Origin of the sequence: Roseateles aquatilis (assembly GCF_002205645.1) — a bacterium.
GTDB lineage: Bacteria > Pseudomonadota > Gammaproteobacteria > Burkholderiales > Burkholderiaceae_C > Roseateles > Roseateles aquatilis.
Genome location: NZ_NIOF01000014.1, coordinates 1 through 56,207, shown reverse-complemented (window position 1 = coordinate 56,207; position 56,207 = coordinate 1). Strand labels below are relative to the sequence as shown.

Sequence of the window (56,207 nt, the reverse complement as noted above, 5' to 3'; positions counted from 1 at the left end):
CCCGTGTTCTCACGCGCCTCCTTGAACAGCCAGCGCTCCCCGCCGAGCGTCACCCAGAACTTGGGCTTGCTGCCGAGTGGTTCGGTGTCTTCTCGGGCGTCCTCGGGAATCGAGACGATGTCGTAGGCCATGGGCGTGGAGCTTAGCCCTGCCGAATGCAATGACCAACGACCTGGAACTGCTGAGGACGGCGTGCCAGTACCCCCTGAATGTCGTCGATGGCGGAGACCCGTGCATGCTCGAAGAGAGGCCTCTATCCGAGTCCGATGTGTTGCCCGAGACCGCAAATCAGCGCCTCGAACACCACCCGGCATCGCGGGCTGTCCCGCAGATCCTCGTGCATCGTGACCCAGGTTTCGAGCGGGATGCTGAGCTCGTCCTCCAGCACGCGCCGCAGCGCCGGATCGCGCCGGGCCAACGCCACCTGGCACAGGCCGATCCCGGCGCCCGCGCGGATCAGCGCCAGCTGGGCCAGGTCGCTGTCGGAGCGCAGCGCGAAACGCTCCCGCGCCATGACCGGGTAGCGCCGCGCGAGCTCGCGGATGTAGGGCGCCGGCTGGTCGTATCCGATCAGCGTGTGGCCGTCCGCGATCAGCGTCTTCATCGAGCGCGGCATGCCATGCGCCGCCAGATAGCGCTCATGCGCGTGAGCGGCGACCTCGACCACGCCGACGCGCCGCGCGATCAGTTGCTCCTGCTTTGGCGACGTCATCCGGATCGCGATGTCGGCCTCGCGGCGCAGCAGGTCCTGCACGCGGTTGCTCAGCACCAGCTCCACGATCAGCGCCGGATGCCGCTCGCGCAATTCGGCCAGCACCGGCGGCAGGACCTCCACCCCGACCACCTCGCTGGCGGTGACACGTACCACGCCGCGGACGCCGTCGCCATGGCTGCGCGCCGTGCGCTCCAGCGCGGCGGCGGTGCTGTCCATCGCCTCCGCATAGGGGCGCAGCGCCTGCGCCGCCTCCGTCGGCGACAGCCCCGAGGGCGTGCGCACGAACAGCGATTGACCCACCTGCGCCTCCAGCGCGGCCACATGCCGGCCCACCGTCGGCTGCGTCAGGTCCAGCGCTCGCGCGGCGCCGGACAACGAGCCCTCCCGCAGCACGCCCAGAAAGGACCGGTACCACTCCCATGCGATCGTCGAAGTCATACGAAAATGTATAGCCGAAGGTCGATAGTCGCCAATTTTCAATGAGGCCCGCAGTTCTCAGAATGACGCCATTCCTTCAACGAACAGGAGCTGGCGATGGATGCGATGACTTCGATGGATGCGGTGGGCCTGCTGGGCGCGATGACGGCGTCGGCGCGTCGGATCGCGCTGGTGCTGGGCGCGAGCGGTGGCATCGGCGGTGCAATGGCGCGGCGGCTGCGCGACGCGGGATGGACGGTGCGGGCGCTCAAGCGCGGCCTGGCGAGTGAGTCCGAGCAGCGCGACGGCCTGCTCTGGTTGCGCGGCGACGCGCTCGACGCGATGGACGTGCAGCGCGCCGCGCAGGGCTGCGAGGTGATCGTGCACGCGGTCAATCCGCCGGGGTATCGGCGCTGGAGCGAGTGGGTGCTGCCGATGCTGGACAACACCCTCGCCGCGGCCCGGGCGCGTGGCGCCACCGTCGTGCTGCCGGGCACCGTCTACAACTACGGTCCCGACGCGCTGCCGCATCCCGGCGAGGACGCGCCGCAGCGCCCCGTGACGCGCAAGGGCGCGATCCGCGTCGAGATGGAACGCCGCCTGCGCCAGGGCGCCGAGCGCGGCGAGTTCCGCGCGATCGTGCTCCGCGCCGGCGACTTCTTCGGACCGGACGCGGCCAACAACTGGTTCTCGCAAGGGCTGGTGACGCCCGGCAAGCCGGTCACGCGGATCCAGCAGCCGGGCCGGGACGGCGTCGGCCATCAATGGGCCTACCTGCCGGATGTCGCCGCGGCGATGGCCGCGCTGATCGAGCGCCGCGAGCGCCTGCCGGCCTTCGCGCGTTTCCACTTCGCCGGCCATTGGGATGCCGACGGCCGCCAGATGGCCGAGGCGATCCGGCGCGTGGTCCGCGCGCGCTCCGGCGTCGCACCGCGCATCGGTCGTTTCCCCTGGTGGGCGGTGCGGCTGGGCGCGCCGGTGGTGCCGCTGTTCCGGGAGCTGGCGGAGATGCGCTACCTGTGGCGCAAGCCGCTGCGCATGGATGGCGCGCGGCTGGCCGCCGAGCTGGTCCGCGATGGCGGCGTGCCGCACACGCCGCTGGATGCCGCCGTCGAACGCACGCTGGAGTCGCTGGGCTGCCTGCCGGTTGGTGAGTCGACGGGCGCTGGTGCGGACGCGCGCCGCGCCTTCAGCTGAAGTACCGCTGCCGCAGCCGGTCGTAGCGACCGTCGCGCTTGAGGCGGTCCAGCGCGTCCTGCAGCTTGCGCGCCACCGCCGGATCGGCGTCGGGCGGCAGGCCGAACCAGTAGGACTTGTCCACGTCCATTGGCAGCACCGGCGTCAGCGTCGTGTACGGCAGCTTCAGCTGCCGCAGATGCCAGGCCGCCGCCCAGTCGAGCATGACGATCAGGTCCATGCGGCCGGCCAGCAGCTTGCGCAGGTTGGTGGCGTCGTCCAGGCCGAATTCCAGATCCACCTCCGGCCGCAGCCCGGCCGCCAGCAGGTACGCGGCCGAGGCGGAATCGCGCGCGACGCCGATCCGCAGGCCGTCGAGCTGCTGCAGGCTGCGCGGCTGCGCCTCGGTGCGCTGGCTGAGGCGATAGATGAGGATGCGGCGCGGGCTGATGGGGCCGACCCAGCGGTATTGGGTCTCGCGCTCCGGCGTGCGCGTCAGCGAATACAGCACGCTGTGCCGCTGCCGCGCGGCCTCTTGCACCGAGCGCTGCCACGGCAGCACGTCGATGCGCAGCGTCAGGCCCGCCTCGGCCGCCATCAGGCGCAGCAGCTCGGTGCTGAAGCCTTGTGCCTCGCCCCCCTCCATGTAGTTGAGCGGCGGCAGGTTCTCCGTGAACGCGTGCAGCGCCGCGGAGCCATGCGGCACCGACGGCCCGGGCTGTGCGCGGGCCAGGCCCGGCGCGCCCACCAGCAAGGCTGCCGCCAACAGAAGGCGGCAGCCACGGCGGAGCTCCGGTGGCGGGCTGGTCACGTACGGCATACGACGCAGTGTAGAGAGCCGGGAGGGTCGACCGACAACGATGTCGGCCGCGTGGCGCCAAGCATGTCACGAGTGCCGAAGCCGTGGCGCGCGTCGGTCCGCGGCGTGGGGGCAGGTCTTGACAGGGCGCCCACCCCCCGATGGGGGAAGCGACGAAAACCCCGGCGCCGGTGCGCGTCGGCATTGATATCCTGCGGCCCGCTCCGATCGGAGCACCACGAGGCAACAGGCCGCCAGGCAGCGGCGCAGGGAGAGGACAACATGAAGCAATGGCTGTTGATCGCCGCGGCGATCGTGGGAGCGGGCGCGGCCCATGCGGCGCCGTCGGTGCCCGATGAAGGCATGTACGCCACGGTGAGCTTCGCCCGGGCGAGCGGGTCCAACGAGACCTACCGGACCCGCGGCACCCCGTCGTTCGGATCCAGCGTGGGTTACCGCTTCAACTCGACGGTGGGCGTCGAGGTCTACTACCGCACGCTGAGCTTCGAGCTGTTCCCGGGTTGGTCGTCGCAGAATTATTCCTATCCCGAGACCCACGTCGGCCTTGCCGCCACCGCCAACCTGCCGCTGAGCGGATCCTGGAGCGCCACCGGCCGCCTGGGTGTGGGCAACACACGCATGAAGGTCGCGGGCAGCGGCTTCCGCGACGACGGGCGCAACAAGACGACGGTCTCGGCCGGCGCCGGCCTGGCCTGGCACCTGAGCCGCAGCGTCTCGCTGACCGGCGGCTACGAACGGTACGCCGGCATCAACACGGGACTGTGGTCGGTGGGCGCCGAGTTCCGCTTCTGATCCACGGCCGGATCCGCTGATCCGGCGTCGCTCCGGCCGGTGATCAGCCGGTGATTCGATCACCGGCCTGCCACGTGCCGGATCGCCGATCGGCCTGTTGAACCGCTTGGACCGCTGGACCGCGGGAGCACCCGGCGATCAGGCGTCCATCTGCTTCTGGAACACCAGGCCCGCATGCTCGCGCAGCGCATGGAACTTGATCTTGGGCCAGTTCTCCTGCATCGCGCGCAGTTCGCCGGCGTACTCCAGCAGTACCGTCGGCGCGTTGACCGCGTCCCAGGCGACGCGGTGCGCGTTGTGGTCGATGAAGCGACGCAGCTCCTTCTCGCCGCCGTCGGCCTCGTCGCAGGTCACCCAGCGCGCGACGTTGTAGCGCGCCGCGGTGATGCGGGCCTTGACGCCGTACTCGTGCTCCAGCCGGTGCGCGACGACCTCGAACTGCAGCTGGCCGACGGCGCCCAGCAGCAGCACGCTGCCGGCCTCGGGCCGGAAGACCTGGATCGCGCCTTCCTCGCCGAGCTGGCGCAGGCCCTCGCGCAACTGCTTGGTCTTGAGCGGATCCGCGACCTCGACCGAGCGGAACATTTCCGGCGCGAAGAACGGCAGGCCGGTGTACTGCAGCGCCTCGCCCTCGGTGATGGTGTCGCCCAGCTGCAGCACGCCGTGATTGGGGATGCCGATGATGTCGCCGGCGAAGGCCTCGTCCAACAACTCGCGGCGCTGGCTCAGGAAGCTGACCACGGTGTTGGGGCGCAGCTCCTTGCCGGAGCGCACCACCTTCAGCCGCATGCCGCGCTCGAAGTGGCCGGAGGCCACGCGCAGGAAGGCGATGCGGTCGCGGTGCGCCGGGTCCATGTTGGCCTGGATCTTGAAAACCACGCCGGTGAACTTGGGCTCTTCCGGCTGCACGACGCGCTGCATCGCGGCGCGTTCGGCGGGCGCGGGCGCCAGCTCCACCAGCGCGTCCAGCACTTCCTGCACGCCGAAGTTGTTGACGGCGGAGCCGAAGAACATCGGCGTCTGACGTCCGCTCAGGAAAGCCGCCTCGTCGAAGGCGGGCGCGGCCTCGTTGACCAGCTCGATCTCGCCCTGCGCGTTCTCGTACTGCATGCCGAAGCGCTCAGCGTAGGCCGGGTTATCCAGCCCGTCGAGCACTTCCTCGGTGCCGGCGGCGCGGTCCTCGCCGGGCGAGAACACGCGCATGCGCTGCTGGCGCAGGTCCATCACGCCGTGGAAGTGCTTGCCCATGCCCACCGGCCAGGTGAAGGGCACCACCGTCATGCCCAGCTCGCGCTCGATTTCGTCCATCAGCGCCAGCGGCTCCTGCACCTCGCGGTCGAGCTTGTTGACGAAGGTCAGGATCGGCGTGTTGCGCGCGCGGCAGACCTGCAGCAGGCGGCGCGTCTGCGGCTCGACGCCGTTGGCCGCGTCGATGACCATCAGCGCCGCGTCCACGGCGGTCAGCACGCGGTAGGTGTCTTCCGAGAAGTCCTGGTGGCCCGGGGTGTCCAGCAGGTTGATGACGCAGTCCCGGTACTCCATCTGCATCACCGACGACGCCACCGAGATGCCGCGCTGCTTCTCGATCTCCATCCAGTCGGAGGTCGCGTGCCGCGAGGCCTTGCGCGCCTTCACCGAGCCGGCGATCTGGATCGCGCCGGAAAACAGCAGCAGCTTTTCCGTCAGCGTAGTCTTGCCCGCGTCCGGGTGGGAAATGATGGCGAAGGTGCGGCGACGGCGCACTTCGGACTGGATGCGGCTGGGCTGGTCGGTGGACATGGCGCGGAGGAGGCCGCGCGCCAGGCCTGGAGGCCGCGCGCGCTGGACGTGAAGGGGGAATCGGGGGCCGGTGACGGCGAACCGGCGATTATCGGCGAAGCCCCGCTATCGATCGTTCAACGCGTCCGGCATGAAGGGCCGCACGCGCGCCAGCAGGCGGTCCACGTAGGCCGTCTTCTCGCCGACCGGCGCGGCGTACGTCAGCGCGTCGCGCGCGGCGGCCTCGCCGGCCTTGCTCCACATCAGCCACGCGGACAGGTACTGCGAGGCCAGGCAGCCGCCCGAGGTCGCCACCGGGCCGCGGGCGTGGAAGGGCTCGTCGAGCACGCGCACGCCGGCCTCGACCAGCCATGGCCGCGTCGTTTGATCGGTGCAGGCCGGCGCGTCGCCGAGCAGGCCCAGCCGCGCCACCAGCAGCGCGCCCGAGCACTGCGACGCGATCAGCTGCCGCGTCGGATCGAGCTGCAACCGGTCCAGCAGCGCGGAGTTCTCCGCCATCGCCCGGGTGTAGAGACCGGAGCCGAACCATACCGCGTCGGCCTCGTTGGCCCATTCCAGCGGCCGCTGCAGTTGCACGGTCACGCCGTTCATCGAGGTCACCAGGGGCCCCGGCCCGCACAACTCGGCGGACCAGCCTCGCGGCTTGAGCCGGTTCAGCAGGCCCAGCGGGACGAAGCTGTCCAGCTCGTTGAAGCCGTCGAAGGAGAGGATGGCGATGCGCATGGGGATGCCGCGGGGCGAGGCCGCGACCTTGCGAAGGCGGTGCGGCCGACTGTAGCGCCGGCACGCGCAACGCCCAAGCGGCGTGGGGTTATTGGGGGGATTCGATCGCCTCAGGCGGGGGCGGCGCCGTCCAGCGTGCCCAGCGTGCCGAGCTGCGTGCCGATGCGCGCCAGCAGGTGATGGCGCACGCGCTGGATCACCTCGGCGGCGTCGGCCGGGCCGAGCTCCTCGGCCAGCTGGGCCTGGATCTCGTAGTGCAGGTAGAGCAGACCGCGCAGTTTCTCGAAGCCGGCTTCATGGCCGTCGCCGCAGACACGCAGGTCCTTGTCCAGCACGCGCTGGATCACGCCGGGATCGAGCAGCCGGACGTGGCACATGATCGCCAGTTGCGCGATCTCCAGGTCCACGCTCTCGACGGTCTTCTCCCACTCCTCGAGGCTGTGGCGTTGCTTGGGGGTCCTCATGGCGATGTCCTTTCGATGTTCCATCCGTCCGCGCGCCAAGCGGCGCCACGTCGCGCGCCGGGCCCTCGCGGGTATGCGCGTCCCTACACGCGCGCTCAGCCGGCCAGGAGCCGGAAGGTGTGGCGAGCCATCATGAGCTCCTCGTCGGTCGGAATGACCCAGGCCTCGCAGCGGCTGTCGACGGTGCTGATGCGTCGCTCGGCGGGGCCGTCGCGGTTGACGGACTCGTGCGCCGACAGGCCCAGCCACAGGCAGCGCGACATCACGCGACGGCGGATCTCCGTCGCATGTTCGCCGATACCCGCGGTGAAGACCACCCCGTCCAGGCCGCCCATCTCGGCCGCCAGCGCGCCGATCTCGCGCGCGATGCGGTGCACGAAGACGTCGATCGCGAAACGCGCCCGCTGCGTGTCGCTGGCCAGCAGCTGGCGCATGTCGCTGGAGATGCCGGACAGGCCCAGCAGGCCGGACTGCTTGTAGAGCAGCGTTTCGAGCTCGCGGGCATCCATCCGGCGCTCGTCCATCAGGAAGAGCAGCACGCCGGGGTCGACGGCGCCGCTGCGCGTACCCATCGGCAGGCCGTCGACGGCGGTGAAACCCATGCTGCTGGCGATGCTGCGACCGCGGTGCAGCGCGCAGGCGCTGGCGCCGTTGCCCAGGTGCAGCACGACGACGCGGCCGTCGGCCAGCCGCGGCGACAACGCCGGCAGGCGCGACGCGATGTACTCGTAGCTCAGGCCGTGGAAGCCGTAGCGCCGCACGCCGGCCTCGAAGAGCGCGTAGGGCAGCGCGAAGGCGTCGGCCACGTCCGACTGGCCGCGATGGAAGGCGGTGTCGAAGCAGGCGACCTGCGGCAGTTGCGGCAGCGCCGCGAAGGCGCGCCGGATCGGCCCCAGGTTGTGCGGCTGATGCAGCGGCGCCAGCGGCACCAGCGTCTCCAGCCGTGCCAGCACGTCCGGCGTGACGACGACGGGCTCGGCGAAGTCGGTCCCGCCGTGCACGACCCGATGGCCGATGCCGAGCATCCGGATGCCGGGGAATTCATGGGTGACGAACTCGACCAGGTGATCGAGCGCGCCGTCATGGCTCAGGCCGACGTCGACCGGCCAGTCGCGCGCGCCGGCCGTCGTGCCGTCGGCGTGTTTCGCCTCGAAGTGCGGCGCCGTGCCCAGGCCCTCGACCTGCGCGCGCAGCTCCAGCCGCAGCGGGCCGCGTTGCCGGTCCTCGTGCAACGAGAACATCGACAGCTTGATGCTGGACGACCCCGCGTTGACGACCGCGATGAACTCGCCTTCTAGCCGTGGATCCATCGCTCACCCCATGATGTGATAACCGCCGTCGACGTACAGCGTGGTGCCGGTGATGAGCCGCGCGTGATCGGCCGCGAGCATCGCGGTGGCGTAGCCCACGTCGTCGATGGTGGCGAGCGCGTGGGCCGGCGCGCGCGCCGCGGCGTCGGCGAGCAGATGGTCGAACTCCGCCAGCCCCGACGCGGCGCGTGTCGCGATCGGCCCCGGCGAGATCGCGTGCACGCGGATGCCGGCCGGGCCCAGCTCGTGCGCCAGGTAGCGCACCGAGGACTCCAGCGCCGCCTTCACCGGGCCCATCAGGTTGTAGTGCTCGACGACCTTGCTGGCGCCCTGGAAGCTCATCGTGAACAGCGTACCGCCGCCGCGCATCAGCGGCTCCGCCAAGCGCGCCATGCGGATGAAGCTGTGGCACGAGATGTCCATCGCCATCGCGAAGCCCGCCGCGCTGCTGTCCACCAGCCGGCCGTGCAGGTCGTCCTTGGGCGCGAAGGCGATCGAATGCAGCGCCGCGTGCAGCACGCCCCAGCGTTCGGTGATGGCGGCGAAGACGCTTTCCAGCGCGTCGGCCTGGCGCAGGTCCAGCGGCAACAGCAGCTCGGCGCCCAAGGCCTCGGCCAGCGGCGCGACGTGCGGCAGCGCCTTGTCGTTCAGGTAGGTGATCGCCAGATCGGCGCCCATGGCGCGAAACGCGCGGGCGCAGCCATGGGCGATCGACTGGTCGTTGGCGATGCCGGTGACCAGCACCTTGCGGCCGGCGAGCGGCAATGCGGCGGCGCCGGTCACGCGGCGGCCCTCCGGCGGCGCGACGGCGACGGCGCGGGCGTGGCGGCCTTGCGGGTGGCGGTCTTCGCCGGGGCGGGCGCGGCCTTCGTCGTCCGCGGGGTCTTCGCGGTCTTCACCGCCGCGGGGGCCGGTTGGGCCGAGGGGCGGGCGTTGCCGCCCCGTGCCTTGCCGGGCGGGGGCGTCGTGGTCGGGGTCGTCTTCGAGGCGGTCGCGGACGAACCCGCCGCGGCGGAGGTTCGGGACGGGGCCCCGGATGAGGCCTGGGAGGACGCCCGGGAGGATGCCCGGGATGCGCCCGTGGACGAAGCCCTGGTCGAGGCACTGGCCCTGGGCGGGCGCGGCGGCTTGGGCGCCGGCGACGCGGCGATCGACACGGTCGCCGCCGGCTGGGCCGACAGGGACTGCGCCAGCGCCGCGACCCGCCCCGGATCGACGCCCAGCACGCTGTGCAGGTACCGCGAGGCAGGGGAGCCTGGATCCGTGAGCTCGGACTCGGCCATCAACACCGCGCTGGCCAGCGCCACCGCGTGCTCGCGATCGGCCAGGTCGGGCAGCAGCCGGGGCACGGCGGCGATCGCCTCGTTGCGCGCGAAGGTGACGACCAGCGCCTGGCGATGCAGCACCGTCGCCCAGTCCTCCGACGGCGTCGCCGAGGCGGTCGGCGCGGCGGCGGCGACCTGGGCGACCTGGGCGTCCTGGGCGGCCATGCGCTCATGCGCGTCCGCCAGCATCTGCCCCAGGATCAGGCCGCGCCGCTGCACGACGCCGCGATGCGCCATGCCGGCCAGCAGGATGCGGCAGACGGCCTCCTGGAAGCCGCCCTGGTTCACTTGCGCCAGCGCCACGCGGCGGCCCTCGGCCTCATCCGCGGCGGCATGGGCATCGCCCGCCGCCTGGTCGGTCTCGCGCGGCGGCAGCACCGCGCCCAGGCCGTTCGGACCGTAGACCGCCTCGACCCAGCGCACCGTCGCCGCGTCGCGTTGCTGGCCGACGCGGTCCAGGCCTTCGCTGATCCAGCGGGAGCCGAGCTGTTCCCACGCCAGCCACGGGTTGTGCCCGTCGATGGGCTGGCGATGCTCGCGCGCGTTCTCCGCCTGCAGCCGGATCCATGGCGCCAGCGGATGCAGGTTGGACAGGGCCAGGTGTTGCTGCCGCAGCGGATGCTGCCAGCGCAGCCATTCGCCCAGCGCCTTGTTGCCGACGCCGCGCACCAACGGCTGCAGCCACTGGCGGTAGTTGCGCATGTTGAGCTCGGAGACCTGCGCGATGGTGCTGAACAGCGCCTCGTCGCGGCGCCCCTCGGGATTGAGCGCGCGCAGGTCGTCGACGGTGCGCAGCTCGAAGCTGACGCTGTAGTCGCCCGATTCGAGTGCCGCCAGCGGGGCGTCGGGATCGCGCGCGTCGATCTTCATTTCATAGAGGCCCGGCGGCAGTTCCGCGATCAGTTCGAGCGTGTCGACGATCTGCTCGTGCTCGCGCCGCGCCACCGAGCCGCCCACGAAGATGCCCAGGTGGCCGATGCGCGGATGCAGCATGTAGACGATGGTGCGGCCGGCCTTGACCAACGCCTTCTCGCTGCCCCAGACGTCGATGATCCAGTCCAGCGCCTGTTGCGGCGGCGTGATGTTGTCGCCCCAGGACGCGAAGATCACCATCGGCGCGGCGATCTGGCGCAGGTCGAGCCGGTAGCCTTCCATCTCGACCTCGCCGCGCGCGAGGCGGTTGCCGATGAAGAGGTTCTCGACGATGGCCTCGATCTCCTGGCCGGTCATGCGGAAGTAGCCGCCCCACCAGCGCTCGAAGTCGAGGAAGCGTTCGCGCTCGGTGTCGACGTTGGCGTAGAGGTTGTAGTACTTGTCCCACCAGGTGTTGGCGAGGTTGAGGTTCTCGAAGTTGGAGACCAGGTACGCGCCGTCGAAGCGGTCGCCGCTCAGGTCGGCCGACAGCGCCGACAGCCAGGCGCCGCCCAGCGCGCCGCCGGCGTATCGCATCGGGTTCTGCTGGGGCGATCCGGCCCAGTAGGACAGCGGCGCGCCGTTCAGCACGATCGGACCCATCAGGTCGCTGCGCACAGCCGCCAGCGCGGCGACGGCCCAGCCCGCCTGGCAGTTGCCGATGACCGCCGGCAGGCCCGGCGCCTTCGGATGGCGGCGGCCGACTTCCTCGATGAACAGGGCCTCGGCGCGGGCGACGGCCAGCAGCGTCTGGCCCTCGACGGGCTCGGGCTCGAAGGTGATGAAGTAGACCGGATGGCCGGCGCGCAGCGCCACGCCGATCTCGGAGTCCGGCTTGAAGCCGCCGATGCCCGGGCCGTGGCCGGCGCGCGGATCGATGACCACGATCGGGCGCCGCGCCGGATCGACGCTCACGCCGGCCGGCGGCTCGATGCGCAACAGCGAGTAGTTGCACGGCTGCGGCAGGTCGCGGCCATGCATGAGCAGCTCGTGATCGAACTTCAGCAGCGCGGGCTTGCCGGCGTGCAGGTGGTCCAGGAAGACGTTGCCGCGTTCGCGCATCACGTCCAGCGTCAGCACGGCGCGCTGCCACGCGTCGGTGGCGTACGAGCGCCACGCCTGGGCGGCGTGCTCGGCGGCCAGCGCCGCGACGGCCGCGGGCGTCGCCACGTCCGTGTCAGGGACGGTGGGGTCGACGGCGCCAGGCCGGGGGATCCATTCGAGCATGTCGCTTACTCCCTGCGCCGCACGGCTTGATTTGTTGCAGCGCAGCATGCATCATCGATCGCACTCCGTCGTGAAAGCCCGAGGATCGAAGAGGGTTAAGCGGAGAAGGGAGCCACCATGAACACCCCGTCGCGACCGTTCGGCGCCGCCACGCCGCATCCGCCGAGCGCGCATCCCCATTACGACCGGCTCATCGAGGCCGTGCGCCATCTGCCGCCGCTGCGCATGGCCGTCGTGCACCCGTGCAGCGACGTGGCCCTGCAGGCCGCGGCCGAGGCCGCGTCGCTGGGCATGATCGAGCCGGTGCTGATCGGCCCGGCGGGCAAGGTCTCCGAGGCCGCCGCGGCGGCCGGCGTGGACCTGGCGAAGTACACGCTGTTCGACGTTCCGCACAGCCACGCGGCGGCGGAGATGGCCGTGGCGATGGCGCTCAAGGGCAGCGTCGACGCGTTGATGAAGGGCAGCCTGCACACCGACGAGCTGATGGGCGCCGTGGTGCGTCGCGAGGGCGGCCTGCGGACCGCGCGCCGCATCAGCCACTGCTTCGTGATGGACGTGCCCGGGCACGCGCAGCCGCTGATCATCTCGGACGCGGCGATCAACATCGTGCCGACGCTGGAAGACAAGGTCGACATCGTGCAGAACGCGATCGACCTGGCGCACGCGCTGCGCCTGCCCGAAGTGCGCGTGGCGCTGCTGTCGGCGATGGAGACGGTGAACCCGAAGGTGCCGTCGACGATGGACGCGGCGGCGCTGTGCAAGATGGCCGACCGCGGCCAGATCACCGGCGCGGTGCTCGACGGCCCGCTCGCGATGGACAACGCCATCGACCCGGAGGCGGCCCGCATCAAGGGCATCGTCTCGCCGGTGGCGGGGCGCGCCAACGTGCTGATCGTGCCGGACCTGGACGCCGGCAACATGCTGGCCAAGAGCCTGAGCTTCCTGGCGCAGGCCTATGCGGCGGGGGTGGTGCTCGGCGCGAAGGTGCCGATCGTGCTGACCAGCCGCGCCGACTCGCGCACCGCGCGCCTGGCCTCCTGCGCGCTGGCGTCGATGCTGGCCGAGGCGCGGCGGGCGGGCCGCATCAAGGCGCTGGGCTGACGTTCGGCCGCCGGCCGAAAAGGGAAAGGGGACCGGCGTCCCCTTCCGCGTCACCGTCGCCGATCGAGGCGAACGGGCCGGGCGGCCCGGGTGATCACTCTTCCAGCAGGCTGCGCAGCATCCATGCCGTTTGCTCGTGCACCGTCAGGCGCTGCGTGAGCAGGTCGGCGGTCGGCTCGTCGCTGGCCTTGTCGACCAGCGAGAACAACGCACGCGCGGTGCGGGCGACACCCTCGTGGCCGTCGACCAGGATGCGGACCATGTCCAGCGCCTTCGGCGGGGTGGTGGGGGCGTCCTTCAGCGAGCTCAGCGCGGCGAACTGCGCGTACGAGCCCGGAGCGGCATGGCCCAGCGAGCGGATGCGCTCGGCGATGGGGTCGACCGCGTTCCACAGCTCGGTGTACTGGGCCATGAACATCGCATGCAGCGAGTTGAACATCGGACCGGTCACGTTCCAGTGGAAGTTGTGCGTCGTCAGGTACAGCGTGTAGGTGTCGGCCAGCAGCTTGGACAGGCCTTGCGCGATCGCGGCGCGGTCCTTGTCGCTGATGCCGATCTGGATGCTGGGCGCACCCTTGGCGGACGAGGTCTTGGCGGGGGCGGGGCTCTTCTTGGCCATCGAGGGACTCCTTCTGGGGAATGAATGACGAACGAAGATGAACACGTGAATCGCCTCGCAGCCTAACCGATCCGCATGCGCGGCGACATGACGGCGGGGCGCTCTGCGCGTCGGGTTCCGGACGCCCCGGGGGCATCGTCGATGTGCCGTCGGCCCATGAAAAAACCGCCCGAAGGCGGCTTCGAGGCTTGAGCGGGGCGGACCCGTCTCAGGCGCGCTTCTGACGGCGGCGGCTCCAGCCCACGGCCAGCAGGCCCAGGCCGGCGAGCGCGTAGCTGGCCGGTTCCGGCACGGCGTTGGCGTTGATGAAGTCGCGGTGGATGCTGACCGGCACGAAGCCGTTGAACTCGCCGAAGCTGCTGTTCAACCGGCCGTCCACGTCGCCCCAGGCGGAGCCGAAGCTCAGGCCGAACGAGGTCACCGACGACACCTTGCCGTCGATGAACTGCGGGCCGCCCGAATCGCCGCCGGCCGAGGACACCTCGCTCGCGCCGCGGCCGGTGTTGCAGAACTTCGCGCTCGGCGGCAGGCCCAGGCCCGCCACGGCGATGTTGCAGGCCAGGTCATTGGCCGGCAGGCCGTTGTCGAAGTCCGCCAGGTAGGTGTATTCGATCTGCGCTTCCGGCTCGTCCAGGATGTCGGACCAGGCGCCGCCGAAGTCCGGGTCGCCGAGGCGGAACTCATAGCGGTTGTCGCCCTGGCGCAGACGGCCGGTGCCGAGGTTGGCGCCGACGTTGCCGCCGGTGTCGGAACGGCCGCCGTAACCGGCGATGTTGTAGTCCAGGCCGGTCAGGTCATCGCCGCCGAAGAGCTCGTAGGACTTGACGGACCAGTCCACCAGGTTGTCCAGCGACAGCACCGCGATGTCGTTCTGGTCGATCACCCGGCCGGTGTACGCCGAGTTCACGGCGTAGTTGGTGACCTGGTAGGAGAACGACGGCTGGTTGAAGGTGACGTTGTCCGGATCGGAGCCGGTGTAGAAGTAGACCGAGGTGCTGATCGGGCGCGCGTTGGTGCCGTCGCTGACGCAGTGGGCGGCGGTCAGGATGGAGCGCTGGTTGGGCAGCAGCGTGCCGGAGCAGATGAACTGGCCGGCGGAGCCGTAATCCATGATCAGCGTGGCCACGCCGCTGTACTGCGAGCGCGGCGCGAAGTAGCGCGGATCGCCGCCGCCGGCGCCGGTGGCCGTCGAGGTGACCCCGACGATGGTGCTGGCGGCGGTCCAGCTCAGGCCGTTGGCGGAGCCGGACACGGCGGTCGGGACCGCGTGCGCGGCGCCCGCCGCGAGCAGGGCCGCGGCAAGGATGGTGGTCTGTCGTAGCGTCAAGATTTCCCCCTGGAAGCGATGGTTGAGGGGCCGCCGCGGCCGGGGATCACCCGGCGCGAGGCCGTGGGCCGTTCGGGCCCTTGTTCGCACCAGCGAGGCTAGCTTTGTGTCAGCCGTGACATATTCACGAATACCCTGACGGCCCCCGCTTCGAGGGGGGCGCTCAGGAGAGCAGGGTGGCGCCCTTCAGCTGGCAGGCATAGACCGCGTTGCGCAGCGCGGCGACGGCCTCGTAGCGGGTGAAGGTGCGGCGCCAGGCCAGGACCACGCGGCGCGTCGGCGCCGGTGCCACGAAGGGGATGTAGCGCAGGTGGGCCGGGACCACGTCGGGCACGCTCAGCGCCGGCACCACCGTCACGCCCATGCCGGAGGCGACCATGTGCTTGATCGTCTCCAGCGAGCTGCCCTCGAAGCTCTTGCGGATGCCCTCGGCGTCGGTCGAGAAGCGCGCGAACTCCGGGCACACCTCCAGCACGTGATCGCGGAAGCAGTGGCCGTTGCCCAGCAGCAGCATGGTCTCGGCCTTCAACTCCTCGGCGGTGATGCGGGGCTTCCTGGCCAGCGGATGCACGGCGGGGACCGCCACGACGAAGGACTCGTCGTACAGCGGCGCCACCGCCAGGCCGGCGTCCGGGAAGGGCTCGGCCATGATGGCGCAGTCCAGCTCGCCGGTACGCAGCATGTCGAGCAGCTTCTGGGTGAAGTTCTCCTGCAGCATCAGCGGCATGCGCGGGTAGAGGTCGATGCAGTGCTTGACCAGCTCCGGCAGCAGGTACGGCCCGATCGTGTAGATGATGCCCAGCCGCAGCGGACCGTCCAGCGGATCCTTGCCGCGCTTGGCGATGTCCTTGATGGCGCTGGCTTGCTCGATGACCGACTGGGCCTGGCGGACGATGTCCTCGCCCAGCGGCGTCATCGACACCTCGTTGGCGCCGCGTTCGAAGATCTTGACGTCGAGCTCCTCCTCGAGCTTCTTGATCGCGACCGAGAGCGTCGGCTGCGACACGAAGCAGGCCTCGGCCGCCCGGCCAAAGTGGCGCTCGCGGGCGACGGCGACGATGTAGCGCAATTCGGTGAGGGTCATGGCCGGCATTGTCCTCAGAAAGATGCTCCGTGGCACCGCCCGGTACACTGCCGCCCCAACCCATGGGACTCCCGCCAGGGGACCTGCATGACCGAATCGACCTCCCCCTACGCCACCGCGCCGCGGCCCGCCGGCGCCGCATCCGCCGCGCCCGCCGCCGACCGCAAGCCCGTCACGCTGCAGCGCCTGCTCGACATGCATGCCGCCGGCGACAAGATCGCCATGCTGACGGCCTATGACGCCACCTTCGCCCACGCGATGGAGGCAGCCGGCGTGGACTCGATCCTGATCGGGGACTCGCTGGGCAACGTTGTGCAGGGCCAGGAGACCACGGTCCCGGTGCGCCTGGAGGAAATGGTCTATCACACGCGCTGCGTGGCCCGTGCCCGGCATCGCGCCTGGATCGTGGCCGACCTGCCGTTCGGCACCTATCACGCGTCGCCCCGGGAAGCCTGGCACAGCGCCATGCAACTGGCGCAGGCCGGCGCCCACATGGTCAAGCTGGAAGGCGGCGGCTGGACGGTCGAGACCGTCCGTTTCCTGACCGAGCGCGGCATCCCCGTCTGCGCCCATCTGGGCCTGACGCCGCAGACCGTCACCGCGCTGAGCGGCTACAAGGTGCAGGGCCGCGACGAGCAGGGCGCCGCGCAGCTCAAGGCCCATGCGCGCGAGCTGGTCGACGCCGGCGCGCGCATGCTGGTGCTGGAGATGGTGCCATCGGCGCTGGCCGCCGAGTTGACCGCGACGCTGGGCATTCCCGTCATCGGCATCGGCGCCGGCGCGGATTGCTCGGGCCAGGTTCTGGTGATGCACGACATGCTGGGCGTCACGCCGGGCCGCCGTCCGCGCTTCGTGCGGGACTTCATGCAGGGCTCGGCCTCGGTGGGCGAGGCGTTCGCGCGCTACGTCGCCGACGTGAAGTCCGGTGCCTTCCCGGCCGTCGAGCACACCTACTGAATTCCCGGATCCCCCGATCTCCTGTTCCCCCGACACGGGGCGCCACGCCATGAAGATCCATCACGATATCGCCGGCCTGCGCGCCGCGCTCGCGGGCGACCGGCCGGTCGCCTTCGTTCCCACGATGGGCAACCTGCACGACGGCCACCTCGCGCTGGTGCGCCAGGCCCGCGCGGCCGTCGGGCCGGACGGCCTCGTCGTCGCCAGCATCTTCGTCAACCGGCTGCAGTTCGCGCCGCACGAGGACTTCGACCGCTACCCCCGCACCTTGCCGCGTGACGCCGGGTTGCTCGCCGGCGCCAGCTGCGACTTTGTCTTCGCGCCCGACGAGCAGGAGATGTACCCCGAGCCGCAGGGCTACAAGGTGCATCCGCCGGCGGCGCTCGCGGACATCCTGGAGGGCCATTTCCGGCCGGGTTTCTTCGTCGGCGTCTGCACGGTGGTGGCGAAGCTGTTCCAGATCGTCCAGCCGGACGTGGCCGTCTTCGGCAAGAAGGACTACCAGCAGCTGATGGTGATCCGCCGCATGGTCGACCAGCTGGCGATGCCCATCCGCATCCTGGCCGGCGAGACCGAGCGCAACGCCGACGGCCTGGCGCTGTCCTCGCGCAACGGCTACCTGAGCGACGAGCACAAGCGCGACGCGCTGCTGCTGTCGCGCACGCTGCGGGCGCTGATCGCGCGGTGGCAGGCGGGCGAGCGCGACCTCGACCGCCTGGAGGCCGACGCGATGCAGGCGCTGCGCGACGCCGGCTGGGCGCCCGACTACGTGACGCTGCGCCGCCGTCATGACCTGGGCCCCGCCCGCGACGGCGAGCCGCTGATCGCGCTGGCCGCGGCGCGCATCGGCCAGACCCGCCTGATCGACAACCTGGAAGCCTGAGACCGGCCGTCCGGGCCGGGTCGGAGCGCTCAGGACGCCTCGAGGCTGCATCGGCGCTGCGGCGTCGATCTGTTCGTTTGGCAGGCCTTTCGGGCGCTATTTGTCCGGAAAGTTACCTCCGGTTGCCCGTTAAGGATCTGTTAGGGAAATTCCCTTCTCATTTCGTGCGCCGGGCGCCCCCTGGCCGCGCCATATGTCGGGCCAGACACGATACTTCGCGCTTCTTCGCCAGCCGCGGAGCCACGAACTCCCGCCCCAAGCCGTCATGAAGCCGACCCACATCCCGACCGATTCCTCGTCCAAGCGCCGTCTGCTGGCGCTTTCCGCCGCACTGGGCGGCGCGCTGATCATGGCCGCTTGCGGTGGTGGCGGCGACAACAACAGCGAGCCGCTCCGTCCGAAGCCGAACGCGGTCACAACGCCGCCGACCACCAGCTGCAGCGCGGCCGGCATCGCGGCGTCCAACGCCAGCACGGCGGCCAACACGGTCTGCATGCTGACCAGCGACGGCGAGATCGTCGTCGAGCTGGACGCCCGCGCGCCGATCACCGTCGACAACTTCCTGAAGTACGTCACCGCGAAGTTCTACGACAACACGATCTTCCACCGCGTGGTGCCGAACTTCGTCGCGCAAGGCGGCGGGTTCACGACCGGCTTCGTGGCCAAGACGGCCGGCCTGCTGCCGGCCATCAAGCTGGAGACCAACGTCGGCCTGTCCAACACGAAGTACACGATCGCGATGGCGCGCACGACGGACTTCAATTCGGCGACCAGCCAGTTCTACTTCAACGCCGTCGACAACGCGGCGCTGGACTACAAGAGCGCCTCCGAGCCGGGCTACGCCGTCTTCGGCCGCGTCATCTCCGGCCAGGCGACGGTCGACAAGATCAACGCCGAGACCCAGCTGTACGCCGGCGCCGAAACCCCGGCCACCGAAGTGCTGCTGTACTGGGCCGTCAAGCTGAAGTGATCCATTGATCATCTGATCGAGCGATCACCAGATCGATATCGCGGCGCTCGTCGCGAACCCTGATGAACAGGGGCCTCGAGAGGCCCCTGTTTCACTTCACGCCGCCGCTCGGCGGCGGGCGGCGATGTTGGTGGGTGGGTGGTGGACCTCAGGCCTTGAGGTACTCCGTCTTGTGCCCCAGCCATCGCTCGACCTGCAACTGCGCCGCGCGCGGATGCTCGTCGAGCAGCCGTGGCGCCAGCGCCCGCGCCGCGCTCAACAGCGGCGCGTCCTCCTGCAGATCCGCGAACCGCAGCAACTGCGCGCCGCTCTGCCGCGCGCCCATGAACTCGCCCGGCCCGCGGATATCGAGATCGCGGCGCGCGATCTCGAAGCCGTCGGTGGTTTCCGCCATCGCGCGCAGGCGCGCCTTGCCGGTGTCGGACAGCGGCCCGGTGTAGATCAGCACGCAGACGCTCGCGACCGACCCCCGCCCGACACGCCCGCGCAGTTGATGCAACTGCGACAGGCCGAAGCGCTCGGCGTGCTCGATGACCATCACGCTGGCATTGGGCACGTCGACGCCGACTTCGATCACGGTGGTGGCGACCAGCACGTCCAGCTCGCCGCTGCTGAACTGGGCCATCGTCGCGGCCTTTTCCGCCGCCGGCATGCGCCCGTGCAGCAACCCGACCTTGCGACCCGGCAACGCCTCGCCAAGCTCGGCGTGGGTCTCGGTGGCGTTCTTGAGGTCGAGCGCCTCCGACTCCTCGATCAGCGGACAGACCCAGTAGACCTGCCGCCCGTCCTCGACGGCGGCGGCGATCTTCTCGACCACGTCGTCGCGGCGGCCGTCGGCGAAGACGCGGGTGACGATGGGGCTGCGGCCGGGCGGGAGCTCGTCGATGGTGGAGACGTCGAGGTCCGCGAAGTAGGTCATCGCCAGCGTGCGCGGGATGGGCGTGGCGCTCATCATGAGCAGGTGCGGCTCGAGCGGACCGGCGCCCGGCGCGCCGGAGTCGGCGGCACCGGCGGCCTCGTCGGCGAGCTTCTTGCGCAGCGCCAGGCGCTGGGCGACACCGAAGCGGTGCTGCTCGTCGATGATGGCCAGCCCGAGGCGGTGGAAGCGCACCTTGTCCTCGATCACCGCGTGGGTGCCGACGATCAGCGTCGCCTCGCCGGACGCGGCGGCGTCGAGCATCTTCTGCCGCGCCTTGCCCTTGATGCTGCCGGTGATCCAGGCCACGCGCACGCCCAGCGGCTCCAGCCATCCGATCAGCTTGCGGAAGTGCTGCTCGGCCAGGATCTCGGTGGGCGCCATCAGCGCGCACTGCCAGCCGGCGTCCATCGCGACCGCCGCGGCCAGCGCCGCCACGACCGTCTTGCCGGAGCCGACATCGCCCTGCAGCAGCCGGTGCATGGGCTGCGGCCGGGCCAGATCGGCGGCGATTTCCTCCGCGACGCGCCGCTGCGCGCCGGTCAGCGCGAAGGGCAGGGCGGCGAGCAATCGCTCGTGCAGCCCACCCGGCGAGCCGCGCAGGGCCGGCGCGCGCAGGTGGGCGCGCTCACGCTGCGCGCGTTGCTGGCTGAGCTGCTGCGCGAGCAGCTCCTCGAACTTGAGCCGCTGCCACGCGGGATGGGTGTGGTCCTCCAGCGTCGACAGGCCGGCCGACGGCGGCGGATGGTGCAGGAAGTTCAGCGCGTCGCGCAGCGGCGGCAGCCCCCTGGGGATCATGGCCTGCGGCAGCACCTCGTCGAGCGGCGCGCGGCGCAGCGCCGACGCCACCGCCTTGCGCAGATAGGCCTGCGGCAACTGGGCGCTGGTGGGATAGACCGGCGTCAACGAGGTCGCCAGCGGCGTCTGCTCATCCACCTTGCGAAAGCTCGGATGGACCATCTCGCGGCCGAAGAATCCGACCCGGATCTCGCCCCGCGCCCGCACCCGGGCACCGACGGCGAGCGTCTTCTGGTGCGTCGGATAGAAGTGCAGGAAGCGCAGCAGCACCTGCGCCCCGTCGTCGTCGCGCAGCTTGACGAGCAGTTGGCGCCGGCCGCGGACCTCGATGCGGCTCTCGATGACCTCGCCCTCGCACTGCAGCGTGTCGCCGTCGCGGGAGCGGTCGAGCGGGGTGAGGGTGGTCTCGTCCTCGTAGCGCAGCGGCAGGTGCAGCGCCAGGTCGATGTCCCGCGCCAGCCCGAGCTTCTCCATCGCCTTCTGCGGCGCGGACTTGGCCGGCGCGCCGCCGGTGGCCGCCGAGGCCGGCGGCGGAGGGGTCGACGGGACGGTGCTGGCCTCGGGCATGGGTGCGATTTTGCCTTGGGTACTCCCCCCATCGGAGCGATGCGGAACGAGTGTCTGATGCCATGAAGCTGATGCAGAATCCCGCCGCTTCACAAAGAAGACAAATTGAAACAATCAACGAGGGAGGCTGCCGTGGGCAGACTTGAATTCGCGCGCGCCGGATGGGCAGGCGTGCTGCTCAGCGCGGCGCTGTTGAGCGCCTGCGGCGGTGGTGGCAGCGACAGCCCGCCGCCGCCGGTGCAGGGCGTGGCGATTCCGGACAACCTGGCCATCGCCGCCGCCGCGTCGACCGACGTCACGTCCGGCACGGCCTTCACCAGCAACGTCGCCACGACGGCGGGCCTGACCCACGCGTGGAGCTTCGGCGACGGCACGACCAGCACCGATGCCAGCCCCAAGCACGACTTCGCCAAGGTGGGCGATTACCAGGTCACGCTGAAGGTCACGAACGCGGCCGGCGCGTCCAGGGAAGTGAAGTTCACGGTGGCCGTGCACAACCGCGCGCACGTGCAGGGCCTGAGCTGCACCGGCGCGGACAGCACGGGTTGGTGCTGGCAGGCGCCGCGGCCCACGGGCACGGTGCAGAACGACTTCTTCTTCCTCGACGCCGCCAAGGGCTGGTCGGTCGGCGACAACGGCGAGATCCTGCGCACCGTCGACGGCGGCAAGACCTGGGTGCGCCAACCCAGCGGCCTGACGACGCGTCTGAACACGGTGCGCTTCGCCGATGCCAGCAACGGCTGGATCCTCGGGGAGTTCGGTGCCCTCCTGCGCACCACCGACGGCGGCGCGCACTGGACGCTGCAGGCCACGTCGACGCAGAGCATCACCTCGGCCACGCTGCAGCTGGACGGCGCCAACACGGCGCTGATCGCCGGCTCCGGCGGCACCCGCATGACCATCGACGGCGGCGCCACATGGACGCAAGGCAATGTGCTGTCCAACGGCGTGCTGGGCGCCGACGGCGTGCTGTGGTCGCTGGACTATCAGGGCCTGCGCAAGTCGGTGGACCAGGGCAAGAGCGTCAGCCTCGCGGTGCCGGTGGATTCGCAGTCCTCGTCGAGCGGGCTGCAGGTGCTGGGACGGACGGTCATGTTCATGACCAACAGCAGCACCTATGTTCCGAGCCAGGGTTACGTCTATTCGCAGGCGCTGCGCCGCAGCGTCGACAACGGGCAGACCTGGGAAACGATCGTGCCCCAGGGACTGCCGACGAACGCCTACTACGGCAACCTCGATTTCGTGGACGCCCTGACCGCGGCCTTCAGCGCCGGCGGCACGCTGTACCGCACCGTGGACGGCGGCCGGACCTGGAGCGCGGTGAGCGTGCCTGGCGCGTCGAACTCCTGGTACGTGAGCTACCGGCAGCCGGTCCGCGGCGTCTGGCTGCGCAACTACTACGGCACCGGCGGCTACGTCTACGAGCTCAGCGAGGACGCCGGCGCCACCTGGCGCGCCGTCGCGTCGGATACCGGCGACAACAGCCTGAAGCGCTTCGGTCCGCAGCTGTACGTGGCGCAGGCCTATGGCGGCGTGGCGCTGCTGAGCACCGACGGCCTGAGGTCCTGGACCAAGATCAGCGGGCCCGACGCGGGCGCCGCGGCCAAGACGCTGCTCTCGTTCTGGTTCTTCGATGCCAAGCGCGGGCTGGCGCTGTCCGCGGGCGGCGACCTGATGGAGACCGTCAACGGCGGACTCGATTGGAAGGTCAAGATCGGCGGGTTGACGGGCAACACCGGCTATTACGGCTACAACGGCGGCAACCGCTTCCAGTTCCTCGACGGGAAGAAGGGCTGGCTGCTTTCCAACGACGGCAAGATCTACCTGACCGAGGATGCCGGCGCGAGCTGGCTCACGCCGCCCTCGTCGGCCAGCCGCGTGGGGCAGGCCTTCCACTTCATCGACGCGACCAACGGCTTCGCGCTGTTCAACGACAGCAGCCGACAGAAGCAACTGTTGATGTCCACCGTCGACGGCGGCAAGAACTGGACGGAGCAGGCGGCGCTGGACGGCTTCTACGCCGACCTGAAGTTCAGCTCCACGCTCAAGGGCGTGCTGGTGGGCGACAGCGGCCGCGTGGCCGTGACGGCGGACGGTGGCAAGACCTGGACCGGCCGATACGCGGCCACCGGCGCGATGCTGCGCCAGCTGGCGTACAGCGAGCCGGGCTCGTTGTGGATGGTCGGTGACGGCGTGCTGAAGGTCTCCAAGGATGACGGCGCCACCTGGCAGTCGGCGGCGAGCTTCCCCACCACCGCCTCGCTGCGCGCGATCCGTTTCCTGACGCCGCAGCAGGGCTGGGCGGTCGGCGAGAACGGCGCGGTGCTGACGACCGTCGACGGCGGTAAGAGCTGGTCGACGCAGGACTCCGGCACGCGGCGCCAACTGACGCAGGTGTTCTTCGTCGACGCGCGCACCGGCTGGGTGGCGGGCAGCGACGGCACGTTGCTGGCCACCGGGACCGGCGGCCTGTAAGGCGTTTCACCTCGGCATGAAAGCCGGCGCGGGTCGTGAGACCCCGCCGGCTTTTTTCATTTCACACTGACTTCAGTACCGTAATTCGCTGGACTACGCCGAAGCCAGATACAGCAGGTTTATCAATAACTTAGGCGCGTTCATCATATGCCGGTGCTTTCTGAAACCTGATCCGGCTTCCTGCCTCGTGGCTCCCATGTGGCCCCTGGAAACCGGGTCTTTCCGAGGAGTCATCGTGGCAAAAATCAAGCTCACCAAGTCCGCAGTGGATGCGGCACAACCCCAGGCGCAGGCCGTCGAACTGCGGGACACGCTGGTGCCCGGCTTCCTGTGCAAGATTACACCAGCGGGCCGCAAGGTGTTCATGCTCCAGTACCGCACGAACGCCGGCGAGCGCCGCAAACCCGCTTTGGGCCTGTATGGCGAACTGACCGTCGAGCAGGCCCGCTCGCTGGCCCAGGAATGGCTGGCCCAGGTACGCCGGGGCGGCGACCCGGCCGCCGACAAGGCGGCGGCGCGCAAGGCGCCCACGGTCACGGAACTGTGCGTGAAGTTCATGGAGGATCACTCCAAGCAACGCAACAAGCCCAGCACCCGCCGGGGCTACCAGGGCGTCATCGACCGCTGCATCGTCCCCTTCCTGGGCCGCATCAAGGTTCAGGACGTGAAGCGCCCGGACGTGGCCGGGGCGATGAAGAAGATGGCGCACAAGCCCGCCGAGGCGAACCGCGCTTTCAGCGTCATGCGCAAGATGTTCAACCTGGCCGAGGTCTGGGGTTATCGGCCGGACGGCACCAACCCATGCCGCCACGTCCCGGTGTACCCCGACGGCAAGGCCACCCACCTCATCAGCGACGAGGACATGGGCAAGCTGTTCCGGCACCTTGACGGTATCGAGGCCGAAGGGCTGGAGAACTACGTCATCCCGCTGGCGATCCGCCTGCAATTCGAGTTTGCCGGGCGGCGCTCCGAGATCATCTCGCTGGAATGGGCATGGGTGGATCTGGACAACCGCCGCGTGGTCTGGCCCGATAGCAAGACAGGTGGCATGTCCAAGCCCTTGAGCGAGGAAGCCTACCGGCTGCTGTCCACCGCGCCGCGCCGGGACGGCTGCCCCTACGTGCTGCCGTCGCCGAACGACCCGGCCAAGCATCTCACCGAGGGCGAGTATTACGGTGCCTGGTGCCGCATCCTGAAGGCGGCGGGCGCTACGCACGTGGGCACGCATGGCATCCGCCACCGTTCGGCCACTGACATCGCCAACTCGGGGATTCCGGTGAAGGTGGGCATGGCGCTGACGGCGCACAAGACCGTGGCGATGTTCATGCGGTACGTCCACACGGAGGACGATCCGGTGCGGCAGGCCGCCGAGCTGGTGGCGAACCGGCGCAAGACGATCACCGGGGCGCAACGCACCGAGCAGGCGTCCGCATGAACGGCAAGATGCCGTCGGCTGCGGCAGGCGCGGCGTTGCCAGCCTTTCGTGTCGGAAATCAGGCCCGCCGAATTGTCGCGACGCTGTCGCGACAATTCGAGCGTGGGTCACCAAGCCTTGCAGCAAGGTTGTCACTTGACAACCTTGCGCATCATCCCCATACTGGAGGTCGCTGATGGCCCGTTCCTCTCACCCGAAGAAAGAGGTCGAGGATGCGCTGCGACACGCCGAAGGGCAAGGCTGGCGTGTCGAAGTCGGCGGTAGCCATGCCTGGGGGCGGATGTACTGCCCGTACAACGATGAGGAATGCCGTTGCGGCGAGTTCTGCATTACCAGTGTATGGAGCACGCCGAAGAACCCCGGCAACCATGCCCGCGCCTTACGGCGCGCCGTGGACAACTGCACCATGGACCGCCAGCAGCGCGAGGCGGATGACGATGGCACCCAGGAATAGCGCGATGGAATACACCTTTACCCTCAAATACCAGCTCACCGATGACGACCGCGATTCGCAGACACTGGTCGAGCGCCTGGGTGAAGCCGGCTGCGACGATGCCCTGGTCGGCATCGGGCAGCCGGGGCGGCTGGCGCTGGAATTTACCCGCGAGGCGGTGGATGCAGATGAGGCAGTGCGCAGCGCGCTGGCCGATGTGCGCCGTGCCGCACCCTCGGCCCGGCTGATCGAAGTGGCGCCTGATCTGGTTGGGCTGACCGATGTGGCCGACATCGTGGGCGTGTCGCGGCAGAATATGCGCAAGCTGATGCTGGCCCATCCGGGTAGCTTCCCGGCGCCGGTGCATGAGGGCAGCGCGTCGATCTGGCATCTGGCGGATGTGCTGGGCTGGATGCAGGCCAAGGGCGGTTATGCCCTGGCGCGGGAGGTGCTGGACGTGGCGCGGGCCGCCCTGCAGGTCAACGTGGCCAAGGAAGGCCGGCGCTTGCCGCGCCTGGCGTTCGAGGAACTGGAAGCGCTGGTGGGCTGATGAAAAGCAGACCCCATGACGAAGCGATGGCCGAGCTGTACCGCAGCGACCCGGCGCTCGCGCTCGAAGTCATCAACGGTGTTCTGGAGGACGGCGACCAGGCCGAACTGCCGACTGTGCTGCGCCAGATGGCGCGGACGTTCGGTGCTGACGCTCGATCTTCCGCAGCCGATGAATTCTCGTATCGCTGATACGAGAATTTCGGCTCGGAGGTGCCACCAGCTTCCCATCAGAAAAGGTCGTCCTCGCACGCTTGCGGCGCTGTCGGACGATCCATTGATGGCTTCTTGACCATGGCCTCCAGTGCGTCAAGGGCCGCTTCGCGGAGCTTTCGGACGCGGGGCAGCAAATCGAACAGGGACAGCCCGAGCTGTGGCGACAGCAGTTCGACGATCAGCCGGTAATGCTCGTCCTCCCGCAAAACTTTCGTCTGGAACAACAGCCAAAAGCAGGACTCGCCCAGTTCCTGCCTGGAGGGCAAGTCCTCTATGGACCGCGACTCAGCGGCCTCGATGTAGGTGTCCACGATGGCTTCTGCCTCAAGCCACAATTCCGAAGCCGTCTCGTCATCGACGGGTTCCTTTTCTGCGAGCTCCCTGATATGCGCAAACGCAGCGGCCTCATCGGCCTGCTTGTAGACCTTGCTGCTGGAAATTCCCATTCTGTTCTCCGATCCGTTTCTGTCGCTGCGATGGCGCATCAGATTAGCGTCACGACGGATTGGTGAGTGAAGTGCTTGTTTTTTAGGGGGAGTGTTCAGATAGCCGTCTGCTGGACGCGCCGGCTCAGTGCTTCCGCACTTTCCTTGCGCTCGCTGTAGCGGTCCACGAGGTACGGCGCCGCATCGCGCGTGAGCAGGGTGAACTTCATCAGCTCCTCCATCACGTCCGCGATGCGGTCATAGTAGGCCGAGGGCTTCATGCGCCCGGCCTCGTCGAACTCCTGGTACGCCTTGGCGACCGAGGACTGGTTGGGGATGGTCAGCATCCGCATCCAGCGGCCCAGCACGCGCATCTGGTTGACGGCGTTGAAGGACTGCGAGCCGCCCGAGACCTGCATCACCGCCAGCGTCTTGCCCTGCGTCGGGCGCACTGCGCCGGCCGACAGCGGAATCCAGTCGATCTGCGTCTTCATCAACCCCGTCATGGCCCCATGGCGCTCGGGCGAACTCCACACCATGCCTTCGGCCCACTGGGCCAGCTCGTGCAGTTCCTTGACCTTGGGATGGTCGGCGGGTGCATCGTCCACCAGTGGCAGGCCCGAGGGATTGAACATGCGCGTCTCACCGCCGAGCGCGCGCAGGATGCGAGCCGCTTCCTCAGCGGCCAAGCGACTGAACGAGCGCTCGCGTAGCGAGCCATAGAGCAATAGGAAGCGCGGCGCGTGCGTGGCGCGCTCGGGTGTCAGCAGCCGTTGGGTATCGGGCAGTTGGAATAGCGCGGTGTCGATATTGGGTAGGTCGATTCTGGATTCAGACACGGCGGCCTTCCGCGTCCACGACCGCTTCGCCGTCTTCCTTGTTGAACGCGCCGCGCTGTGATTGCGGCAGGATGTCCAGCACGGCCTCCGAAGGCCGGCACAGCCGCGTGCCCAGCGGCGTCACCACGATAGGGCGGTTGATCAGAATGGGATGCTGGAGCATGCAGTCGATCAACTGCGCATCGCTCCACTTCGGGTCATCGAGGCCGAGTTCCGCGTAGGGCGTGCCCTTCTCGCGCAATACCGCGCGCACCGGCACGCCCATGTCCGTGATCAGGCGTTGCAGGGTTTCGCGGTCGGGCGGTGTCTTCAGGTATTCGATGACCGTGGGTTCCTCGCCGCTGTTGCGGATCAGGGCCAGCACGTTGCGCGACGTGCCGCAGACGGGGTTGTGATATATCGTGATACTGCTCATGGGAAATGCCTTGCTTATCTGCGGGCAGGGTTCGGGCCGCACTCATACCAGCCCTTGCTTTGGTTGACGATCCGAACGACCAGCAGCATCACCGGCACCTCGATCAGCACGCCGACCACGGTGGCCAGCGCCGCGCCGGACTGGAAGCCGAACAGGCTGATGGCGGCCGCTACAGCCAGCTCGAAGAAGTTGGAGGCGCCGATCAACGCCGAGGGGCAAGCGATGCTGTGCTGCTCGCCGGCCTTGCGGCTGAGCCAATAGGCCAGGCCGGAGTTGAAGAACACCTGAATCAGGATCGGCACCGCCAGCATGGCGATGACCAGCGGCTGGCGGATGATGGCCTCGCCCTGGAAGGCGAACAGCAGCACCAGCGTGAGCAGCAGCGCCGCGATCGACAGCGGGCCGATGCGCTCCAGCGCCCGGTCGAAGGCGGCTTGGCCCTTGTTCAGCAGAGCACGGCGCCAGAGCTGGGCCAGGATGACCGGAATCACGATGTACAGGCCGACCGATACCAGCAGCGTGGCCCACGGCACCGTGATGGACGACAGGCCCAGCAGCAGGCCGACAATGGGCGCGAAGGCAAACACCATGATGGTGTCGTTCAGCGCCACCTGCGACAGCGTGAATACCGGATCGCCCCCGGTCAGCCGGCTCCAGACGAACACCATCGCCGTGCAGGGCGCGGCGGCCAGCAGGATGAGGCCGGCAACGTAGCTGTCGAGCTGGTCGGCCGGCAGCCACTGAGCGAAGACCTGGCGGACGAAGATCCAGGCCAGCAGCGCCATCGAGAACGGTTTGACCGCCCAGTTGACGAACAGCGTCACGCCGATGCCGCGCCAGTGCTGCTTGACCTGGCCCAGCGCACCGAAGTCCACCTTCAGCAGCATCGGCACGATCATGATCCAGATCAGCAGACCGACCGGCAGATTAACCTGGGCGATCTCCATGCGGCCAATGGCCTGAAATACGTTGGGTGCGAACTGGCCCAGCGCGATGCCGGCGACGATGCACAGCAGCACCCACACGCTCAGGTAGCGCTCGAAGACGCTCATGGTGGAGGTGGCCGGCACGCGGCCGGCCGTTTGGGTTCCAACACTCATCGCGCAGACCTCACTTCGTACCAATGCTGCGCAGCTCGTGCTGCAGCGACATGGCATCGAGCCGCTGCAATGGCAGCGACAGGAACAGCTCAATGCGCCGGCGCAAGGTCAGCGCCGCATCCGTGAACGCCTTGCGCTTCTGCTCGTCGGTGCCTTCAACGGCTGCAGGATCAGGCACACCCCAATGCGCTGACATCGGGCGCCCAGGCCATACGGGGCAGACCTCGCCGGCGGCGTTGTCGCACACCGTGAAGATGAAATCCAGCTCCGGTGCACCGGGCGCCGCGAACTCGTCCCAGTTCTTGCTGCGGTAGCCGACGATCGGCATATGCAGCCGTTCCAGCGTGGCAAGCGCCAGCGGGTGGACTTCGCCCTTGGGGTGGCTGCCCGCCGAGTAGGCGCGAAAGCGCCCCTGGCCCAATTCATTGAGGATGCCTTCGGCCAGGATGGAGCGGGCCGAGTTACCCGTGCAGATGAACAGGGCGTTGTAGGTCTTGTTGGTGGTCATGGATGTCTCACATCAGCAGCAGGACGAAGCCGGCTTCACCGCAACGCCCACCGGCTTGCCGCGCGCCGGGGCGCAGCAGGCTGCGGCAGAACCCGTTGCAGGCGCCGCTTCGTTGAAGACCGGGATGCTGCCCAGCGTATGAAAGTGTTCCCAGGCCACGCCCTGCGGATCGGTGATCCAGTGCTTCTCGCTGCGCGCGTAGCAGCAGGTGGTGGTGCCTTCGTCGAGCAGCGCCATGTCGGCCGCCTCGGCGCGTGCCTTCAGCACGGCCAATTCCTCCGCATCGTCGGTCTGGATGCCCAGATGGTCGATGCCTGGTTTGTTGCCCCGTGTGGAGATAGCGAAGTTGACCGGCGGGTCTTCGAGCATCCACTTGGCGTAGTCGCCCTCGACACGCGCGGGCTGCGCGGCGAACAGTTGGGAATAGAAGCCGATGCTGCGGTTCAGGTCATCGACGTGCAGGTGAACGTGAAAGCGCTTCATGGGGAGATCCTTTCAGCAGGAAGTACAGGCAGAGGAGGAATCACTGACCTCGCATGTGCTGCCTTGGCAGCAGTGCTCGGTCAGGTAGCCGAGCAGTCCGTTCATCTGGGTGAAGTCGGCGCGGTAGATCAGGTTGCGGCCCTGCTGCTCGATGGTGACCAGGCCGGCATGGGCCAGCTCCTTCAGGTGGAAGGACAGGGAATTGCGGGCCACGTCGAGCTGGTCGGCGAGGGCGCTGGGTGTCAGCCCTTCGGGGCCGGCGACCACCAGGGCGCGGAAAACCCGCAGGCGCTGGGTGTGGGCCAGGGCGCCGAGGGCGGAAACGGCTTGGGTCTCTTTCATATTTCGATAATACAACATTTATTGAATTAATGTGCAAAAGGGCACTATCGCGCCGAATTGTGGCCATCCGGTCTTGATCCCATCGCGCCTCCGGCTCAATACCTTAAATCTGGTTCGCGCGCCGCGCTTGCCTGTCCGCCCCTTCGCCGCGAGGTGAACGGCCGAACTTCTCCGCTCAACAGCAGTGCAATGCCGCGATCAGCGGGCAGGACACATTGCCATGGTGCGCGTCGCATTCACCCACCAATTTCGACAATGCCGCCTCAATCCGTGTGAGGTCCACCAGGCGGGCGCGCACATCGGCCAGCCGCAGCGAGGCCAGCTCCGCCGCCTCATTGCAATGGGTGCCGTCCTCAAGTTTCAGAAGCTGGCCGATTTCATCCAGGCTGAACCCCAGGCGCTGGGCTGACTTCACGAACTTCACCCGCGCCACATCTGCCGGCCCGTAGCGGCGGATGCGGCCGTAGGCCCGCTCCGGCTGGGGCAACAAGCCCTTGAGCTGATAGAACCGGATCGTCTCCACATTGACTGTGGCCGCCTTGGCAAAGGCGCCGATGGTCAGATTGTCCGAGGCGCTTTCCATGACGCTTGACTCCGTAGTTGACTACGGAAGTAACCTTACAGCATCAAGCGAAGTCCCGGAAGGAAAACCATATGTCGGAACCCAAGAGCGGGCGTGGCGCCCTGGCCGCTGGCGGCCTCGCCGCCATTCTTGCGTCGGCCTGTTGCCTCGGCCCCCTCATCTTGGTCTTGCTCGGTTTCTCGGGCGCCTGGATCGCCAACCTGGCCGTGTTGGAACCCTACCGGCCGATTTTCATCGGCGCGGCCCTGATGGCGCTGTTTTTCGCCTGGCGCAGCATCTTCCGGCCGGTTCACGCCTGCAAGCCGGATGAGGTCTGCGCCGTGCCCCGCGTGCGGACGGCCTACAAGATCATTTTCTGGATCGTGGTCGCGCTGGTCTTGATTGCCCTCGCTTTTCCGTACGTCCTGCCGTTGTTCTATTGAGAGGAATCCACCGTGAAGAAACTTGCCACCGCTATTGCCCTGGCCGTTACCCTGGGCGCTCCGGCGTGGGCCGCCACCAAGACCGTCACACTGTCGGTGCCCGATATGACCTGCGCGTCGTGTCCGATCACGGTCAAGATGGCCCTGTTCAAGGTGGCCGGGGTCCAGAAGACCGAGGTCAGCTATGAAAAGCGGGAAGCCGTCGTGACCTTCGACGATGCCAAGACCAACGCCGGGGCCTTGGCCAAGGCCACCGCAAACGCGGGCTACCCCGCCACCGTCAAGCAGTGAGGTTGCCCGCCATGGCCGAAGCGATCGCCTTGCACATCGACGGCATGACCTGCGCGTCGTGCGCCGAGCACGTCAGAGAGGCGCTGGAGAAGGTGCCCGGGGTGCGCTCGGCCTCGGTGTCCTATCCGCGGCGACGGGCCGAGGTCGAGGCGGATGCGGACATGAACCATGGTCCGCTGGTCGCGGCGATGGCCGCGCTCGGTTACCGCGCACGGGTGTCCGACACGCCGAACAAGGCTGCGGGCTTGTTGGGCAAGGCGCTGGGCTGGCTGGGCAGCGAACCGAGTCACGGTGGTGGCGAGCGGGCGCTGCATGTGGCCGTGATCGGCAGTGGCGGCGCGGCGATGGCGGCGGCACTCAAGGCGGTCGAGCGAGGCGCGCGCGTGACGCTAATCGAGCGGAGCACCATCGGCGGCACCTGCGTCAATGTCGGCTGCGTGCCGTCCAAAATCATGATCCGCGCCGCGCACATTGCGCATCTGCGCCGGGAAAGCCCGTTCGATGCCGGCCTGCCGCCCACGCCGCCGTCCATTCTGCGCGAGCGGCTGCTGGCCCAGCAACAAGGCCGCGTCGATGCGCTGCGCCATGCCAAGTACGAAGGCATCCTGCAGAGCACCCCGGCTATCACCGTGCTGCATGGCGAGGCCCGTTTCATGAATGAAAACTGCCTGACCGTGCAACTGGCGGAAGGCGGTGAGCGCACGGTGGCCTTCGACCGCTGTCTCATCGCCACTGGTGCGAGCCCCGCGCTCCCGCCGATTCCTGGCTTGAAGGGCACTCCCTACTGGACCTCCACCGAGGCGCTGGCGAGCGATGCCATTCCCTCGCGGCTGGCCGTGATCGGTTCGTCGGTGGTGGCAGTCGAATTGGCGCAAGCCTTTGCCCGGCTGGGCAGCCAGGTCACGATCCTCGCGCGCAGCACACTGCTCTTTCGCGAAGACCCCGCCGTCGCCGAAGCCGTCACGGCCGCGTTCCGTGCCGAGGGCATCGAGGTGCTGGAGCATGTCCAGGCCAGTCGAGTCGCCCATGCAGAGGAAGAGTTCATCTTGACGACGGATCGCGGCGAGCTGCGCGCCGACAAGCTGCTCATTGCCACGGGGCGCGCGCCGAACACCCGCACGCTGAACCTCGAAGCGGCGGGCATCGAGGTCAATCCCCAGGGGGCCATCCTCGTCAGCCACACCATGCGTACCAGCGCGCCGCACATCTACGCGGCCGGCGACTGCACCGACCAGCCGCAATTCGTCTACGTCGCGGCGGCGGCCGGCACGCGCGCCGCCATCAACATGACCGGCGGCGACGCGACGCTGGACCTGACGGCGATGCCGGCCGTGGTGTTCACCGATCCGCAGGTGGCGACGGTGGGCTACAGCGAGGCGCAAGCGCGCCACGACGGCGTCGAGACCGACAGCCGCACGCTCACGCTCGACAACGTGCCGAGGGCGCTGGCCAACTTCGACACGCGCGGCTTCATCAAGCTGGTTGCCGAGGCCGGCACCGGACGGCTGATCGGCGTGCAGGCGGTCGCGCCGGAAGCGGGCGAACTGATCCAGACGGCGGCGCTGGCGATCCGCAACCGGATGACCGTGCAGGAGCTGGCCGATCAGCTATTCCCCTACCTGACGATGGTCGAGGGCCTGAAGCTCGCGGCGCAGACCTTCAGCAAGGACGTGAAGCAGCTGTCCTGCTGTGCCGGATAGCGTCATCTCTTGCTGAGCGCGATTTTTTCCAGGAGTCACGCTCGGCAGTGACGCCGGCTTGTTTCACGCGGGCCGGGGATTTCGCGCCTTCACGGCGTTCATGGCAAAGCCTGCCAGAGCAACGGCAAGCACCACGGCTTGCGCAATGGCGGTTTCCGCTGACGGATAGATGCCAAGCACTTCGATGCGCGGCCAATGGATCGGGCTGGCGCTCAACCGGCCGGCCTCCTGGAGGCCGGCAACCCCCTTGCCGGCGAGCACGACCGCGAGCACCGCTACCAGGATCGAGCTGAGACTGAAGAATTTGCCGATCGGCATGCGGGCGCTGGTGCGCAGCATGAACCATGCGAGGACGGCCAGAACGGCCACTCCGCCCACCAATCCACCGAGCAGGGCTCCATTGTTGCCGTCGCCGGCCAGGGCCGAATAGAAAAGCACCGTCTCGAAAACTTCGCGGTAGACCGCAATGAACGACAAGGCGAACAATGCCCATGCCGAACGCCGCGTCATGGCTGCGGAGAGTTTTTCCTTCAGGTAGGCCTGCCACTTGCCCGCCGTGCTTTTCTGGTGCATCCAGAGCCCGACGCTCAGCAGCACAACGGCCGCAAACAGGGATGAAACCCCCTCGGTCACCTCACGGCTTGCGCCGCTGATGCTCACGAAGTAGGTGGCCACCGCCCAGGTCAGGCCACCGCAAGCCAGTGCGGCCATCCAGCCGCCATGCACATAGCCCAGCACATCGCGCCGTTCTGCCTTCTTCAGGAAGGCCAGCATGCCCACGACGATCAACAGCGCTTCAACCCCTTCGCGCAGCAGGATGGTGAGGGAGGCGATGAACGTGGTCAGCGGGTCTGCCTTGTCCGCGCCGAGTTCGGCGTCCACCTGGGCAAAGAGATAGTCCAGCTTCTGCGCCGTGGCATCGGCTTGTTCCAGTTTCCCGCCGGCGAGCGCGCCGCGATAGGCCAGCATGGCGTTTTCGACTTCCGTGAGAAGTGTCTGGTTGCGTGCGCGCAATGCCGGCTCCAGAGGCTCAAATCCATCCAGGTAGGCCGACAGGCCCAGGCGCGTTGCGCTGGCCCGGTCGCCCGCGCGCGCCGCGGCAAGGCTCTCCTGAAGGCGTGTGCGGGCCAAGGCCAGTCCGCCCGAGCCGCTCGCGGCAGCGGTGACTTCCGGGTGGCGGCGAACATAGGCGGTGAGGTCGCGGGCTGCGTCCGGGGGCATCCGCTCGGACAAGGCGGCTTCGGTCAAGGTGGCGGCAGCAGCCAGGTCGGGAAAGACAGCCTTGGCGCTGGCGTCTCGCCCCCAGGACTGTTCGCCGCGTGCGCGCATGGCATCGTCATGCGACAGTGTGCCGGCGAAAAATGCCAATGCCCACCGATCCTCGTCGGAGAGCGTGGCGAAGCTGGGCATCGACGTGCTGGTCACGCCTTGAGAAATGACCTGGTACAGCGCGAGCACGCTGCGCGAACGGGCACGATCACGATCGGTGAAGGCGATCGGCGGCGGTTCGAGCTTGGCGCCGAGCGGGCCGTCGCCTGCACCGGTTGCCCCGTGGCATGCCGCGCAGTTGGCTTCAAACAGCACCTTGGCGCGTGCGAGATCCGGCGGCTGGGTCGGCGAGAGCGGAAACGGATAGGCTTTGACCAGCGCTGCGGCCAGCGAATGGGCGCTGTCGGCCACGGCCTTGGCGTCCGCCTTTGCGGCGATGAGGTCTCCGAGCGCTTTGGCCTGCCGCTGCAACTCGGGCAGCGCCGCAGTGCTCGGCAGTGCGGCAAGCTGCTGTGCGGCGGTTGCCGCGAACTCCTTCATCTCCTCGTACTCGCTGGCACTTTGAATCTGGCCGTTGCTCACCGCGCCGCCGTAGTCAACCGCGAGGTAGTCCAGCAATTGCCAGGTCTGCTTGGCCTGGTCGCTGGCGGCAGGGGCGGCAGCCCAGGCGGGAGAAGCCGACCAGAGTGCGAACAACGCGGCTATTGCCAGGAATCGCCTGGCGCAAAGAGAAAGCATTTTCATGATGTATAAATGTTATTGATTCTCATTTTATCGATGACTCGGACCACTGGGCGTTGCACGATGCAGTGCGAGCGAAGGTTCTAAAACGAAGATTTGCCTGTTGCCGGCGAAAAATGATGGGGCTAACTACGCCGCGCACCTTTCGCTGCACGTATGGCCCTGCGCCACGGCCTGTTGTGCAGAAGGCCTTCAACAGCGTCCACATGGGTCGTCGTCATCGCCAGTGAAAGGTTACGTGGCGACCGCTACCAAGATTAGCGTTCCCAGTGCAATGCGATACCACGCAAAAACTCCAAATCCATGTCCGGTCAAATAACGCATCAGAAGGCGTATCGCAAGCAGCGCAAATGCGAAAGAAGCAATGAAACCCATTGCAAAAACGCCGATGTCGTCGCTCGACAATGCGCCCCAGTGCTTGAAGAGGTTGTATACCGAGGCGGCCCCCAAGATTGGAATGCCGAGGAAAAACGAAAACTCCGTCGCAGCCTGCCGCGAAGCCCCGAACCATAGCCCGCCGATAATCGTCGCGCCTGAGCGCGAAGTACCCGGCCAGAGCGCAAGGCACTGCACGAAACCAATCTTCAGTGCGTCGATTCGGCTGATCTGTTCGGCACGCTCAGCCTTCACTTGCACGGGGCGTCGCTCAGCCCACAGGATCGCGATGCCACCGACAACGAGTGCGACGGCCACCGGCCCCGGACTGAAAAGCAGCCTCTGCACATGAGATCCAATCAGCAGTCCGAGCACTGCCGCGGGCATAAATGCAATGGCAAGGTTCACTAAAAACCGGCGGGAGCCTTGGTCGGCATGCGCTGAGACAACAACGCTTGCCAGACGAGCCCTATATTCCCAGATGACCGCGAGCATCGCGCCGAACTGGATGAACACTTCAAAGACGTCGCGCTTCTCTTTCGCAAGGAATGAGAGCGCATTGCCCGCTAGGATCAAATGCCCCGTCGAGGAGACTGGCAAGAATTCCGTGATGCCTTCGACGACGCCCATCATTAGCGTCTTGAGAACGAGTTCAGCGTGCATTTGCAGGCGGCAGTGGTAGCGCCGAGTGGGACATCGGTTTCTCCGAAGCCGTGCTCACGGCTCCGCATGTGTCAATGAAAATCTGGATCATCGTGCTGGCGAATGGGAATCTGCGCCGTTTCGGCCGCGGCCGCGAAACGCGGCGATCAGCAGAAGCCCCGCTCCCAGGGTGATGCCAACGTCGGCTGCATTGAACGCAGGCCAGTGCCAATCGCCCCAATGAAAATCGAGCCAGTCCACCACGGCCCCATGCCGCACTCGATCAAGAACATTGCCGAGCGCGCCGCCGAGAATTGCTGCATAGCCCACGGCCTCAGGTGTTGCAGTCTTCTCGCGGGCAATGAGCCAGGTGAGAAAGGCAGAAGCAGCGACGCCAATAACAATAAAAAAGCCGCGTTGCCACCCACCCGCCTGCGCCAAGAAGCTGAAGGCCGCGCCTGGATTCAGCCAATGCCCGATGTTGAACCATGGCGTGATTTCATGGGAGCCATACAAGGGAATCCACGCGACGATGGCCGCCTTGGTCGCTACGTCGGCGGCAAGCACCGTCACGGCCAACAGGTACATCCGCAAGACAGCCCTATCAATGGCCATGTGGCTTGATGTCCTCAGACGACCGCAGCAAGCGCATCCCATTGAAAACGACCGCCAGACTGGCACCCATGTCGGCCAGAATCGCCAGCCACAGACTTGCATGTCCAGTAAAGGCCAAGGCCATGAACACCGCCTTTGTTCCAAGCGCAAAGACGATGTTGGCCGTCAGGATGCCGGCTACGCGCTGTGACAGCCGGATGAACTCTGGAAGCTTGCGCAGGTTGTCCTGCATCAATGCGACGTCGGCCGTTTCGATTGCCGTGTCGGTGCCAGCTGCGCCCATTGCGAAGCCTATGCTCGACTTGGCCAATGCCGGTGCGTCGTTGACGCCGTCGCCCACCATGCCGACTGGCCCGCGTGAGAGCAGTTCTTCGATTGCCTGCAGCTTGTCCTGCGGCAGCAACTCGCCCTTGGCGCTGGTGATGCCGACCTGGGCAGCCACGGCTTGCGCGGTTTTCGCGTTATCGCCAGTCAACATGACTGGTTCGATTCCCAGCGACTTGAGTTCGGCGATCGCTTGCCGGCTGGTGTCGCGCACTGTGTCGGCCACGGCCAGCAGGGCGAGTACTTGCTGGTCCGTGGCGAGGAGCACAACGGTCTTGGCCTGGTACTCCAACGCATCGAGCTGAGTCTCGACCTCAAGTGTTGAAAGTCCCAGCTCTTTGATCAGCCGGTGGTTGCCGACGTAATAGACATCTCCATCGACGTTGCCTTTGACGCCGCGTCCAGGGATCGCCTCGAACTTGTCCACCTGGGCATGCGGTTGGTTGTAGCCCGCCACGATGGCGGTGGCCACAGGATGCTCCGACAGAGCATCGATGCTCGCTGCAATGCGCAGAACTTCTTCCTTCGGCAGGCCGCGCAGCGATATGACATCGGTCAGTGCGGGGCGCCCATGGGTCAGGGTCCCGGTCTTGTCCAGGGCCACCGATTTCAGGTGCCGCCCTTGTTCGAGGTAAAGACCGCCCTTGACCAGGATGCCTCGGCGTGCGGCAGCTGCCAGGCCGCTGACCACGGTAACCGGCGTGGAGATCACCAATGCGCAGGGGCAGGCAATGACCAGCATCACCAGCGCCTTGTAGACCCATTCGAACCAGGGCTGCCCGAAAGCGAGCGGAGGAATGACCGCCACGGCAAGGGCAAGCGCAAACACCGCGGGTGTATAGATGCCGGCGAACTTGTCCACGAAGCGTTGCGTGGGCGCGCGTTGTCCCTGCGCTTCCTGGACCGATCGTGCAATGCGGTCGAGGGTGGTTTCGCCCTTGCGCGAGGTAACGCGGAACTCCAGCGTGCCGCGCTCGTTGATGGTGCCGGCGAAGACCGTGGCACCGGCGGTCTTCTCCACCGGCATGCTTTCGCCGGTGATCGGCGCCTGGTTCACCGACGACTGTCCCGCGACGACTTCGCCATCCAGTGCGATGCGTTCGCCCGGACGCACCCGCACAACACTTCCGAGTGGCACGGTATCCGCCTTGACCTCGCGCCATTGACCGTCGGGCTGGCGCACCAATGCGTTCTCTGGCGCCAGGTCCATCAGCTTGCGGATGGCATTGCGGGCCCGATCCAGGCTCAAGGCCTCGATCATCTCGGCGATGCCGAAGAGCCAGATGACCACCGCCGCCTCGGGCCACTGGCCGATCAGCGCCGCGCCGATGACGGCGACCGTCATCAACAGGTTCATGTTCAGCGAACGCGTCTTCAGCGCGATCCAGCCCTTCTTGAGGGTCTCGACCCCACCCAGGCCGATGGCCGCGAGGCAAGCAAGAATGATGGGCCAGGAGGCCTCGGGAGCACCCGCGAAGACCATGGCCTCCGCGCCGAGCGCCAGCACGCCGGAGACCGCCATCCGAATCCATTGCCCGCGCGAGATGCCGGTGCCGAACTCACGGGGAGCGGATGGCGCCGGGTCGGAGGCGCTTTGGAGCACTGGAGCCATGCCGAGCCGCTCGATCGCGCTGGTCACCGGAGCCAGATCGACAAGCTCGTGGCTCACGGTCAGCGTGCGGCCCATCAGGTTGAAATCCAGGGCCTTCACCCCAGGCATGCCTTCGAGCGCCTTGCGCAGCAGGCCCTCCTCGGTCGGGCAGTCCATTTTTTCGATCAGGTACACGGCCTGGCCCTGCGGCCCGGTGTCGTCAGCGTGCTCAATGCTGGCCTTCATGCCTACATCGTTCAGGGCCTTGAGGATCGGCGCGGGGTCGGGCAGACGGTGCTGGACATCGAGCCGTCGCCCCATCAGGTCGAAATCCAGCCGTTCGATGCCATCGACCGCACCAAGGCGCTTGCGGATCGTTGCCTCTTCGGTAGGGCAATCCATGTTCGGAATAAGGAAGCGTGTACCGTTCCCTGTCGCCGGTGCCGGGGTTTGCGACGCCGCCGTGCTGGGGATGAGGGCTTCGACAGCGATTGGCATGCTGCCCGCCGTCTTTTCCACCGGCTTCATTCCCAGGCCTTCGATGGTCCTGGCAATCGGGGCTGTATCGGTCAGCGAATGGGTCACCGTCAGCGTGTGGGCCTTCAGATCGAAGTCCACCGCCTGCACGCCCGCCAGTGGCTCCAGCATCGAGCGCAACTGGCGCTCTTCGCTGGGACAGTCCATCTCCTTGATGAAGTAGATGACCTGCTGCGGCGCGGGTTCCACGACCGCCCGCATGCCGATGTCGTGCAGCGCGCGCAGGATGGCGTTCTGTCCAGCTGGTTCGCGTGTGACCTCAAGGCGGCGACGGGTCAAGTCGAAAGCCATATCCCGGACGCCATCGACCTGCGCCAAGCGCTTGCGAATCTGAGCCTCCTCGCTGGGGCAATCCATGTTGGCTATCCCGAAGTGGGTCACGAGTGGCTCAACGGTCGCCGCTGCGCTCATGGCGCTCGCTGAACAGCACGCCGTGGTGCAGGAGGTTTCGGTGTCTGCTTTCATGGATCGATCCGTTCTTCTTCAAGAGTCAGGTGGTGAGACGGGCCAGCTTTGCCAGTCTCCGCGCAGGAGAGCCAAAGCGCAGACGCCGACAGCGTTGCGACAGGTGCCGTTCCCCTTGTGCTTTCATTTACAAGGGCTATTTCACACCTTGGAGTAGCTCCAAGGTCAAGCGGCTACGATGCATGTCCTGACAACATGTGAGTGTTCTGCGATGAAAATTGGCGAGTTGAGCCACGCCACCGGCGTGGACACCGACACGATCCGGTTCTACGAGAGGACGGGGGTGTTGCCGCCGCCAGCTCGGCAGACCAATGGATACCGGGTATACGGGACGGAACACATCGATGGACTGTCCTTTGTCCGCCACTGCCGGGCCTTGGACATTCCTCTGGCCGATGTCAGGCGGCTCCTGAACTTCACATCCCGTCCGGATGAGGATTGCGCGGACATCAACCGGCTGGTCGACGAGCAGATTGCGAGGGTGCGTGCCCGCCTGACCAGCTTGAAAGCACTGGAAAGGCAACTGACGACGCTGCGCGCCCGCTGCTCCGCAGGACATCAAGCGAAAGAGTGCGGCATCCTTGGCGAGCTGGTCTCTGCAGCGCAGCGGGAAGCGTAGTCAAACAGATCTATCGATGGCGCAGGGCAAGACGCCTGTGCGCAAGCACTGGCAGCAGGCGAAGGCTGTGTTGACATGCGCCGGCAAGACCGCCTAAACTACGTACCAAACAACAGACATAGAGTCTTTTCGTCGTTCGATCGCCTGAGCCATTCTTTTCCCCATGCCGACCCATGCATTCACCATACGCAAACTCGCCGACGCGGCAGGCGTTGGCGTGGAGGCGGTGCGCTATTACCAGCGCGGTGGATTGCTGGCTGCGCCGGATCGCGTGGACGGCGGCTTCCGGCAGTATTCGGAGGACGATGTCCGTCGTCTGCGCTTCATCAAGCGGGCTCAGGCATTGGGGTACTCGCTGGAGGACATCGCCGAACTGATGTCCTTGAGTACCAAGCGTGATCGGCTGCGCGTGCGGGAAATCACCCGCGAACGCATCGCGGAGATCCGGGAGCGCGTGGCCGACCTGCAGTCGATGGCCTCGGCGCTGGAAAATCTGGCCGATTGCTGCGCCAAAGCGCCAGAAGGTTCGGCCTGTTCGATCATCGCCGCGCTGACCGGGGAGCAGGACTTAGATCCGGCCATCGCCGATCCGAGCCTCGTTGCGCAGGCAAGCGTTGCCGGCCGACGCAGATCCGTGCGGCCGGGCGCTGAAGCCTATCACCGCACTGATGGGGTGGCCGCATGACGATGACGCGCATGTTCAGGCGATTCGTCTGCCGGCTGATGCTCGGTGTGCTGGTCTTCGGCCAGTTGGCCATCGCTGCCTACGCCTGCCCCGCACTGTCGGGCATGCCGCAGTCGCTTCCGACGATGGCCCTGAATGCGTCGGCCGCGGCGATGCCCGGTGATGAGGCCGGTGCTGCGATGGCCGTGTCGCCCGACATGGTCGCAACGTCAGACATGGCCGCCATGGCGAGCTGCGACCAAATCGACGACAACGCCGCCAACTTGTGCGTAGAGCACTGCCGTTTCGGCCAGCAAAGCGCCGACCATGCGTCGGCCCCGACCGTACCCGCGGCGCTGCTGACGACCCTCTACACCCTTCCGGTGCAACCCGAGCCTCTCGGGCATGGCTGGCCTTCGGCCGACGTGATATTCCGGCGCGTCGCGGCGTCTCCGCCGCACGCCATCCTGCACTGCTGTTTTCGCATTTGATCTCCTGACGCTGGTGCGGCCGGCCTGAGCCGGCTGAACCAGACCGATCGGTCGCGCTTGCGCGTGTCCGCGAGTTTCCGCTCGCCCCCGCCAAGCTCCATTCGACCTGATGGCATTCGTCAACTGGAGATCCCATGTTCATCGACTCTTTTTCTTTCCGCACGCCGGGCGGCGCTGTGCCATGGCGCAGGCTTGCTGCCGGCATCGTTGCGGCATTCGCCATGGGCGCCGGTGCAGCCCATGCCGCCGACGGCCTGACGCTGGATCAGGCGCTGCGCCTGGCACAAACCCGTTCTCGCGCGCTCGTGGCCCAGGATGCGACGGCATCGGCCGCACGGGACATGGCGGTCGCCGCCGGACAGCGGCCAGACCCCACCCTCAAGCTCGGCATCAACAACCTGCCCGTCAACGGCGCGGATCGGTTCAGCCCGACGCGCGACTTCATGACCATGCGCTCCATCGGCGTGATGCAGGAGTTCACACGCGAAGACAAACTCAAGGCCCGTGCCGGGCGCTACGAGCGCGAGGCCGAAGTCGCCGAGGCCGGGCGCAGCCTGGCGCTCGCCAACCTGCAGCGCGACACCGCCTTGGCCTGGCTGGACCGTCTCTTCCAGGAGCGTGTGCGCGACATGCTGGTGACCCAGCGCGACGAAGCGCGCCTGCAGATCGACGCCGCTGATGCCGCCTACCGGGGCGGGCGCGGCACGCAAGCCGATGTGTTCGCCGCCCGTTCGGCGGTCGCCCAGATCGACGACCGCATCGAGCAGGCCGAGCGCCAGGTCGCCACGGCCCGCACGCAACTGGCGCGCTGGATTGGCTCCGTCGCAAGCGATCCCCTGGGCTCGGTTCCGGCATTGGATATGGTTCGCCTGAGCCCGCAGGATTTGGAAGCCCAGTTGGCCCACCACCCTGAAATCGCCGTGATGCAAAAGCAGGAAGAGGTCGCGCAGGCCGAAGCCGACATCGCGCAAGCCAACAAGAAGACCGATGTGAGCGTCGAGCTGATGTACAGCCAGCGCGGCCCGGCCTACTCGAACATGGTCTCGCTCAATGTTTCGATCCCGCTGCAGTGGGACCAGAAAAACCGCCAGGACCGCGAGCTGGCCGCCAAGCTCGCCAGTGTCGAGCAAAAGCGCGCCGAGCGCGAGGAAGCCACGCGCGCCCATGTGGCCGAGGCACTGGCGATGCTGCAGGAATGGCGCAGCGACCGAGAGCGCCTGGCGCGCTACGACAGCTCGCTGCTGCCACTGGCCACCGAGCGCACGCGCGCCTCGATCGCCGCCTACCGCGGCAACGCGGGCACCTTGACCGCGGTGCTAGAGGCACGCCGCGCCGAGATTGACACGCGCGTCGAACGCTTGCGCCTGGAAATGGGCGCGGCGCGCCTGTGGGCACAACTGAACTACCTGGTGCCGGCTGGTCACGACACGGCCGCACCCCGCCCCTGAGCACAACCGAGAGACCTCCCATGAAAACCAAAAACCTCGTGATGGCCCTCGTCGCCGCCGGCGTGCTGGGCGCCGCCGGCTACGGCCTCTACACCCTCGGCATGCGCCACGGAGCCGACATGCCGGCCACGCCTTCGAATCCCAGTGGCATGGCATCGCCGCAAGCGGCGACTCCCGCTGTTGCTGCGCCTGCCAATGAGTCGGGCGAGGACGCCACGCGGCGGCATATCGCGGCCGGCCTCAAGGCCGGCGACGTCGATCCCGCCAATGGCAAGAAGATCCTGTACTACAACGATCCCATGGTACCGGCGAACAAGTTCGACAAGCCGGGCAAGTCACCCTTCATGGACATGATGATGTCGCCGGTCTACGCCGACGGCGATGCGGACCAGGGCAAGGTCACCGTCAGCTCGCGCATCCAGCAGAACCTCGGCGTGCGAACCGCTGAAGTGACCGAAGGCACGCTGTCGCCGCAGCTGTCCGCTGTTGGCAGCATCGCTTTCAACGAGCGCGACCAGGCGATCGTGCAGGCGCGTGCCACCGGCTATGTCGAGCGCCTGCACGTGCGCGCCACGCTGGACCCGGTTGCCAAAGGGCAGCCCTTGGTCAGCCTTTATGTCCCGGACTGGATTGCTGCGCAGGAAGAGTTCCTGTCGGTACGGCGCATGAAAGGCACGGACCTGGGTGGACTCGTGGACGGTGCGCGCCAGCGCATGCGTCAGGTTGGCATGGACGATGCCCAGATCGCGCTGGTCGAGCGCAGCGGCCAGACCCAGCCGCGCATCACGCTGAGCGCGCCCCTCGGCGGAGTGGCGGTCGAAGTGCTGGCGCGCGAAGGCATGACGGTGGCGCCGGGTGCGACGCTGTTCCGCATCAACAGCCTTTCCACCGTATGGGCCAACGCCGAGGTGCCGGAGAGCCAGGCCGCGCTGCTGCGACCGGGCGCCAAGGTGCAGGCCAGAAGCCCGGCCGCGCCCGGCAGCAGCTTCGATGGCAAGGTGCAGGCGATCCTGCCCGAGGTGAACCCGAGCACGCGCACGCTGAAGGCGCGCATGGAGCTTGCCAACCCGGGCGGCCGGCTGGTGCCGGGCATGTTCGTGACGATGAACTTCGTGGACATGCGCCCCGACAAGACGCTGCTCGTGCCTACCGAGGCGGTGATCCAGACCGGCAAACGCACGGTCGTGATCGTGGCCGAAGACAACGGGCGCTTCCGTCCCGCCGAAGTCGATGCCGGTATCGAGAGCGGTGGCCAGACCGAGATCAAGCACGGCCTCTCGGCCGGCCAGCGCGTGGTCGTGTCGTCGCAATTCCTGATCGATTCGGAGGCCAGCCTCAAGGGCGTCGAAGCCCGCCTGAACAGCGCGCCGTCGGCGGTGGCAGCAGCTTCACCGCCGGTCCCGATGGCCGCCAGCGCGCCGCGGCATTCCGGTGAGGCCAAGGTCGTCGGCATCGGCAAGGACGCGCTGACCCTGTCGCACGGTGCGATCCCCACGCTGAAATGGGGCCCGATGACGATGGATTTCAAGCTGCCGCCTGACGGCTCGGCACCCAAGGTGCAGGTCGGCGACCGCGTGAGCTTCGAGTTCTTCATGGGCGCGGACGACCTGCCGCAACTCACTCGCGTCACGCCGATGGCGGCCGGAGGCAAGCCATGATCGCCAAGCTGATCCGCTGGTCCATCGCCAACCGCTTCCTCGTGCTGCTGGCCACCGTGGCGCTCAGCGCCTGGGGCATCTATGCGGTGCAACGCACACCGCTGGATGCGCTGCCCGACCTGTCGGACGTGCAGGTCATCATCCGCACCACCTATCCGGGTCAGGCGCCGCGCATCGTCGAGAACCAGGTCACGTACCCGCTGACCACGACGATGCTTTCGGTGCCGGGGGCCAAGGCGGTGCGCGGCTACTCGTTCTTTGGCGACTCCTTTGTCTACGTGCTGTTCGAGGACGGAACCGACCCATACTGGGCGCGCTCCCGGGTGCTCGAATACCTGAACCAGGTGCAGTCGAGATTGCCCGCCCAGGCCAAAGCCTCATTGGGTCCAGACGCGACCGGCGTCGGTTGGATCTACGAGTATGCGTTGATCGACCGCAGCGGCAAGATGGACATCTCGCAACTGCGCGCGCTGCAGGACTGGTTTCTCAAGTACGAGCTGAAGACCGTGCCCGACGTGGCCGAGGTCGCTTCCGTGGGCGGCATGGTGCGCCAGTACCAGATCGTGCTCGATCCGGACAAGCTTGCGGCCTACGGCATCCCGCACACCAAGGTCGTGGAGGCGATCCAGCGCGCGAACCAGGAGACGGGCGGCTCGGTGCTCGAACTCGGCGAGGCCGAGTACATGGTGCGCGCCTCGGGCTACCTGGGGAGCCTGGAAGATTTTAGGAAGGTGCCGCTCATGACGACAGCCGCCGGCGTGTCGGTGCGTCTGGGCGACGTAGCGCGGGTGCAGATCGGTCCGGAAATGCGGCGCGGCATCGGCGAACTCAACGGCGAGGGAGAGGCCGTCGGCGGCGTGATCGTGATGCGCTCGGGAAAGAACGCGCTGCAGACCATTGCTGCGGTCAAGGGCAAGCTCCAGGGCCTGGCGTCCAGCCTGCCGCGAGGTGTGGAGATCGTGCCGGTCTACGACCGCTCGGGGCTGATCGAACGCGCAGTGGAGAACCTCACGCACAAGCTGATTGAGGAATTCATCGTCGTTGCGGTGGTCTGCTTCCTCTTCCTGTTCCACCTGCGCTCGGCGCTGGTCGCCATCATCTCGCTGCCCCTGGGCATCCTGGCGGCGTTCATCGTGATGCACTACCAGGGCGTCAACGCCAACATCATGTCGCTGGGGGGCATCGCGATCGCCATCGGTGCGATGGTCGACGCGGCGGTGGTGATGATCGAGAACGCCCATAAGCATCTGGAGCATTGGGGCCATGAACACCCTGGCGAGACGCTTGAAGGGACGGCCCGATGGCACGTCATCGGCGAATCGGCGGCGGAGGTGGGGCCGGCGCTGTTTTTCTCGCTGCTGATCATCACGCTGTCCTTCGTGCCTGTGTTCACACTGGAAGCGCAGGAAGGACGCCTGTTCTCCCCGCTGGCGTTCACCAAGACCTACGCCATGGCGGCTGCGGCAGGCCTGTCGGTGACCCTGATCCCGGTGCTCATGGGCTACCTGGTCCGTGGCCGCATCCCCGACGAGAAGAACAATCCGCTCAATCGCCTGCTGATCGCGGTCTACCGGCCGCTGCTCGACAGGGTGTTGCGCGCCCCGAAGCTCACGCTCGTGGTGGCGCTCGTGGTGCTGGCTACCAGCTTGTGGCCGCTGCGGCACATCGGCGGCGAGTTCATGCCGCGGCTGGACGAAGGCGACCTGCTGTACATGCCTTCGGCACTGCCAGGACTGTCGGCAGGGAAAGCGGCCGAGTTGCTGCAGCAGACCGATCGCCTGATCAAGACGGTGCCGGAGGTCGCGAGCGTCTACGGCAAGGCGGGCCGCGCAGAGAGCGCGACCGACCCCGCGCCGCTGGAGATGTTCGAGACGACGATCCAATTCAAGCCGCGCGACCAGTGGCGCGCCGGCATGACGACCGACAAGCTGGTTGAGGAACTCGACCGCATCGTCAAGGTGCCGGGCCTGTCCAACATCTGGGTGCCGCCGATCCGCAATCGCATCGACATGCTGGCCACGGGCATCAAGAGTCCGGTGGGTGTCAAGGTGGCGGGCACGGACCTGGCGACCATCGACCGCCTCACTGGCGAGATCGAGCGCACGCTCAAGGACGTGCCGGGCGTGAGCAGCGCCCTGGCCGAGCGGCTCACCGGCGGACGCTATGTGGATGTGAACATCCGGCGCGACGACGCGGCGCGCTATGGGTTGAACATCGCCGACGTGCAGTCGGTGGTTTCATCCGCCGTGGGCGGCGAGAACATCGGCGAGACGGTGGAAGGCCTGCAGCGCTTCCCGATCAACCTGCGCTATCCGCGCGAGATGCGCGATTCGCTGGAAAAGCTGCGCGTCCTGCCCGTGCTGACAGGAAGCGGCCAGCGGCTGGTGCTCTCCGATGTGGCCGACATCCGCGTCGCCGACGGGCCGCCGATGCTGCGCAGCGAGAACGCGCGCCTGTCGGGCTGGGTGTATGTCGATATCCGGGATCGGGATCTGCGCTCCGCCGTGCAGGACATGCAGCAGGCCGTCGAAAAGCAAGTGAAGCTGCCGCCGGGCTACTCGATCTCCTGGTCGGGCCAGTTCGAGTTCCTGGAGCGCGCCACCGCCAAGCTCAAGGTGGTGGTGCCATTCACGCTGCTCATCATCTTCGTGCTGCTGTACCTGACCTTCGGCGCGTTCGGTGAGGCGCTGCTGATCATGGCGGCGCTGCCGTTCGCTCTGGTGGGCGGCATCTGGCTGCTGTATCTGCTGGGCTACAACCTGTCGATCGCGGGCGCCGTGGGCTTCATCGCGCTGGCCGGCGTGTCCGCCGAATTCGGCGTGATCATGCTGCTGTACCTCAAGAACGCCTGGCAAGAGCGTGCCGACCAGGGTAAGACCAGCGAGGCCGATCTGCTGGATGCCATTCGCGAAGGCGCCGTGCTGCGCGTGCGCCCCAAGGCGATGACGGTGGCCGTCATCCTGGCCGGCCTGCTGCCGATCATGTGGGGCACGGGAACAGGCTCGGAGGTGATGCAACGCATCGCCGCGCCGATGGTGGGCGGGATGGTCACGGCGCCGTTGCTCTCGATGTTCGTCATTCCCGCGGCCTACCTGTTGATGCGCCGGTCGCGCGAACGTAAGGCATCGCCGTGGATGTTCTGGAGGCGTCATCGTGCGGCCGCTTGAATGCTCCTCCGGTGGCTACCGCGCGTGGGGTGCGGCGGCGCTTTGCCTGTGCCTGTCACTGCTGCTGGGCACGGTGGCGCATGCTGCCGTTTCCGTCGCGGAGATTCAGCATGCCGGCCCGGTGATGACGGCGGCGGTCTCGCGCCCGCTGTCCAGCAGCGCCGGCGATTGTCAGACCTGCGCGGCTTGTGTCATCGCACCGGCTCCTGTTGCCCATGCCTTCACCGGCGAGGGCGAAGCGCGAGAACAAGCGCCGGCGGCCTGGCTCGCGCACGCGACGGCGGCGCCGATTCCAACCTGGTTCTTCGATGCTGGAGACGCACGGCTGCGATGGCCTGTGCGCGTTGCGTTCTGCCGGTGGCTGGATTGATCCGATGAGGCCCTCTCGAACTTTTGAATCCAGCCAACCTGAGGAAACCATCATGAAAACATCGTATCTCCCCCTCATTGCTGCCCTGACGCTGGGTGTCTCTCTGCCCGCGCTGGCCGGCCCCGACTTCCAGGCCATCGAGAAAGCACGTGCCGCCCGGCAAGCGGCCGGGGCTGCGCAAGCGGTCACCACCAGAGTCGACAGCGCCTCCGGCCAGCGGGTGAAATGTCTGCCTGCCCCATTGGTGCTGCCGCTGGATCATGGGCCGCGTGCTCAAACGACGCCCGGAGAAAACCGGATGCGAAAGGCACGCTACGAAGCCCAGGTCAAGGCATGCGCGAATCCCGAGTCGTGAGCGCCAGCGCATGACTCTCCAACGCGGGCCATCCCAAGTGACCGCGTTCCATCCGGGGCCTGCCAGAAGGCCGGCCCATTTTTAAAGCTCAGAAAAGGAAACTCATCATGAAACTCGTCTCAACCGCAACGCTGATCGCAGCCTTGTCTTTCTCCGCCATCACCTTCGCTCAATCCGGTGACATGGGCGGCATGAAGATGGAGGGCAAGGGCATGCAGAACTGCATGGATATGAAGGGAATGAAGGGCATGGACATGAAGGACATGGATGCCAAGAAGTGCCAGGACATGATGAAAGGCATGGACGCCAAAGGCACCGCCAAGTCCGCGGCCCATGAGGCCGATGCCGTGGTGAAGGAATTTGACGCGGTCCAGGGCAAGGTCACCCTTGCGCATGGCCCCGTCAAGAGCCTGGGGTGGCCCGCGATGACCATGGCGTTTGGCGTCAAGGACAAGGCCCTGTACGACAAACTCGCCGTGGGCGCGAAAGTCCACGTCGGGTTCAAGAAAGAGGGTGACGGCTACGTCGTGACCTCGGTCAAATAACGCGCCGCAGACGATGTGAGCCTGCGACTACGGTGAACGCGCACGCGTTTCGTAGTCGCATCCTTCCTGCAAATTGATCAAGGTGATCAGCATCGTCACCCAAGGCGTTTTTCTGTTTCACCGCAGATGCAGGGCGATCCCGGCCACTGGAGCATGGCCGGCCACGCTGTCGTGCTGCGCATTGAACCCCTGCGGGTTTCGCCCCATGCGGGCTCTCATCGCTGACACCTCCGGCCCAACTTGCTGACCAGGGCCTGCGCGCTGCGCTTGCCAAGACCGGGTGTAGCTGGATGGTGGGGTGTGGCGGCTTGCTGTCTCCCCATGGTGCCACGGCGTTCGCGCCGTAAAGGGCGGCGCGCCATGGGCGCTTGCGGCCTGCGGCCGTCGTGCCCCTTGACGGCTTGCGCTGCGCCGTGACCCGCAGGGGCTGGGCAATTCCGCCCGGCATCCTTTCAGGAGTTCAGCATGAACTACGCATTCATCACCGACGAGCAGCGTGCGCTGCTGCTGGCCAACGGCCGCGCATCCTTGGAGAACCCGGACTTCGATCCGGCGCCCGTAGTCAAGCTGTTCACGCCCGATGCGGGCGCGACCTGGCTGCTGACCGAGATTGATCCCGACGACCACGACCACGTCTTTGGTCTTTGCGACCTGGGCCTGGGGATGCCGGAAATCGGCTGGGTCAGCCTGGGCGAGCTGGCAGCGGTGCGCGGGCGGCTGGGGTTGCCGATCGAGCGTGACCTGTCTTTCCGCGCCGAGAAGCGGTTGAGCGCCTATGCGCGCGATGCGCGCTTGGCCGGGCGGATCGCTGTCTGACCTGGCCTTGGGAGCGCCGCAAGGCGCTCCTTGTGCTTTCTCGACCATCGAAGGAGATCAATGCCATGAGCAGCCATCACGACTACATCATCGAAATCACGGCGCAGCACGATGCGCTCAAGCCGTTCGCGCCGGAGAACGGCCAGCCCTTGCGCTTCAAGATCGGCGACGCGGTGATCTACACCAACGAGTACGGCGCACAGTTCCGGCGCCGCGTCACCGGGTTCTACCAGCCCACCGGGCTGTCGGGTCTGTACGCGCGCGGTGCGCGATACCTGCTGGACTCGTCATCGCCGTGGATGCCGGTTGCGGAATCCAGCCTGCGTCCTGACGACTCGGCATGATGCCTACGCGCCCCTGACGGGGCGCTGCGCGCTTCGCTTGCCTCCAGGGGAAAGCCCTGCGGGCTATCCCCGCCGCGCGATGCTTGGCACCCCTCAAAGACCGCCGAACCGGCTGCGCCGGATCGGCCAGACAACATCAGCCGCAGATCGACGATGCCTCGCGTTTGCTCATCCTGATCCAGTTGTTCATTCCACTTTGAAGGCTGGGCGTCCCCGGCCACCTGGGAGATAGCCGGTCGCGCTGTCGTGCGCGTGGCGCATCGAGCCGCCTGCGGCGTCTCGCCCCTTCGGGCTTCCATCGTTCCCTCGCTCCGCTCGGCTGACGCCTCCGGCCCGGCTTCCAGCTTCGGGCCTGCGCGCTTCGCTTGCCGTGCGGTCGGTGTGTAGGGACGGCCGTTGCCATGTCCAGCCGTCTTCCCTGACTTCATCACCTTCACCGCGACTGTAGCCCGCGGCTGTGTGCCGTCAAGGCGCGCAGGGCCGTGTCCTCGGCTGCGCCTGCGGGCCGCACCAACCCTGCGCTTGTCTCCTTGACGGCCCCCGTCCGCGCGCTCCTGACCGTCGCGGGCGATGAACTCAGGAAGGACGGTGGCAACAGGGCCAACCGGGTTCCTCGTGCCGACCGCACCGAACAGCCGAAAGGCTGGGCTCCGAATCTAGGAATCCGGTGTGCGGTTTTCTTCAACAGCCTTTTTGTTCAGGAGAACGACATGCTTGCAACCCGTTTCGCTTCCCACTCCCCGGCGCTGCGCAGCGGCTACCCGCTGTCCGATGACCAGATTCGCAGGGTGGCCCCGTCCATCTTCGCGGATGCACCGCATGAGAGCCGTTCCGAGCGGTACGCCTATATCCCCACCGCCGCCGTGCTGACCGAACTGCGCAAAGAGGGGTTTCAACCCTTCATGGTGACGCAGACCCGCGTGCGCGATGAAGGCAAGCGCGAGCACACGAAACACATGCTGCGCCTGCGCCATGCCAGCCAGATCAACGGCGCGGAAGCTAACGAAATCGTGCTGCTGAACTCCCATGACGGCACGAGCAGCTACCAGATGCTGGCCGGAATGTTCCGCTTCGTGTGCAGCAATGGGCTGGTGTGCGGTGACACCGTGGCCGATGTGCGCGTACCCCACAAAGGCAACGTGGCCGGGCACGTCATCGAAGGCGCTTATGAGGTGTTGAGCGGCTTCGAGCGGGTGAAGGAATCGCGCGACCTGATGCGCGGCATCACCTTGGACGATGGCGAATCGGAGGTGTTCGCCCGTGCTGCGCTGGCGTTGAAGTACGACGACCCGGACAAGCCAGCGCCTGTCACCGAATCGCAAATTCTGATGCCGCGCCGCTTCGACGACCGCCGCCCGGACTTGTGGAGCGTGTTCAACCGCACTCAAGAAAACCTCACCAAAGGCGGCCTGTCCGGGCGCAGCACCAACGGACGCAGGCAGCAGACCCGCCCCGTGCAGGGCATTGATTCCGACATTCGGCTGAACCGTGCCCTGTGGCTGCTGGCCGATGGTATGCGCCAGCTCAAGGCTTGAACCGTTCCCCCGCCGGAGGGGCGGTTCCCCTCCATTTCCTTGTTTCACTTATTGGAGATTCACCATGAACGCCGTTACCACTACCGAAGCCCGCGCCGTCCACACCGCAGCCAGCAGCGCAGCGAACGTGCTGCAAGCCGCCGACCCGAGCAAGCACATGATTCTGGTTCCGCTGTCGCGGCTGGTGCTGCGCCCCACGGGCCGCAATGTGCGCAAGACCCCGCGCATGTCCATCCCCGAACTGGCCGCGAGCATCCAGGGCGTTGGCCTGCTGCAAAACCTGATCGTGATTCCCGCCGCTGATGGCGAGCATTACGAGGTGGTGGCCGGTGGCCGACGCCTTGCAGCCCTCAAGCTGCTGGCGAAGAAACACCGCATCGCCAAGGATTGGGAGGTGCCTTGCCTGCAGGTGGCCGATGGCACGGCCCGCACGGCCAGCCTCACCGAAAACGTGCAGCGCGAAGCCATGCACCCCGCAGATCAGTTTGAAGCGTTTGCGGCATTGGTGGCCGAGGGCCGGCCCATCGAGGACATTGCGGCGGATTTCTCCGTCACGCCGCTGGTGGTGCAGCGCCGCTTGAAGCTGGCGAATGTCTCGCCCCGCCTGATGGCCGACTATCGCGCCGATGCCGTGACGCTGGATCAGTTGATGGCGCTGTCCATCACCGACGACCACGCCGCGCAGGAGGCCGCGTTCTATGATGCGCCACAGTGGCAGCGCAACCCGTCCAACTTGCGCGAGCGGCTGACCGAGCGCGAGATTGGGGCATCGCATCCGCTGGTGCGCTTTGTCGGGTTGGACACCTACGAGCAGGCAGGCGGAGGCATCCGCCGCGACCTGTTCGCGGAAGGCGATGCGGGCGTGTACCTCAACGATGCCGCTCTGCTGGAAACGCTGGTGCGCCAGAAGCTGGCGAGCATTGCCGACACAATCCGCACCGAGGGCTGGGCATGGGTGGATGCCACGCCGGGCGTGACCCATGCCGACCTGCACGCCTTTCAGCGTGCGCCGAGGGAGCGCCGCGCACCGGGCAAGCGCGACGCACAGCGCATCGAGAAGTTGCAGGCCAAGATGCAGGAAGTGGCCGAAGCCATTGATGCCGCGATGGACGCCGACGACGAGGACAAGGCCGAAGCCTTGCAGGAAGAAGGCGAGCGCCTGGGCGAGCAGTTGCAGGCATTGGAGGATGGCTTGCTGGACTATGCCGCGAGCGTGAAGGCCGCAGCCGGTGCCATCGTCACCATCGACCGCAACGGCGAAGCCGTCATTCATCGCGGGTTGCTGCGCGAAGCCGAGGCCAAGGCGCTGCGCACGCTGGAGAAGCTGCGCCAAGGTTTTAGCGGCGCGGAAATCGAAGGCGACGACGACGGCGAAGATGCCGACGAAGCACCCAAGGCCGCAGCCATGTCCGACCGGCTGGCCCAACGCTTGAGCGCCCACCGCACCGCCGCGCTGCAAACCGAAGTCGCCCGGCATCCGCAGGTGGCGCTGGCGGCGCTGGTGCATGGCATGGTGCAAACCATCTTGCAGGGCAGTCACTACGGCCACGATCTGCCGCTGGGGGTTCGCCTCACGGTGCAGGACAGGCTGGAAGGCATGGCCCCGGACTGGCCGGAATCGCCTGCTGCTGTGGCTCTGCACGAGGCGCAGCAGGCATGGGGCGAGAAGCTGCCCGAGGACAGCGCCGAACTGTTCGCTGCGCTGCTGGCGATGGAGCAAGGCGAACTGGTCAAGCTGCTGGCCGTGTGCGTGGCTTCGACGGTGGACGTGGTGACGCCGCGTGCCACGGTGCAGCAGCCGGGCGCGGAACTAGCGCAGGCCGTGGGGCTGGACATGGCCGCGTGGTGGCAGCCGACTGCCGAGGGGTATTTCCGGCATGTTCCAAAGGCCGTGATTCTGCGAGCCGTGGGCGAGTACGCGCCCGAGCACGTCACCCGGTTGGCAAAGCTGAAGAAAGCCGACATTGCCAGCGAAGCCGAACGACTGGCCGATGGTACGGGCTGGATGCCCGCCATCTTCAAGGCCATAGGCTCGCAGGGAGCTGCGCAGGAGGAAGGCCCGGAACAGGACGCCCCGGAGGATGCCGAGGTAATGGCGGATGAACCCGCCGAGGCGCTGGCTGCTTGACCCGCGCCAATGGCAATCGCCCCGGCCTTGACCGGGGCGCTTCGCTGGAAGGAGAACCGCCCCATGACCCGCACCACGACCAGCCGCCCGCGCATGGCGGCGATCTACGCGCCCGGCACGGTGCGCGCCCGCCGCTGGCGCGGCGATGGCGACGTGTGCGGCTACCTCCCGCCCTCGGGCTGGACGACGCGCGCCGACCTCGCCGACATTCACCCCATCACGGGACGCGCCTTGCCGCGCGCCGTGTGGTGGCTCATCAAAACGAAGGAATAACCGCGATCAGCACCGCGCCCAGGCCGTTCCGTCCTGGGCGCGGTAAAAGCCCAATCCGGGCGCGGCGGTGGCCGCGCCCGGTGTTGAAGGCCCAACAGCTCCATCAGAACGCCGCCGCCTTCGCTGGCACTCAGGCGGCGGCGTTGAAATTGCCGGGCGTCACGCCCGGCAACGCGCTGTCGGGTTTTCCGGCTGCGCCTCATGCCGTCTTTGCTGTTGTTATAATATAGCCCCCTAGACTATATTAATTGTCGGCTGTCATGTCCCATACCTCTCGCCAGAAAGACAAGCTGGTCGCCCGTGTTCGCCGCATCAAAGGGCAGTTGGAAGGCATCGAGCGCGCTTTGGAATCAGACGCGGCGTGCGTGGAAGTGCTACGCCAGATCGCGTCAGTGCGCGGCGCGGTCAATGGCCTGACCGCCGAGGTGATGGAAGACCATTTGCGCGAGCACGTCCTGGAAGTTGAAACGGACAAGGAGCGCCGCCAGGGCGGCGAGGAAATGGTCGAGGTCATCCGAGCCTACATGAAATAAACCCGCCGCCCGCCGGCGACCTTTTCCAGATGACAGGGACTCCCCGATGACAATGACCTATACCCCCTCGGCCTCAGGCCACGACCATTTCTTTCTCGGCAGCGACCACCAGCGCAATGAGCGCAAGGTGTGGCTGGTGATCGCTCTCACGGCCAGCATGATGCTGGTGGAAATCGTGGCCGGTTCGATCTACGGCTCCATGGCGCTGGTGGCCGATGGATGGCATATGTCCACCCATGCGGGCGCGATGCTGATTACCGCGCTGGCCTACCGCTTTGCGCGCCAGCATGTGGGCAATCCGCGCTTTACCTTCGGCACGGGCAAGCTCGGCGATCTGGCCGGCTTCGCCAGCGCGATCGTCCTGGCCTTGATTGCCCTGCTGATCGCTTGGGAAAGTCTGGTACGGCTCACCCAACCCATCCATATCGACTTTAACCAGGCGATCGCCGTGGCTGTCGTGGGCCTGGGCGTCAACCTGGTCTGCGCTTGGCTGCTGAAGGACGACCATGCGCATCACGGTCACAATCATGGACATCACCACCACGATCACGACCATCATGTGCCAGGCAAGAGCCGCGACAACAATCTGCGCGCCGCGTACATCCATGTGTTGGCCGATGCGCTGACATCCGTATTCGCCATCGTCGCGCTGCTGCTCGGCCGCAGCTACGGCTGGCTGTGGGCTGATCCGGTCATGGGTGTGGTGGGCGCGCTGGTGATTGCCCGCTGGTCATGGGGGCTGATCCGGGACTCCGGCAGCGTGTTGCTCGATGCGGCAGTCGAGGGCGAGGAAGTGCGGCAGGAGATTCGGGAGGCCGTGGAGCCGACGGGAAGCGAGGTTACAGATCTGCATGTCTGGCAGGTGGGGCCAGGGCATTTCGCGGCCATCGTCTCACTGGTGGCTCGGGAGCCCCAGGAGCCCGCGCACTACAAGGCACTGCTCGCGCATATTCACGAACTGTCGCATGTCACGATCGAAGTGCAGCGCGGGGCCGCATGAGCATCGGCGTCACCTTGAAGGCTTGGGCCAGGCGGATCAAGCGTGATGGCGTGACGCTGTGGTTTGCCGGCAAGCATCCCGGCACGCCTTGGTATGCCAAGGCGCTGGGGCTGTTCGTGGTGGCCTATGCGCTCAGTCCCATTGACCTGATTCCAGACTTCATTCCGGTGCTGGGTTATGTGGACGATGTGATCTTGTTGCCCGTGCTGATCTGGTTGACTGTGAAGCTGCTGCCATCCGATGTGCTGGCGCAATGCCGTATTCAGGCCGATGAATGGATGCTGGCGGAAGGCGCCAAGCCGCGGAGCCGGTTCGGGGCAGTGATGATCGTGGCGCTGTGGCTGGTGATGGGGGTGGCATTGTGGTTCTGGCTCATGCCGCATCTTTAGTTTTTCCTGAGGGCATATTGAATGGCATGGGCGTGTCGGCGCGAAGCGCCGCCGGGCTTTCGAGCTGCGTCCCGTGCTTCGTGCCGAATTACGGCCATTCGGCTTCAATCCCTTGTATCTTTGAAGTGCGTGTTCGGCAGTGCCGTCACGCCCGGACCTGTCAGGGTTCGGGGTTGGCCGCAGCATGTAGCCCGTCATCCCTCGGTGCCTCTCGA

55 protein-coding genes and 1 pseudogene (1 of these 56 running past the window's edge) are annotated in these 56,207 nt (G+C 67.2%); 31 read left to right on the top strand and 25 right to left on the bottom strand.

Annotation, left to right across the window (positions count from 1 at the left end; all coding sequences use genetic code 11):
- Both CDN99_RS23005 and CDN99_RS23000 read right to left on the bottom strand, forming a co-directional pair.
- A protein-coding gene (locus CDN99_RS23005; RefSeq protein WP_088387220.1) for a HipA domain-containing protein crosses the window boundary here: on the bottom strand, positions 1–131 show its 5' portion. Its footprint begins 760 nt before the window's first position; the window shows 131 of its 891 coding nt (coding positions 1–131); its start codon is at positions 129–131; the stop codon falls past the left edge of the window.
- A 122-nt stretch (positions 132–253) separates the two neighbouring features.
- The gene (locus CDN99_RS23000) at positions 254–1,153 is read right to left on the bottom strand and encodes a LysR family transcriptional regulator (protein WP_088387219.1); all 900 of its coding nucleotides are present in this window, start codon (positions 1,151–1,153) and stop codon (positions 254–256) included.
- A 105-nt stretch (positions 1,154–1,258) separates the two neighbouring features.
- On the opposite strand from CDN99_RS23000, the gene CDN99_RS22995 reads away from it, so the two are divergent.
- Positions 1,259–2,329 (top strand): NAD-dependent epimerase/dehydratase family protein, encoded by a 1,071-nt coding sequence (locus CDN99_RS22995; protein ID WP_375134460.1) that lies wholly within the window; start codon positions 1,259–1,261, stop codon positions 2,327–2,329.
- On the opposite strand, the gene CDN99_RS22990 is transcribed toward CDN99_RS22995, so the two are convergent.
- Positions 2,322–3,074, bottom strand: a complete 753-nt coding sequence (locus tag CDN99_RS22990) for a substrate-binding periplasmic protein (RefSeq protein ID WP_158218931.1) — start codon at positions 3,072–3,074, stop codon at positions 2,322–2,324. The genes CDN99_RS22995 and CDN99_RS22990 overlap by 8 nt on opposite strands.
- A 315-nt stretch (positions 3,075–3,389) precedes the next feature.
- Here CDN99_RS22990 and CDN99_RS28760 point away from each other — a divergent pair, with 315 nt between their 5' ends.
- Positions 3,390–3,920: an outer membrane beta-barrel protein gene (locus tag CDN99_RS28760; RefSeq protein ID WP_158218930.1), complete on the top strand. Its 531-nt coding sequence runs from the start codon at positions 3,390–3,392 to the stop codon at positions 3,918–3,920.
- 138 nt (positions 3,921–4,058) lie between these two features.
- Here CDN99_RS28760 and CDN99_RS22980 read toward each other — a convergent pair whose 3' ends face one another.
- The 6 genes from CDN99_RS22980 to CDN99_RS22955 form a co-directional block, all read right to left on the bottom strand.
- Positions 4,059–5,699 (bottom strand): peptide chain release factor 3, encoded by a 1,641-nt coding sequence (locus CDN99_RS22980; RefSeq protein ID WP_088387217.1) that lies wholly within the window; start codon positions 5,697–5,699, stop codon positions 4,059–4,061.
- A 105-nt stretch (positions 5,700–5,804) separates the two neighbouring features.
- Positions 5,805–6,422 carry a type 1 glutamine amidotransferase family protein gene (locus CDN99_RS22975; protein WP_088387216.1) on the bottom strand — a complete coding sequence of 206 codons (618 nt, stop codon included), beginning with the start codon at positions 6,420–6,422 and terminating at the stop codon, positions 5,805–5,807.
- A 110-nt stretch (positions 6,423–6,532) separates the two neighbouring features.
- Positions 6,533–6,886 (bottom strand): hypothetical protein, encoded by a 354-nt coding sequence (locus tag CDN99_RS22970; protein WP_088387215.1) that lies wholly within the window; start codon positions 6,884–6,886, stop codon positions 6,533–6,535.
- 95 nt (positions 6,887–6,981) lie between these two features.
- Entirely contained in the window at positions 6,982–8,196 is a 1,215-nt protein-coding gene (locus CDN99_RS22965) for an acetate/propionate family kinase (RefSeq protein WP_088387214.1), read from the bottom strand.
- A 3-nt stretch (positions 8,197–8,199) separates the two neighbouring features.
- The gene (fabI, locus tag CDN99_RS22960; protein WP_088387213.1) at positions 8,200–8,979 is read right to left on the bottom strand and encodes an enoyl-ACP reductase FabI; all 780 of its coding nucleotides are present in this window, start codon (positions 8,977–8,979) and stop codon (positions 8,200–8,202) included.
- A complete protein-coding gene (locus tag CDN99_RS22955; RefSeq protein WP_088387212.1) occupies positions 8,976–11,660 on the bottom strand; it encodes a DUF3141 domain-containing protein in 2,685 nt (894 codons plus the stop codon). The genes fabI and CDN99_RS22955 overlap by 4 nt, the downstream gene beginning before the upstream one ends.
- A 117-nt stretch (positions 11,661–11,777) precedes the next feature.
- On the opposite strand from CDN99_RS22955, the gene CDN99_RS22950 reads away from it, so the two are divergent.
- On the top strand, positions 11,778–12,761 hold the full coding sequence (locus CDN99_RS22950; protein ID WP_088387211.1) for a phosphate acetyltransferase: 984 nt from the start codon (positions 11,778–11,780) through the stop codon (positions 12,759–12,761).
- A gap of 94 nt (positions 12,762–12,855) precedes the next feature.
- On the opposite strand, the gene CDN99_RS22945 is transcribed toward CDN99_RS22950, so the two are convergent.
- The 3 genes from CDN99_RS22945 to CDN99_RS22935 all read right to left on the bottom strand — a co-directional run bounded on the left by CDN99_RS22945 (position 12,856) and on the right by CDN99_RS22935 (position 15,791).
- The gene (locus tag CDN99_RS22945; RefSeq protein WP_088387210.1) at positions 12,856–13,380 is read right to left on the bottom strand and encodes a Dps family protein; all 525 of its coding nucleotides are present in this window, start codon (positions 13,378–13,380) and stop codon (positions 12,856–12,858) included.
- Positions 13,381–13,588: 208 nt separating this feature from the next.
- A complete protein-coding gene (locus CDN99_RS22940; RefSeq protein ID WP_088387209.1) occupies positions 13,589–14,707 on the bottom strand; it encodes a trypsin-like serine protease in 1,119 nt (372 codons plus the stop codon).
- Between the two features lie 163 nt (positions 14,708–14,870).
- Positions 14,871–15,791: a hydrogen peroxide-inducible genes activator gene (locus CDN99_RS22935; RefSeq protein ID WP_088387208.1), complete on the bottom strand. Its 921-nt coding sequence runs from the start codon at positions 15,789–15,791 to the stop codon at positions 14,871–14,873.
- 87 nt (positions 15,792–15,878) lie between these two features.
- Between CDN99_RS22935 and panB the strand changes: the two genes are divergently transcribed.
- The 3 genes from panB (at position 15,879) to CDN99_RS22920 (ending at position 18,601) form a co-directional block, all read left to right on the top strand.
- Entirely contained in the window at positions 15,879–16,748 is an 870-nt protein-coding gene (gene panB, locus CDN99_RS22930) for a 3-methyl-2-oxobutanoate hydroxymethyltransferase (RefSeq protein ID WP_088387207.1), read from the top strand.
- A gap of 49 nt (positions 16,749–16,797) precedes the next feature.
- Positions 16,798–17,631, top strand: a complete 834-nt coding sequence (gene panC, locus CDN99_RS22925) for a pantoate--beta-alanine ligase (RefSeq protein ID WP_088387206.1) — start codon at positions 16,798–16,800, stop codon at positions 17,629–17,631.
- A gap of 265 nt (positions 17,632–17,896) precedes the next feature.
- Positions 17,897–18,601, top strand: a complete 705-nt coding sequence (locus tag CDN99_RS22920) for a peptidylprolyl isomerase (protein ID WP_158218929.1) — start codon at positions 17,897–17,899, stop codon at positions 18,599–18,601.
- Between the two features lie 148 nt (positions 18,602–18,749).
- On the opposite strand, the gene recG is transcribed toward CDN99_RS22920, so the two are convergent.
- Positions 18,750–20,882: an ATP-dependent DNA helicase RecG gene (gene recG, locus CDN99_RS22915; RefSeq protein ID WP_088387204.1), complete on the bottom strand. Its 2,133-nt coding sequence runs from the start codon at positions 20,880–20,882 to the stop codon at positions 18,750–18,752.
- 132 nt (positions 20,883–21,014) lie between these two features.
- Here recG and CDN99_RS22910 point away from each other — a divergent pair, with 132 nt between their 5' ends.
- From CDN99_RS22910 to CDN99_RS22890, 5 genes and pseudogenes are all read left to right on the top strand, one after another.
- Positions 21,015–23,357 carry a YCF48-related protein gene (locus CDN99_RS22910; RefSeq protein ID WP_141100935.1) on the top strand — a complete coding sequence of 781 codons (2,343 nt, stop codon included), beginning with the start codon at positions 21,015–21,017 and terminating at the stop codon, positions 23,355–23,357.
- A 235-nt stretch (positions 23,358–23,592) separates the two neighbouring features.
- A complete protein-coding gene (locus tag CDN99_RS22905) occupies positions 23,593–24,792 on the top strand; it encodes a tyrosine-type recombinase/integrase (protein WP_016451583.1) in 1,200 nt (399 codons plus the stop codon).
- Between the two features lie 175 nt (positions 24,793–24,967).
- Positions 24,968–25,246, top strand: coding sequence for a hypothetical protein (locus CDN99_RS22900; protein ID WP_012202428.1), 279 nt, complete (start codon positions 24,968–24,970; stop codon positions 25,244–25,246).
- A 4-nt stretch (positions 25,247–25,250) separates the two neighbouring features.
- Complete coding sequence (locus CDN99_RS22895) at positions 25,251–25,775, top strand: helix-turn-helix transcriptional regulator (protein ID WP_012202427.1); 525 nt, start codon at positions 25,251–25,253, stop codon at positions 25,773–25,775.
- Positions 25,775–25,921: pseudogene (locus tag CDN99_RS22890) on the top strand (addiction module antidote protein); the annotation flags it as partial. The gene CDN99_RS22895 and the pseudogene CDN99_RS22890, both read left to right, overlap by 1 nt.
- Before the next feature lie 83 nt (positions 25,922–26,004).
- Here the strand turns inward: CDN99_RS22890 and CDN99_RS22885 are convergent.
- From CDN99_RS22885 to merR, 8 genes are all read right to left on the bottom strand, one after another.
- The gene (locus tag CDN99_RS22885) at positions 26,005–26,436 is read right to left on the bottom strand and encodes a hypothetical protein (protein WP_012202425.1); all 432 of its coding nucleotides are present in this window, start codon (positions 26,434–26,436) and stop codon (positions 26,005–26,007) included.
- A 95-nt stretch (positions 26,437–26,531) separates the two neighbouring features.
- A complete protein-coding gene (arsH, locus tag CDN99_RS22880) occupies positions 26,532–27,254 on the bottom strand; it encodes an arsenical resistance protein ArsH (protein ID WP_012202424.1) in 723 nt (240 codons plus the stop codon).
- Entirely contained in the window at positions 27,247–27,669 is a 423-nt protein-coding gene (gene arsC / locus CDN99_RS22875; RefSeq protein WP_012202423.1) for an arsenate reductase (glutaredoxin), read from the bottom strand. Before arsC ends, arsH begins: the two co-directional genes overlap by 8 nt.
- Positions 27,670–27,683: 14 nt before the next feature.
- A complete protein-coding gene (gene arsB, locus CDN99_RS22870) occupies positions 27,684–28,769 on the bottom strand; it encodes an ACR3 family arsenite efflux transporter (RefSeq protein WP_012202422.1) in 1,086 nt (361 codons plus the stop codon).
- A 10-nt stretch (positions 28,770–28,779) separates the two neighbouring features.
- Positions 28,780–29,277 (bottom strand): arsenate reductase ArsC, encoded by a 498-nt coding sequence (locus CDN99_RS22865; protein ID WP_012202421.1) that lies wholly within the window; start codon positions 29,275–29,277, stop codon positions 28,780–28,782.
- Positions 29,278–29,289: 12 nt separating this feature from the next.
- Positions 29,290–29,760, bottom strand: a complete 471-nt coding sequence (locus tag CDN99_RS22860) for an ArsI/CadI family heavy metal resistance metalloenzyme (RefSeq protein WP_012202420.1) — start codon at positions 29,758–29,760, stop codon at positions 29,290–29,292.
- A 12-nt stretch (positions 29,761–29,772) separates the two neighbouring features.
- Positions 29,773–30,120, bottom strand: coding sequence for an ArsR/SmtB family transcription factor (locus tag CDN99_RS22855; protein ID WP_012202419.1), 348 nt, complete (start codon positions 30,118–30,120; stop codon positions 29,773–29,775).
- 157 nt (positions 30,121–30,277) lie between these two features.
- A complete protein-coding gene (gene merR / locus CDN99_RS22850) occupies positions 30,278–30,685 on the bottom strand; it encodes a mercury resistance transcriptional regulator MerR (RefSeq protein WP_012202418.1) in 408 nt (135 codons plus the stop codon).
- A gap of 71 nt (positions 30,686–30,756) precedes the next feature.
- Between merR and merT the strand changes: the two genes are divergently transcribed.
- Genes merT through merA form a run of 3 tightly spaced genes read left to right on the top strand, consistent with a single transcriptional unit; the run spans position 30,757 to position 33,098 of the window.
- Positions 30,757–31,107, top strand: a complete 351-nt coding sequence (gene merT / locus CDN99_RS22845) for a mercuric ion transporter MerT (protein ID WP_012202417.1) — start codon at positions 30,757–30,759, stop codon at positions 31,105–31,107.
- A gap of 12 nt (positions 31,108–31,119) precedes the next feature.
- Positions 31,120–31,398, top strand: coding sequence for a mercury resistance system periplasmic binding protein MerP (gene merP, locus CDN99_RS22840; protein ID WP_012202416.1), 279 nt, complete (start codon positions 31,120–31,122; stop codon positions 31,396–31,398).
- 11 nt (positions 31,399–31,409) lie between these two features.
- A complete protein-coding gene (gene merA, locus CDN99_RS22835) occupies positions 31,410–33,098 on the top strand; it encodes a mercury(II) reductase (RefSeq protein ID WP_012202415.1) in 1,689 nt (562 codons plus the stop codon).
- A 63-nt stretch (positions 33,099–33,161) separates the two neighbouring features.
- Here merA and CDN99_RS22830 read toward each other — a convergent pair whose 3' ends face one another.
- From CDN99_RS22830 to CDN99_RS22815, 4 genes are all read right to left on the bottom strand, one after another.
- Complete coding sequence (locus CDN99_RS22830; protein ID WP_012202414.1) at positions 33,162–35,111, bottom strand: cytochrome c/FTR1 family iron permease; 1,950 nt, start codon at positions 35,109–35,111, stop codon at positions 33,162–33,164.
- A gap of 231 nt (positions 35,112–35,342) precedes the next feature.
- Positions 35,343–36,146: an undecaprenyl-diphosphate phosphatase gene (locus CDN99_RS22825; RefSeq protein ID WP_012202413.1), complete on the bottom strand. Its 804-nt coding sequence runs from the start codon at positions 36,144–36,146 to the stop codon at positions 35,343–35,345.
- Positions 36,147–36,233: 87 nt separating this feature from the next.
- The gene (gene lspA / locus CDN99_RS22820; RefSeq protein ID WP_012202412.1) at positions 36,234–36,713 is read right to left on the bottom strand and encodes a signal peptidase II; all 480 of its coding nucleotides are present in this window, start codon (positions 36,711–36,713) and stop codon (positions 36,234–36,236) included.
- A 16-nt stretch (positions 36,714–36,729) separates the two neighbouring features.
- Positions 36,730–39,603, bottom strand: coding sequence for a heavy metal translocating P-type ATPase (locus tag CDN99_RS22815; protein ID WP_175866204.1), 2,874 nt, complete (start codon positions 39,601–39,603; stop codon positions 36,730–36,732).
- Positions 39,604–39,835: 232 nt separating this feature from the next.
- On the opposite strand from CDN99_RS22815, the gene cadR reads away from it, so the two are divergent.
- The 17 genes from cadR to CDN99_RS22730 all read left to right on the top strand — a co-directional run bounded on the left by cadR (position 39,836) and on the right by CDN99_RS22730 (position 55,992).
- Positions 39,836–40,276, top strand: a complete 441-nt coding sequence (gene cadR, locus CDN99_RS22810; RefSeq protein ID WP_012202410.1) for a Cd(II)/Pb(II)-responsive transcriptional regulator — start codon at positions 39,836–39,838, stop codon at positions 40,274–40,276.
- Between the two features lie 163 nt (positions 40,277–40,439).
- Entirely contained in the window at positions 40,440–40,961 is a 522-nt protein-coding gene (locus tag CDN99_RS22805; RefSeq protein WP_012202409.1) for a MerR family transcriptional regulator, read from the top strand.
- Positions 40,958–41,431, top strand: coding sequence for a hypothetical protein (locus CDN99_RS22800; RefSeq protein ID WP_012202408.1), 474 nt, complete (start codon positions 40,958–40,960; stop codon positions 41,429–41,431). The genes CDN99_RS22805 and CDN99_RS22800 overlap by 4 nt, the downstream gene beginning before the upstream one ends.
- 134 nt (positions 41,432–41,565) lie before the next feature.
- Positions 41,566–42,879 (top strand): TolC family protein, encoded by a 1,314-nt coding sequence (locus CDN99_RS22795; RefSeq protein ID WP_012202407.1) that lies wholly within the window; start codon positions 41,566–41,568, stop codon positions 42,877–42,879.
- 20 nt (positions 42,880–42,899) lie between these two features.
- Entirely contained in the window at positions 42,900–44,537 is a 1,638-nt protein-coding gene (locus tag CDN99_RS22790) for an efflux RND transporter periplasmic adaptor subunit (RefSeq protein WP_012202406.1), read from the top strand.
- Entirely contained in the window at positions 44,534–47,704 is a 3,171-nt protein-coding gene (locus CDN99_RS22785) for an efflux RND transporter permease subunit (protein ID WP_012202405.1), read from the top strand. The genes CDN99_RS22790 and CDN99_RS22785 overlap by 4 nt, the downstream gene beginning before the upstream one ends.
- Positions 47,691–48,074 (top strand): hypothetical protein, encoded by a 384-nt coding sequence (locus CDN99_RS28425; RefSeq protein WP_059038862.1) that lies wholly within the window; start codon positions 47,691–47,693, stop codon positions 48,072–48,074. Before CDN99_RS22785 ends, CDN99_RS28425 begins: the two co-directional genes overlap by 14 nt.
- Positions 48,013–48,429 carry a hypothetical protein gene (locus tag CDN99_RS22780; RefSeq protein ID WP_012202404.1) on the top strand — a complete coding sequence of 139 codons (417 nt, stop codon included), beginning with the start codon at positions 48,013–48,015 and terminating at the stop codon, positions 48,427–48,429. Before CDN99_RS28425 ends, CDN99_RS22780 begins: the two co-directional genes overlap by 62 nt.
- A gap of 107 nt (positions 48,430–48,536) precedes the next feature.
- Positions 48,537–48,974 carry a copper-binding protein gene (locus CDN99_RS22775; RefSeq protein ID WP_012202403.1) on the top strand — a complete coding sequence of 146 codons (438 nt, stop codon included), beginning with the start codon at positions 48,537–48,539 and terminating at the stop codon, positions 48,972–48,974.
- A gap of 465 nt (positions 48,975–49,439) precedes the next feature.
- Positions 49,440–49,790 carry a DUF2958 domain-containing protein gene (locus CDN99_RS22770; RefSeq protein ID WP_012202402.1) on the top strand — a complete coding sequence of 117 codons (351 nt, stop codon included), beginning with the start codon at positions 49,440–49,442 and terminating at the stop codon, positions 49,788–49,790.
- Between the two features lie 65 nt (positions 49,791–49,855).
- Positions 49,856–50,134 carry a hypothetical protein gene (locus CDN99_RS22765; RefSeq protein ID WP_012202401.1) on the top strand — a complete coding sequence of 93 codons (279 nt, stop codon included), beginning with the start codon at positions 49,856–49,858 and terminating at the stop codon, positions 50,132–50,134.
- A gap of 710 nt (positions 50,135–50,844) precedes the next feature.
- Positions 50,845–51,669: a DUF932 domain-containing protein gene (locus CDN99_RS22755; RefSeq protein ID WP_012202400.1), complete on the top strand. Its 825-nt coding sequence runs from the start codon at positions 50,845–50,847 to the stop codon at positions 51,667–51,669.
- A gap of 64 nt (positions 51,670–51,733) precedes the next feature.
- Positions 51,734–53,797, top strand: a complete 2,064-nt coding sequence (locus CDN99_RS22750; RefSeq protein WP_012202399.1) for a ParB/RepB/Spo0J family partition protein — start codon at positions 51,734–51,736, stop codon at positions 53,795–53,797.
- 63 nt (positions 53,798–53,860) lie between these two features.
- Entirely contained in the window at positions 53,861–54,070 is a 210-nt protein-coding gene (locus CDN99_RS22745) for a hypothetical protein (RefSeq protein WP_012202398.1), read from the top strand.
- A gap of 260 nt (positions 54,071–54,330) precedes the next feature.
- Positions 54,331–54,603, top strand: coding sequence for a metal/formaldehyde-sensitive transcriptional repressor (locus CDN99_RS22740; RefSeq protein ID WP_012202397.1), 273 nt, complete (start codon positions 54,331–54,333; stop codon positions 54,601–54,603).
- Positions 54,604–54,649: 46 nt separating this feature from the next.
- Positions 54,650–55,603, top strand: coding sequence for a CDF family Co(II)/Ni(II) efflux transporter DmeF (dmeF, locus tag CDN99_RS22735; RefSeq protein ID WP_012202396.1), 954 nt, complete (start codon positions 54,650–54,652; stop codon positions 55,601–55,603).
- Positions 55,600–55,992: a YkvA family protein gene (locus tag CDN99_RS22730; RefSeq protein ID WP_012202395.1), complete on the top strand. Its 393-nt coding sequence runs from the start codon at positions 55,600–55,602 to the stop codon at positions 55,990–55,992. The genes dmeF and CDN99_RS22730 overlap by 4 nt, the downstream gene beginning before the upstream one ends.
- Positions 55,993–56,207: the final 215 nt, after the last annotated feature.

Coding starts and splice junctions, on each gene's coding strand:
- CDN99_RS22945 (WP_088387210.1), bottom strand. CDS start 13,380: ATGGCCAAGAAGAGCCCCGCCCCCGCCAAGACCTCGTCCGCCAAGGGT.
- CDN99_RS22995 (WP_375134460.1), top strand. CDS start 1,259: ATGACTTCGATGGATGCGGTGGGCCTGCTGGGCGCGATGACGGCGTCG.
- CDN99_RS22855 (WP_012202419.1), bottom strand. CDS start 30,120: ATGTTGTATTATCGAAATATGAAAGAGACCCAAGCCGTTTCCGCCCTC.
- CDN99_RS22955 (WP_088387212.1), bottom strand. CDS start 11,660: ATGCTCGAATGGATCCCCCGGCCTGGCGCCGTCGACCCCACCGTCCCT.
- CDN99_RS22805 (WP_012202409.1), top strand. CDS start 40,440: ATGCCGACCCATGCATTCACCATACGCAAACTCGCCGACGCGGCAGGC.
- CDN99_RS22935 (WP_088387208.1), bottom strand. CDS start 15,791: ATGACCCTCACCGAATTGCGCTACATCGTCGCCGTCGCCCGCGAGCGC.
- panB (WP_088387207.1), top strand. CDS start 15,879: ATGACCGAATCGACCTCCCCCTACGCCACCGCGCCGCGGCCCGCCGGC.
- CDN99_RS22885 (WP_012202425.1), bottom strand. CDS start 26,436: ATGGGAATTTCCAGCAGCAAGGTCTACAAGCAGGCCGATGAGGCCGCT.
- CDN99_RS22865 (WP_012202421.1), bottom strand. CDS start 29,277: ATGACCACCAACAAGACCTACAACGCCCTGTTCATCTGCACGGGTAAC.
- CDN99_RS22770 (WP_012202402.1), top strand. CDS start 49,440: ATGAACTACGCATTCATCACCGACGAGCAGCGTGCGCTGCTGCTGGCC.
- CDN99_RS22980 (WP_088387217.1), bottom strand. CDS start 5,699: ATGTCCACCGACCAGCCCAGCCGCATCCAGTCCGAAGTGCGCCGTCGC.
- CDN99_RS22825 (WP_012202413.1), bottom strand. CDS start 36,146: ATGCACGCTGAACTCGTTCTCAAGACGCTAATGATGGGCGTCGTCGAA.
- CDN99_RS22975 (WP_088387216.1), bottom strand. CDS start 6,422: ATGCGCATCGCCATCCTCTCCTTCGACGGCTTCAACGAGCTGGACAGC.
- CDN99_RS22965 (WP_088387214.1), bottom strand. CDS start 8,196: ATGGATCCACGGCTAGAAGGCGAGTTCATCGCGGTCGTCAACGCGGGG.
- CDN99_RS22830 (WP_012202414.1), bottom strand. CDS start 35,111: ATGAAAATGCTTTCTCTTTGCGCCAGGCGATTCCTGGCAATAGCCGCG.
- CDN99_RS28760 (WP_158218930.1), top strand. CDS start 3,390: ATGAAGCAATGGCTGTTGATCGCCGCGGCGATCGTGGGAGCGGGCGCG.
- CDN99_RS22750 (WP_012202399.1), top strand. CDS start 51,734: ATGAACGCCGTTACCACTACCGAAGCCCGCGCCGTCCACACCGCAGCC.
- panC (WP_088387206.1), top strand. CDS start 16,798: ATGAAGATCCATCACGATATCGCCGGCCTGCGCGCCGCGCTCGCGGGC.
- CDN99_RS22785 (WP_012202405.1), top strand. CDS start 44,534: ATGATCGCCAAGCTGATCCGCTGGTCCATCGCCAACCGCTTCCTCGTG.
- CDN99_RS22970 (WP_088387215.1), bottom strand. CDS start 6,886: ATGAGGACCCCCAAGCAACGCCACAGCCTCGAGGAGTGGGAGAAGACC.
- lspA (WP_012202412.1), bottom strand. CDS start 36,713: ATGTACCTGTTGGCCGTGACGGTGCTTGCCGCCGACGTAGCGACCAAG.
- CDN99_RS22800 (WP_012202408.1), top strand. CDS start 40,958: ATGACGATGACGCGCATGTTCAGGCGATTCGTCTGCCGGCTGATGCTC.
- CDN99_RS22950 (WP_088387211.1), top strand. CDS start 11,778: ATGAACACCCCGTCGCGACCGTTCGGCGCCGCCACGCCGCATCCGCCG.
- CDN99_RS22860 (WP_012202420.1), bottom strand. CDS start 29,760: ATGAAGCGCTTTCACGTTCACCTGCACGTCGATGACCTGAACCGCAGC.
- CDN99_RS22755 (WP_012202400.1), top strand. CDS start 50,845: ATGCTTGCAACCCGTTTCGCTTCCCACTCCCCGGCGCTGCGCAGCGGC.
- CDN99_RS22895 (WP_012202427.1), top strand. CDS start 25,251: ATGGAATACACCTTTACCCTCAAATACCAGCTCACCGATGACGACCGC.
- CDN99_RS22775 (WP_012202403.1), top strand. CDS start 48,537: ATGAAACTCGTCTCAACCGCAACGCTGATCGCAGCCTTGTCTTTCTCC.
- CDN99_RS22745 (WP_012202398.1), top strand. CDS start 53,861: ATGACCCGCACCACGACCAGCCGCCCGCGCATGGCGGCGATCTACGCG.
- recG (WP_088387204.1), bottom strand. CDS start 20,882: ATGCCCGAGGCCAGCACCGTCCCGTCGACCCCTCCGCCGCCGGCCTCG.
- CDN99_RS23000 (WP_088387219.1), bottom strand. CDS start 1,153: ATGACTTCGACGATCGCATGGGAGTGGTACCGGTCCTTTCTGGGCGTG.
- CDN99_RS22765 (WP_012202401.1), top strand. CDS start 49,856: ATGAGCAGCCATCACGACTACATCATCGAAATCACGGCGCAGCACGAT.
- CDN99_RS22790 (WP_012202406.1), top strand. CDS start 42,900: ATGAAAACCAAAAACCTCGTGATGGCCCTCGTCGCCGCCGGCGTGCTG.
- merT (WP_012202417.1), top strand. CDS start 30,757: ATGTCGGAACCCAAGAGCGGGCGTGGCGCCCTGGCCGCTGGCGGCCTC.
- merR (WP_012202418.1), bottom strand. CDS start 30,685: ATGGAAAGCGCCTCGGACAATCTGACCATCGGCGCCTTTGCCAAGGCG.
- CDN99_RS22815 (WP_175866204.1), bottom strand. CDS start 39,603: ATGAGCGCAGCGGCGACCGTTGAGCCACTCGTGACCCACTTCGGGATA.
- CDN99_RS22740 (WP_012202397.1), top strand. CDS start 54,331: ATGTCCCATACCTCTCGCCAGAAAGACAAGCTGGTCGCCCGTGTTCGC.
- cadR (WP_012202410.1), top strand. CDS start 39,836: ATGCATGTCCTGACAACATGTGAGTGTTCTGCGATGAAAATTGGCGAG.
- merA (WP_012202415.1), top strand. CDS start 31,410: ATGGCCGAAGCGATCGCCTTGCACATCGACGGCATGACCTGCGCGTCG.
- arsB (WP_012202422.1), bottom strand. CDS start 28,769: ATGAGTGTTGGAACCCAAACGGCCGGCCGCGTGCCGGCCACCTCCACC.
- CDN99_RS22920 (WP_158218929.1), top strand. CDS start 17,897: ATGAAGCCGACCCACATCCCGACCGATTCCTCGTCCAAGCGCCGTCTG.
- CDN99_RS22795 (WP_012202407.1), top strand. CDS start 41,566: ATGTTCATCGACTCTTTTTCTTTCCGCACGCCGGGCGGCGCTGTGCCA.
- dmeF (WP_012202396.1), top strand. CDS start 54,650: ATGACAATGACCTATACCCCCTCGGCCTCAGGCCACGACCATTTCTTT.
- CDN99_RS22730 (WP_012202395.1), top strand. CDS start 55,600: ATGAGCATCGGCGTCACCTTGAAGGCTTGGGCCAGGCGGATCAAGCGT.
- CDN99_RS22780 (WP_012202404.1), top strand. CDS start 48,013: ATGCTGGAGACGCACGGCTGCGATGGCCTGTGCGCGTTGCGTTCTGCC.
- arsC (WP_012202423.1), bottom strand. CDS start 27,669: ATGAGCAGTATCACGATATATCACAACCCCGTCTGCGGCACGTCGCGC.
- CDN99_RS22900 (WP_012202428.1), top strand. CDS start 24,968: ATGGCCCGTTCCTCTCACCCGAAGAAAGAGGTCGAGGATGCGCTGCGA.